Source organism: Undibacterium sp. Ji49W (assembly GCF_049340205.1).
In the GTDB taxonomy this organism is placed as follows: domain Bacteria; phylum Pseudomonadota; class Gammaproteobacteria; order Burkholderiales; family Burkholderiaceae_D; genus Undibacterium.
On record NZ_JBMPOW010000010.1, the window covers coordinates 132,345 to 190,015 of the forward strand.

A 57,671-nucleotide genomic window follows, 5' to 3' on the forward strand; every position below is an offset into this window, starting at 1 on the left:
GACAGCGCTACCATTGAAAATAACAAGCCTAGCATTTGGTAATTTTTTCAGGTAACAGGAAACCATGATGTCAATTGAACATTCTCCCCTCGCTTATGGCGATACTCCCCGCGTCGTTAACATGCGCGTCGTCCCTGTCGCTGGCCGCGACAGCATGTTACTTAATCTGAGCGGTGCACACGGCCCTTACTTCACCCGCAATATCGTGATCCTGACCGACAGCGCCGGCCGCACCGGCGTTGGCGAGGTACCGGGCGGAGAAAAGATACGGCAGACGCTGGAAGACGCACGCGACCTGCTGATCGGCAAACCCATAGGCCAGTACAACGCCATACTGAACCAGGCACGCACCGCCTTTGCTGACCGCGATGCTGGCGGACGTGGCCTGCAGACCTTTGACCTGCGCATTGCGGTGCATGCCATCACTGCATTGGAAGCCGCACTGCTTGATCTTATGGGCCAGTACCTAGGTGTGCCGGTCGCCGCCTTGCTGGGAGAAGGACAACAACGCACTGCCGTCGAGATGCTGGGCTACCTGTTCTATATCGGTGACAGCAAAGTCACTGATTTGCCTTATGCGACTACACCAGCCGACGCCGAAGATGACTGGGCACGCCTGCGCCACGAAGCTGCCCTGACACCGGAAGCCATCGTGCGTCTGGCCGAAGCCACCTACCAGCGTTACGGTTTCAACGATTTCAAATTGAAAGGCGGTGTATTCAGCGGTGAGGCAGAAATGGAAGCCGTGACAGCACTGGCCGAACGCTTTCCTGATGCACGTATCACGCTGGACCCGAATGGCGGCTGGCTACTGAAAGATGCGATACGCCTGTGCCGCGACAAACATGATGTGCTGGCTTATGCAGAAGACCCTTGCGGTGCCGAGAATGGTTATTCAGGGCGTGAGGTGATGGCAGAATTCCGTCGTGCCACCGGTTTGCTGACGGCCACCAATATGATCGCCACCGACTGGCGCGAAATGCGCCACGCAATTGCCCTGCAGTCAGTCGACATCCCGCTGGCCGATCCACATTTCTGGACCATGCAAGGCTCTGTGCGTGTAGCGCAGATGTGCCATGAATGGGATCTGACCTGGGGCTCGCATTCGAATAATCACTTCGATATTTCACTTGCAATGTTCACCCATGTGGCCGCCGCAGCACCGGGCAAAATCACGGCAATTGATACCCACTGGATCTGGCAGGATGGTCAGTTCCTGACCAAAGACCCATTAAAAATCAAAGGCGGCATGGTGCAGGTGCCAAATAAACCCGGCCTGGGCATAGAGCTTGATCTGGACGCCGTCGAGGCGGCACATCAACTCTACCTGGGCATGGGCCTGGGAGCGCGTGACGATGCGGTGGCCATGCAATATATGATACCGGGCTGGAAATTCAATAACAAAATGCCTTGCCTGGTCAGATAAAAACAAAATAATCATTAGGAGACAGCAGTATGAATACCGTAACAACTACGGCCCCTATGGCCGTGCCCGCTTCCAGTGTGCTGGACCAGGCAGTCAGCAAAGTCAAATGGCGCATCCTGCCACTATTCGTAGTGATGTTTATCGCCAATTACATAGACCGCGTCAACATCGGTTTTGTACGCAGCCATCTGGAAAAAGATCTGGGCATTGGTGCCGCCGCTTTTGGTTTTGGAGCTGGCATCTTCTTCCTGGCTTATGCATTGTTTGAAGTACCCTCCAACATCCTGCAACAGCGCTTTGGTGCCAAAGCCTGGCTGACACGCATCATGGCAAGCTGGGGCGTGGTTGCCACTGGCATGGCCTTTGTGCAGGGCGAAACCTCGTTCTACGTGATGCGCTTCCTGCTGGGTGTGGCTGAAGCGGGTTTCTTTCCGGGTGCGGTCTACTATTTTACGCAATGGCTGCCGAACCGTGAACGTGGCAAGGCAATGGCGATTTTTCTCAGTGGTTCGGCACTGGCATCGGTATTGTCCGGCCCGCTGTCAGGCGCGCTGTTGCAGATTGAAGGTGGTGGTTTCCACGGCTGGCAATGGATGTTTATCATCGAAGGACTGGCTTCCATCGCACTCTGCTTTGTCGTCTGGTTTTGCCTGGATTCTCATCCGCATGACGCCAAATGGCTGACTGACGAAGAACGGAATGAGCTCACCGCCGTCATCGCTGCCGAGCAAAAAGAGCGCGATGCCAACAAACCCGGACATGTCAGTGCGTTCAGCCTGTTGCGTGACAGCCGTATCGCTCTGTTTTGCTTTATCTATTTTGCCATCCAGCTGACCATCTACGGCGCTACGTTCTGGCTGCCCAGCATCATCAAGAAAATGGGCCACTTCACTGACTTCCAGGTTGGATTGTTCAACTCGATACCCTGGCTGATTTCGATTGCCGCCATGTATATGTTTGCTGCGCTGGCACTGCGCTTTAAGCATCAGCAGATGTGGGTGGCAATTGCATTGACTATCGCTGCCTGTGGCATGCTGGCATCCACCGTGGGTGGCCCGGTGTTTGCATTTGTCGCGATCTGCTTCGCTGGCATAGGCTTCAAGGCGGCATCATCGCTTTTCTGGCCGATACCACAGGCATATCTGGACAGCCGCATTGCTGCTGCCGTGATCGCACTGATCAATTCGCTGGGTAATCTGGGTGGATTCGTGGCACCTGCCACTTTCGGTTTCCTAGAACAAAGAACCGGCTCCATCCAGGGTGGCCTGTACGGCCTGGCGGCCGCTTCCATGGTGGCAGCGGCACTGGTTTTCCTGACCCGCAAATCGAAAACCGCTGCTTAAGCACAATGCACAATGTGCCACATACCTGCCTGTACTGGTGTGTGGCAGATAAGTTTCAGAACGAAGATCCCGGCAAAGACAGGAACTGTACTTCTTCCGCCGTTGAAGTACGCCCTAATATGCCATTACGATGCGGGAAGCGGCCAAACCGCTGTATGACTTCGCGATGCCGTATCGCATACTGGTAATAGCCTTCAAAAATCTCATGCTGCGTTTCCGGCACATCCTTGCGCAGGGCATCATACAGAGCCACTGCCCTGTCCTGATCTGCCAGTGCTTCTGAATGTTCCAGCGGCAGATAAAAGAAAACCCTCTGTATCGGGCGCAACTGACGATCTGCCTGCACAGTCAGACCTGCTTCGGTATATGCCCTGGCCCGGGCATCACAGGCAAACGATTCCGGCGTGGCTCTATACATATTCCGGGGGAATTGATCACACAGAATGATCAGCGCCAGCCGCCCTTCGACTGTATGTTGCCAGCCATCGAGTTCACCACGCATGGCCTGCGCATTCAGATCGGCAAATTGATCTCTTATTGAGGTATCAAGTTCTTCATTCTTCGACCACCACAGCTTTGCCTGGTATTTCGCCGTCCTGGCATCATCCACGACACCGCCCACATCCTGGCCAAACCAGAAATTCAGTACTGAATTAATACCATCCATCAATATCTCCCTGAATAAATTGCTGTCAAACAGTAGCATGATCAGGCATTTTCAACATTCTTTTATTTCTGTCTTGACTGAAATAAAAGAATTACCTACACTGTGTATATGGAACTTACACCTGTCAAACAAAAATTTATCCTGCACTGGGGCGAAATGGGCACCTTATGGGGTGTCAATCGCACGGTCAGCCAGATTCATGCCTTGCTGTATATCGTAGGTTGCCCCATGCAGGCAGAAGAAATTGCTGACACCCTGGGTGTGGCAAGGTCGAATGTATCGAATTCGCTGAAAGAGCTGCAAAACTGGAAGCTGGTGAAACTGGCCCATGTCATGGGTGACCGCCGGGCGCATTATGAAACTTCACTGGATGTCTGGGAATTGTTTCGCACGGTAGTACGTGAGCGCAAGGAAAGGGAATTCAACCCTACTATCACTACCCTGCAACAATGTCTGGACAGCCCCGATCTGGATCAGGAAGATAAGGCAACACAACTACGTATCGCCGAAACCCTGGCGCTGATGAAGACCGTCACCACCTGGACCGATGAAATGTTGCGACTGGAACCAGCTACCCTGATGAAGCTGTTGAAGATGGGGGCAGCTGTACAAAAATTTGTGCGCGGGGATGAGAAGTAAGCATCTCTGAAACACGGATACAGTCACAGTGAATAAGAACAAAGAATAAGAACAAAGAAAAAATGCCTTGGCATTTTTTTTAAAAACAAATTTCTGTTACAACAGAAATGTCAGAAATAAAAATTAACGCCATATATAGGCATGGAAGGAAACCAACGTGAGCGACTATCCACTGACACTGCTGTATGACGAATCCTGCCCCATCTGTAAACTGGAAATGGATAATTTGCGGGAACGGGATCATCTGAACAGATTGCTTTTTGTCGATGCATCTGCCCCTGGTTTTGATGCTGGAAAATATGGGGTGACACTCAGCGAAATCATGCGTGTCATCCATGGTGTCAGACCCGATGGCAGTATCGTGACCGGGGTGGAAACCATCCATCTTGCCTACAAGGCAGCAGGTCTGGGCTGGCTGACTGTAGCAACCAATTTCCCTTTACTTAAACCCATATGCAATTGGGCTTATGTACATTTTGCAAGCAATCGCCACCATGTATCTGAGATACTGTCGGATGTCATCCTGCGCATTGCTGCCAGGCGGGCTGAAAGGCGGACCCGGGCTTGCAAAGCTGGTAAATGCACACTTAAATAAAACAAGATCATGAAAATTCTTATCTGCGGTGCACAAGGATTTATCGGCCGCCATATCAGCAAATCCCTGCAAAAGGCAGGACATGAAGTCTGCCACGGCGTGCGTCGCCCAAGACCAGACACCGGCAATGGCCCGGTTGAAATTGCCATCGATTATGCACACGATACCGATCCGGCAATCTGGGAAACACGTCTGCGGCAGTTGGGGCAAATCGATGTCGTCATCAATGCCGTGGGCATACTGAACGAAACTGATGGATTACGTTTCGATGCCATACACCGTGATGCGCCTGTAGCCCTGTTCAGCGCGGCAGCCAAATGCGGCGTGAAATCGGTCGTACAAATCTCGGCGCTGGGTGGCAGGCAAGAAGCAGAACGTCCTGAAATCATGACTGGCTATATGAAAAGCAAACGCGCTGCCGATAAGATGCTGATGGAAAGCAGTCTGACTTATCTGGTCTTGCGGCCATCTTTGGTGGTTGGCATGGATGGTGGCAGCAGCCAGTTATTCCGCATGCTGGCCAGTCTGCCGGTACTGGGCTTGCCTGGTCGTGGTGAACAGCAAGTGCAGCCTGTGCATATGGATGATCTGTGCAGCGCCATCAATATCTGGTTGACAAATGAAAACCGTCACAACCTGGTACTGAATGCAGTAGGCCCGCAAGCCATGTCTTACCGGCGCATGCTGGAAATTTATCGTCAGGCCATGGGCATGCCTGCACAATATATGTTCCCCATCCCTATGTCAGTCATGCGTGTAAGCGCGTGTCTTGCAACACTCTTGCCGCAAACGACCTTGACACCAGACAGCCTGGATATGCTGGAACAAGACAATGTCGCAGATGCGCAGCCATTTGCCGCGCATCTGCATCGGCCAGCAATATCACATGCAGACTGGTTTACCGGCATACCGGCAAACATGTTGGCAAGTACAGCCATCGCAGCATGGAGTTTGCCACTGTTTCGCTATATCCTGGCGCTGGTCTGGTTTGTTACTGCGGCACTGTCCTTTGGCATTTATCCGGTATCTGGCAGCCTGGCCTTATTGCAGCCTTTGGGTCTGAGTGGTGCGCCTGCCATGTTCATGCTGATGGCGGCATCCAGCCTCGATCTATGTCTGGGTCTGGCAACACTGTTCTGGCCAAAACGCATTTTATGGCTGATGCAAATTGCCCTGATCGTTGGCTACAGTTGCATCATCGCGATTTATTCGCCTGAATATTATTTACACCCGTTTGGACCGGTTTTGAAAAACCTGCCCATCCTGGCCTTGCTTGCTTTTTTATTTGCTCATCAAAGAGACGCACAATGAACACCTATCTCTTACTCAAAACATTACATATTCTGTCTTCGGTTTTGCTGGTTGGTACTGGTTTTGGTTCGGCCTTTTATATGTTCTTTACCAATCGCAGCAGGCAGTTCAAGGCACAGGTGGTGGTTGCGCGCCTGGTGGTACTGGCTGACTGGTGCTTTACCACGCCTGCCGTGATTATCCAGCCACTGACCGGCTTTGCCATGGTGCATATGGCAGGCTGGCCATTAAGCACACCGTGGATCGTGTGGTCTTTTGTCCTGTATCTGTTTGCCGGTGCCTGCTGGTTGCCCGTGGTATGGTTGCAAATACGCATGAAGTCCATGCTGGAAATTGCCGATGCAAATAACACTGACCTGCCCGATGTATTCTGGCGTTATTCCAGATATTGGGAATGGCTGGGCTACCCTGCCTTCATCGCCATGATAGGCGTGTATTTCCTGATGGTGAACAAGCCCGTTTTTTGAAGCAAAACCAGCGCTCAGTGATAAAATCAGGCCATGAAAAAAACTACCACGCCCCTGTCAATTACTGAAGCACCAGGCACCACTGCTGTACGCAGCCGCCGCAAAAGTGGCGGCCTGACCCTGAGCGATGTCGCCAGGATTGCCGACGTTGCCCCGATCACTGCATCACGCGCCTTGAAGTCACCCGACCTGGTTTCACCTGCCGTCCTGCAAAGGGTGAGGGATGCGGTGGAAAAAACCGGCTATGTACCCAATTTGCTGGCTGGTGGCCTGGCTTCCACCAAGAGCAAACTGGTGGCAGCCGTGGTCCCCACCATCACCGGTGCGGTTTTTCTGGAAATGGTGCAGTCGTTGACAGCCAGCCTGGCCGCGTCTGGATACCAGCTCATGCTGGGACAATCCGGCTATGAAGATTCGCGTGAAGATGCCTTGCTGGAAGCGATTATCGGGCGCAGGCCGGATGGCGTTGTTCTGACCGGCATCATGCGGTCTGCACTGGCTAAACGGCGCCTGCAGGTCAGTGGCATACCTGTGGTCGAAACCTGGGATCTGACATCGACACCCATCGATATGCTGGTGGGGTTTTCTCATGAAAAAATCGGCATTGCAGTCGCCGAATTTCTCCACGCACGCGGACGCCGCAGAGTCGCCACCATCAGTGCCAATGACGACCGGGCGGTGCGACGCAACAAGGCGTTTTCTGATACGGCACAAAACCTGGGCATGTTGGATGCCGATAGCACAGAAGTTCCTACCTGTATCGTCCACGCCCCCACCACGCTGGGCAGTGGACGCAGTGGCTTGCGCAGCCTGTTGCAGGACCATCCCACCATTGATGCGATATTTTGCAGCTCTGACATGCTGGCGCTGGGTGTCCTGACTGAAGCACAGGCAATGGGTATTGCCGTGCCAGAAAAACTGGCTGTGATCGGGCTTGGTGACCTGAGTTTTTCATGTGACCTGAACCCGGCACTGACATCGGTAAGAATTGATGGCAGCGCCATCGGTGCCATCGCTGCGGATTTTATTATCCAGCGTGCCGACGGAAAAGTGATCAGCGACCCGATACGCGATATCGGGTTTTCCATCATTGAACGGGATAGCACCTGACCTGAACCTTGCTGCAACATCAGTATTTCATCAGATTCAGATCCGGTGCTTTGTGCCTAATCAATCAGCGCAGCGCCTCATAGAATTCGGCCTCGATAATGGACAGCGCTGCCTTGGCAACCACCTTGGCACCGGTATCTGTATTATTCTGGTTTGCGACTTCCTGCATGGCGAATGCCCGGTCACTGTCTGAAGCCATACCAGTCAATTCCACTTTGACGACCCGCCCCTGCACAGGTTTCAAAGGCAGGCTGACATAACCCAGGCTCTTGGGCGTCAAGCCTTCATACACCAGCTTGCCATCGACACTGATGCGTATCGGGTAACTGCGTTCACGCCAGCCTGTAAATTTGAAAACGGCTTCGGTCAAAGTGGCCGGACGTGCCAGTTCATACGCTATCCATGCTTCACCCGGCACGCTGCTGCTATGCCATGCCGTGGTTTCATCGTCGTCATATGACCTGGCGGCAGCATCAACATTACTACCTGCTGTTACCTTTGCAATATCCATCGCCAGGCGCGATGGTTTGAATGACGCCGTAGCCGGTGTTGGTCCACGTCCCAGATACGAAGGCAATTGCGCACTGGCCAGTTGCAAGCCCAGACCGGCATCCACTTTCACTGGTGTTGACGTGATGTCCAGGCTGGCTGATTTCAAACCGGCAGCGGTAGCCGTCAGGCGTATTTTTCCTGCCCTGGTGGTACTGCGCAACAGCACGCGATTGACACCGCCCTCCACTGGCAGACTGGGGGACAGGATATAGTTATTCTCACCCTGGGCAATACCGCCACGCCATTCTGCCGGGCCATCCAGTTTGAAATCAACCAGGTTCAATGCCACAGGATTGCGCAGGCCGTTTGCATCAACCACTTCGACTTCCACCAGCGCCAGATCAGCGCCATCTGCACGCCAGCCACCTGGTGCAGACTTGACACTCAGGCGCAAGGCTGCCGGTTCACCGGCTGTTTTCAATACTGTTTCACAAAGCTTCTTGCCGTCGGCTGCATAACCCACAGCACGCAATTCGCCAGCCTGCCAGTTGACATCCTTGAAGCTGAACAGGAAGCGCGCGCTTTGTTCGCCCTTGCCAAGTGATTTGCCATTCAGGAACAGTTCCACTACATCTGCACTGGATACCACCGTTATCGGCTTGGTGGTCGCTGGTGTGTAATTCCAGTGGCCAATAATATGTATGCGTGGCTGTTCTACATCCACCCAGCCATCCCAGATGACCTGATGCGCATAGAAACCGTCTTTGGGTATGCGCATGGCATCCACTTCGCCGCTGCGGCGATAATTTTCTGCGCCGCGATGATGGGTATTGGTGTCAGAAAAAACGATATTCACGCCGCCACTGCTGACCCGTTTGCCAGTGCCAGGACGTTCACGCCAATAGTCGTACCAGCGCTGTACATCTTCTATGGCGTGGGAATCCTGGTTGCGGTTATAGATGCTGGCGTCCTGCCCTTTGTGCAGGGGACCGTCACCATCCTTGTGATAAGGCGCGGTGTAGTTGTCCCAGTATTTGCGCAAGCCTTCATCACGCGAATATTCCATGGCCCAGAATGGCAGTCTGGCGCTCTTGTTAATATAGAGCATTTCACCACCGTATTCGGCCACCTGGCTATTCAGCATTTCCCGGCTACCGGCGGCACGCCCGCCATATGGATCATACTGATCACGGATGGCTTTCATCTCGCGCATATGGGCTTCACTGACACCCTTGTTGCCGGATTCGTAGAACAGAATGCTGGGATTATTGCGGTTATAAATAACGGCATCGCGCATGAGCAACACCCTTTGTTCCCAGCGGCGCCCCTCAACATCGGCTTCAGAATCGCCAGCCGGCATGGCCTGTATCAGCCCTACCCTGTCGGCAGATTCTACGTCCTGCTTCCACGGTGTCACATGCATCCAGCGCACCAGGTTGCCATTGCTTTCTACCATCAGCCGATTGCTGTAATCGCTTAACCAGGGTGGCACCGACATGCCGACCGCAGGCCATTCATTCGAGGTGCGTTGTGCATAGCCATGCATTTGCAATACACGGTCATTCAGTTTGATCATGCCATTCGCAAATTCAGTTTTGCGAAAGCCGGTGCGGGTATGTACGGTATCGACTGCACGGCCATTCACTTTCAGCGTTGTGCTGACATCGTACAGATAACCGTAACCCCAGCTCCAGAAATTCAGTTTGCTGACACGTGCATTGGCTTTCACTATTGCTGTCTGGCCTGCGGCGATGGTTTGTGCCGGGCTGGAAAATGTGGCGACCTTCTTGCCATCGAGATCGGTGATGGCGACTTCATAGACCACGTTGCTGGCGGCAGTTGTTTCATTTCTGACCTGGGATTCGGCAGTAATCGTAGCGGCCTTGCCAGGCACATCAAAGTCTTGCGCATAGACATAGGTGCCGGTTGTGCCCAGATTGGAATACAGCGGCAGTGTCTGGTACAGGCGACCACTCAGATGCAGGCGGATATTCTTGGGAATGCCGCCATAATTCGCATTGAAATTATTGCTGGACCACTGGTAGCGCTGGTTAGTGGCTTTTTCACGGTATTCCCAGGCATTGTCGGTGCGTACGGCGATCGTGTTTTCACCCGCCGTCACGACTGCACTGATATCGACGCCAAAAGCCATGACGCCATTTTCATGCAAGGCAACGGATTTGCCATTCACAAACACTTCTGCCGCCTGGCGAACTCCTTCGAATTCGAGAAACACCTTGCCAGATACAGCACCCGCCGGCAAGCTGAAGCGCTTGCGATACCAGGCAATACCGGTGGACAGGTCCACGATATCTTTTTTAAAGGCTTCGTCTTCATTCCAGGCGCGTGGCAAAGTAACGGCTTTCCAACTGGCGTCATCAAATGCCGGGTTGGCCGCACCGGATGCGTCACCAATAAATAATTTCCAGCCGGGATTGAAGTCATAGGTAATACGGGCAGGTGCAGCAACTGCCTCTGTAGTCTGTGCCGCCTGTGCTGTCTGTAATGGCACCGACAAACCAGCGCCCAGACCAAGCGCCAGCAACAACAAGCTTTGAAACAATAATGGGGAAGAGCGAAGTGCTGGCATGTTTTTACATTCACAGAAATTGTTGAAATCCGGAGTACCTGCCTAAACCCACCGGCATCAGGCAACCCGCGCTGAAAATGAAGCTGGGCATTACAAAGTTGACACAAAAATGGTAGCGCTATCAGTTGCGAACGTCAAGCTCGTGCATTTTTACAGCCTGCCTTGAATACATGAGGTTTCTATCCAGTTCCTGCTATGGCAAACCATCATCGGCAGGACCATTTCCCGATCAATCAATTTGGCGATTATTTATTGCTTCTGACAAAAAACCAGGCAGGATTACCTTTTGGCAGATCTGCAAGCCCGGAAAACTGAGTCAATGGCAACTAACACGGCTGAAAATCAAAAGCCCGGCCTTATTCCATGAGAAAAGCAGCATATCAGGGCAGACAGCCTTAAAATAGGGGTTTTGGACAAAGTCCTCAGGCTGCAGTGCCAGCCATCATCGCAGAAAGAACCATGATTTCCCCCGTAAGCCCCAACGCCACAGCTGCAATGTCTGCCACGCCTGCAACCACAGCTCCAGACAGCTTTTGCGCCTTGCCCGAAGCCGTCATCAAAACCGCAGCGCAACACCTGAGCGATATCCTGTTGCTGGCATTTGAGCATACCGCGCAACAGCGGGCCGTGCTGGTGTTTGACAGTAACTGCGAGCTGGCGATGACGCTGACTGCTGCCTACAGGCTATGCCTGCCACATGCACAGTTCATTGATTTTGATAAAGAAACACCCGATTACATTTTGCAAACCCTGAATGCCCTGTCGGCCAATGACCTGGCGATTCTGGTTCAATCCACCAATTTTCGCCTTGAGGCATACCGGCTGCGGGTAGAGTTATTCAAGCGCAGCCTGAAAGTCATAGAACATCCCCATCTGGCACGCATGTCGGGGCAAGAAGCCTTGTATTACATAGAATCGCTGGCTTATGACGCTAGTTATTATCGTGGTACAGGCAATGCCCTCAAGCAAAAAATCGACAATGCCAGCAAGGGTATCGTCGATAGTGGCGGTGCTGAACTGATTTTCAGCGGCCGCTTTGAGCCTGCCAAACTGAATGTCGGCGATTATCGCGATATGAAGAATATCGGCGGGCAATTTCCTATCGGTGAAGTATTCACAGAATCCGTCGCGCTTGAAGATGTATATGGACAGGTACGGATATTTGCCTTTGGCGATACCAGTTTTACCGTCAACCGCCCGGCACAGCCGATTACCCTGGTCGTAGATAAAGGCCAGGTCGTTGACACCCGCGATTCCACACCTGAATTTGATCTGGTACTGGCGAATATCCGTAAGGATGATGGTGTCATCTGGGTGCGTGAACTGGGTTTTGGCATGAACCGCGCCTTTTCCAAAGACCGCAGCGTACGCGATATCGGTACCTATGAACGCATGTGCGGCGTGCATTTGTCCTTGGGAACAAAGCATGGCAGTTATGCAAAACCACATATCAAGCGCGGCGAAGGCAGGCACCATGTTGACGTGTTTGCCGTTACCGAGGCTGTAAGACTGGATCAAGAAGTGGTGTACAGCAACGGTGCCTGGGTGGTCTGAACTGGCTGCAACAAGCAAGAAAATTAGCAAAAACACATAAAAACCCTGCTCTCATGCCAGAGCCAGGGGCAAAGCGTCTTCAATTTGGGCTTTCGCTGTTAGAATAATGCCCTTGTCCGTTCATAAAAAGTGCATCAACCATGACCCGTAAGCTGTTTGTTACCACTGCCCTGCCGTACGCGAATGCGCCTTTCCACCTTGGTCACATCATGGAGTATATCCAGGCTGACATCTGGGTAAGGCATCAGCGAATGTCAGGTAATGAGGTACATTTTGTCGGCGCGGATGATGCACACGGTGCACCTATCATGATTGCGGCTGAAAAAGCCGGCATCACACCACAGGCTTTCGTGGCACAGATCGCAGCTGGCCGCAAACAATACCTCGACGGCTTTCATATCCAGTTTGACAACTGGCATTCAACCGATGGTGAAGAAAACCATCAGTTGTCACAGGATATTTACCGCAAGCTGAAATCGGCCGGCTTCATCACCAGCAAAACCATAGAACAGTTCTTTGACCCGGTCAAAAACATGTTCCTGCCTGATCGCTACATCAAGGGTGAATGCCCTAAATGTGGTGCCAAGGACCAATATGGTGATTCCTGTGAAGTCTGTAGCGCCGTGTATGCGCCGACTGAATTGAAGAATCCTTACTCGGTGCTGACCGGTGCCACACCGATCATGAAATCGTCCGAGCATTTTTTCTTCAAACTGTCAGATGAAAAATGCGTGGAATTCTTGCGCGGCTGGGCCTTGAAAGACAATCGCCTGCAATCCGAAGTGGCGAACAAATGCAAGGAATGGCTGGAAGGCGAAGGCGGCCTGGGCGACTGGGATATCAGTCGCGACGCACCTTATTTTGGCATCGAGATTCCTGATCAACCGGGCAAGTATTTCTATGTCTGGCTGGATGCGCCTGTCGGTTACCTGGCGTCGCTGAAGAACTACTTCGGCAAGACCGGTCGTGATTACGATGCTTTCATGGCAGACCCGACGACTGAACAAATTCATTTCATCGGCAAGGACATCACTTATTTCCATACCCTGTTCTGGCCAGCGATGCTGAAGTTTTCTGGTTATAAGACACCGGACAATGTGTATGCACACGGCTTTGTGACTGTCTCTGGCGAAAAAATGTCGAAGTCACGTGGCACGGGTATTTCACCGCTGCGCTATCTCGAAATCGGCATGAACCCGGAATGGCTGCGCTATTACTTCGCTGCCAAACTGAATGCCAAGGTCGAAGATCTGGATATGAATCCGGATGACTTTGTGGCGCGTGTCAATTCTGATCTGATCGGCAAGTACATCAACATCGCCAGCCGTGCAGCAGGCTTCATCACCAAGCGTTTCGATGGTGTGATCGCGACTGACTGGGCCACGGCGGATGATGTTTTCCTGAATAATCTGCGCAAGGTCGCGCCGGAAATCCAGGCGCTGTTCGAAGCACGCGAATATGGCAAAGCCCTGCGTGCCGCCATGGAACAGGCAGATCTGGTGAATGCCTATGTCGATTCCAACAAGCCCTGGGAACTGGCGAAAAAGCCAGAGAACGATGCCAAATTGCAGGAAGTCTGTAGCCGCTTGCTGGAAGCCTTCCGCATTCTAACCATTTTCCTGAAACCGGTCTTGCCGCAACTGGCCGCCCAGGTAGAAGCACAATTGAATATCGCGCCATTGCAATGGGCAGATGTTGCGACACCATTGCCACATCATCACAAAATCAATCCGTATGCGCACTTGATGCAAAGGGTGGACATCAAGATTTTTGATGATCTGTTTGATGTACCTGCAGTACCGGCCACAACTGATACTGCTGCTGACGACGCTGCTACAACCGACATCGAAGTATTGGCTGAAGAAATCAAGATTGATGACTTTGCCAAAGTGGATTTGCGCATTGCCAAAATCGTCAATTGCGAACATGTTGAAGGTTCAGACAAGCTCTTGCGTCTGACCCTGGACGTGGGCGAAGGCCGCACACGCAATGTGTTTTCGGGTATCAAGTCAGCTTACCAGCCAGAACAACTGATAGGCAAATTCACCGTCATGGTGGCCAACCTGGCACCACGCAAGATGAAATTTGGTTTATCCGAAGGCATGGTGCTGGCTGCATCAGCCGCCGATGAAAAAGCTAATCCCGGCCTGTACATACTGGAAGCATGGCCCGGTGCTCAGCCAGGCATGCGCGTTCGTTAATACCTGTCTGTGCTTTGTTCTGATATGCATATCGTCGTCCGTGAGGCTACTTTTGAAGATGCGCAACTGATCGCGCATCTGACCCGTACTTGCTGGTCTGAAAAGGTCGCGCGCAGCTCCACCGGTCATCATGAAACCAGCGAAAGAGTCCATCAGGACTTGATGCAGGGTGGCGGTTTTGTGCTGTTGGTTGATGACGAACCGGTAGGTTCGGTGCGCTGGTTGCCAGTAGACACTGAAAGCAATTGCTGGGAAATGTTGCGCATGGGTGTGCTGCCCGCTTTTCGTGGCGAAACCCTGTCGCAACACTTGCTGGAAGCCGTCATCCATGCCGCCCAGATCGCCGGCATAGAAGAATTGCGCCTGGGTGTACGCAGTGACCAGCCGCGCCTGCTGGACCTGTATGCAGCATTTGAATTTGAACTGGCACCCGAGCTTGAATATTCGCATGCCAATCCGAATGAACCAGCCCCTTACGTCATGCGGCGTTTTCTGAGAAACTAACGAAATCGGCATAGATTCTCGTATCTAATATATTTTAGGTATACTCTTTTCTTGTATTCATAGTGCAGGTAATCGCTTGCTCTCCTGTGCTTGCTTTTTTATCCAGCAATGTGTACGTGCCCGCCATTGCTTAGTATTGACTTGCTTACATTGGCCCATTCACTGTACCCGTCTATCCTGATTTGGAAATCCATCCATGAACAGCCCTATTAGCCCTTCTGCCGTCACCTCCCCGATTCCCGCACGCCTGGTGCAATTACGCGCTGCCATGAAGGCGCAGGGGCTGGATGCGTATATCGTTCCCTCATCAGACCCCCATCTGTCGGAATACCTGCCTGACCGCTGGCAGGGACGTACCTATTTTTCCGGTTTTACCGGCTCGGTAGGTACGCTGGTCGTCACCGCTGATTATGCTGGTTTGTGGGTCGATAGCCGCTACTGGAGTTCAGCAGAAACAGAACTGGCACCAACCGGCATCAAGATGATGAAAATCGCCTCTGCGGCTGCTACGCTGTATATAGACTGGCTGGCAGAAAATCTGCAAGCCGGGCAAATCGCAGGCGTGGATGGCATGGTTCTGGGGTTGGCGACTGCCAGGGCACTGGAACAGGCTTTAAAAGCCAAAAACATCAAACTGGATACCGCTACAGATCTTTTGCAGCAGGTCTGGGATCAACGCCCAAGCTTGCCGCAAGCGCCGATTTATGAACATGCAGCACCGTATGCCGTGGTGTCACGTGCCGACAAACTGGCCATGCTGCGTGAACAGATGCGCAGCAAGAACGCTGACTGGCATTTTGTGTCCACTGTCGATGATCTGGCCTGGATTTTCAATCTACGCGGCTCTGACGTCAGCTATAACCCGGTATTTGTTGGCCATGCGCTGATCAGCCAGAATGAAGCGACACTGTTTGTGTCCAGCGGCAAGGTACCGGCTGAGCTGGCAACAACACTGGCGCATGATGGTATCAAGCTGTCTGACTATAGCAATGCAGCAACAGCCTTGGCCGCTCTGCCTGCTGGCAGCAGCATCATGATAGACCCGCGCCGTATTACCTATGGCTTCCGCCAGACCATACCGGCCACTGTGCATGCGATAGAAGCCATCAATCCCTCGGTCTTTGCCAAATCGCGCAAGACTTTGCAGGAAGCCCAGTACGTGCGTGAAGCAATGGAACAGGACGGTGCTGCCCTCTGTGAATTCTTTAGCTGGCTGGAGGGTGCACTCGGTAAGCAACGCATCACCGAACTGACCATTGATGAAGAAATCTGCGCCGCCCGTGCACGCCAGCCGCATTTTGTCTCACCCAGCTTCAGTACCATTGCCGGTTTCAATGCCAACGGTGCCATGCCGCATTACCGCGCCACCAAAGAGTCGCACTCGGTGATTGAAGGCGATGGCTTGCTGCTCATCGATTCTGGTGGTCAATACCTGAACGGTACAACCGACATTACCCGTGTCATGCCCATAGGCCAGGTATCCGATGCACAAAAGCGTGATTTCACCCTGGTGCTGAAGGGCATGATCAATCTTTCGCAAATGCGCTATCCACGCGGCACCCTGTCACCCATGCTTGATACTGTCGCCCGCGCCCCTATCTGGGCCGACGGCATCAACTATGGTCATGGCACGGGTCATGGCGTTGGCTATTTCCTGAATGTGCATGAAGGCCCGCAAAACATTTCCGGAGCCATTGCAGAAGCCCATATGGCGATGGAACCCGGCATGATCACATCCAATGAGCCTGGCATTTACCGCCCCGGCAAATGGGGCGTCAGGATAGAAAACCTGCTCTTGAACGTGCCAGCCATGCACACCGAGTTTGGTGAATACCTGGAATTTGAAACCCTGACACTCTGCCCCATAGACACGCGCTGCATCATCATCGGCCTGCTGCGTGAAGATGAAGTTAAGTGGCTCAATGATTACCATGCTACCGTCCTGCAACGCCTGTCAGCCCGCGTCAGCGGTGCTGCGCTGGAATGGCTGAAGGAAAGAACCAGAGCCCTGGTGCGCTAAACAATCAGGATTGCCCATTCACATAACAAGGCACGTCATGGAAGACAATAAATTATTGCAGGGCCGGAATTTCCATAATATGGATTTGGCCGGTTCAAATTTTGGTCAGGTTCAATTGCGTACCAGTTCATTCCATAGTGTTGATATGGAAGCCTGCCGCTTCAGGGATGTTTCCTTCATCAATGTGACGATGGAAGCCTGCGAGTTTACTGGCATGCGGATAGATGGCGTGCTGGTTTCTGATCTTCTGCGTGTCTATGCAGAGAGCAGTAAGAAATAAGCCTGCATCCGGCAGATCAGCCCAACAGTAGCTGCATGACAGGCAGCATATGCCTCACCGCCTGTCTTGTAAGCAAATCGCTTTTTATTTCTTGCCTGTTTCCGCCAGTACTTTCAGTCGATTGACTGCATTGGTATTTTGCGGATTAAGCTCCAGCGATTTTTGGTAATTGCTGATCGCCAGTTCATTCATGCCAACTGCTTCATAGGCTTCCGCCAGGCTGTCATAGGTATTGGCACTCTTGGGATACAAGTACACGCCCAGTTTGAATAATTCCACCGTAACCTGATCCTTTTTATCTTTCAGCCTGAAGTAAGCCCATTCATTCAAGACTTCTTCCCGCAGGTAAAAATCAGCATCTTTCGCTTTAATATCCTGGTAGACAGCAATCGCCTTTTCATAACCAGCTTTTTCCAGTGCCTGCAAAAATACGGGCGGTATTTTTAGTTGCGCCAGACGGTATTCGCTATTGATGATCTTGCTGCCGATATCGGCAACATCCGTTGTCGCATTGGACAAGACTACAACACCCTTGCCAGCTTTCCTGTCAAAACCGATATAGCTGCGATAACCGCCGGTACCACCTGAATGCCCCGTGATTTCACTGCCATATCTTTTGCTGTACCCACCCCATGCCAGCCTGACTGGTTTGCCAGGCTCTTGCGGTTCCAGTGGTTCCTGCATCTTGTTAATGACTGCCTTCAGTGTGCTGTCTTTTCCCATATTGGCAGCCAGAAATTTCAACATGTCGTTCGTGGAAGAGCGAATACCCCCTGCACTTTCCAACACACCAAGATCCCAATTGGATGTGGCATCCAGTTTTGTCTCACCACCAAAATTCCCTCCCACGACATACGGTATAGCCAGGTGTTTTTTCATGTCGTCGGTCAGGCGTATGCCGGTACTGCGCATATCCAAAGGAATAAGGATGCGGTTTCTTATCAGGGTTTCGTAATCAGTACCAGCACGCAAACTGAGTGCATGTCCAAGCAGACCTACACCTACATTTGAATATTCTGGACTGGCGCCGATATCACGTGTCAACTGATAACCGGATAAAAACTGGTAGAGCAAATCCTGGGTGTAATCGACGTAAGGATTTTGAGGGTTCTTTGGTGCAAAATTGGTTGGCATTCTGGGCAAGCCGGACACATGCGTGGACAAATCACGCAGACTGATCTGCTTGCCACCCCGGCCAGGCACGGTCACCGTTGCTGGCAAGTACTTCGCCACGGGATCATTCAGGCTGACTTCGCCTTTTTCTGCCATATCCATCAAAATCAAACCGGTGAATACCTTGCTGATAGAGCCTATTTCAAACACGGTATCTGCATCTGCCCGGGTACGATTCTGCACATTGGCATAGCCATGGCTGATCACGCGACTACCTTTATCGTCAATGATGCCAATAACAATACTGGCCCCCATTTGTTCCCTGTCTATGCGCTGTTTGAGAATAGCCAGTATGTCTGCATCGTTAAGTGCAACTGGGGCAGCAGCCTGGACATTGATGGCGCAAAGCGTCAATGTGACCAGGCTTAACTGACAAATGTGGCGCAGAAATGGTGTTTTCAATTTTTTCCTCCATGATATGCAAAGGTTTTATGTCACTCCCTCTCCCGCCCGCAAGATGGAAGGAATCAGAGTGAGTCTTGGTTTAATTGCACAGCATGAAATATGCCACGAAGTAGATGTGGCAAATTAAGTGATTGATTTTATTCAGATTATCTATCTACATCTGTGCCCGCTTTGCAAATAACGGGCAACTGCGGACAACAGCGGACACATACCGGACAAGCAAAGGCAATTTATGCGCTGACTATCGTACCGGGAAATTGCACGCAGAACTTGCTGCCGACATCCGGTGTGGATTCGATCAGCAGGTTTGCCTTGTGCCGTAACAGTACATGCTTGACGATCGCCAGGCCCAGGCCGGTACCCTGGGTTTCGCGTGAACGGCTTTTATCGACACGGTAAAAGCGCTCCGTCAGACGAGAGATATGTTCAGCGCTGATACCTATACCATCATCCTGAACCGCGAATTTGGGCCCCTGCTCGGTATCGATCCAGCTGATTTTGATATTGCCGTTCTCTGGCGTATAACGGATTGCGTTCGTCACCAGATTGGTCAGTGCACTGCGGATTTCGTCATTGCTACCGCGAATATCCGGCCCAGTACATTCCAGAGTAATCGTGTGCTTGCCAGCGGACAGCGCATGCGCCTCCTGCAATATCTGCTCCAGCAAACCCAGCATATTGATACGTTCAGGACGTGGCGGGTAGTCAACTGATTCCAGCCTGGTCAGGGTCAGCATGTCTTCAACCAGACGTTGCATACGTTCGCCCTGCTCCGTCATCAGTTTCAGATGCATATTACGGGTCTGATTGTCCAGATCCCCCTGCATCGAAGCAATTTCCAGAAAGCCATTAATGACAGTCAAAGGCGTGCGTAATTCATGCGAGGCATTTGCAATAAAATCGCGCCGCATCATGTCTATGCGCTCAGACTCGGTGACGTCATGGGTTACCAGAATCTGGCGGCGATTTTCAAACGGGATGATATGGGCGATCAGCTTGCGGTCACGGAAAGACAATGTCAGGGGTGTCTCATAGCGGCCAAGGATGATGTAATCCATAAATTCCGGGCTACGTACCAGATTGGTGACGCGCATGCCCTTGTCTTGTGCCAGGCTCAGGCCCAGATGGCTTTCCGCAGCAGGATTACACCATTCAAGAAATAGCACATCATCCATGATCACTACACCATCCGGCAACAGGGTCATGGCCTGGCGAAAACGCGCCAGCCATTCTGCCAGCTCGGCCTGGTTTTTTTCATCACCGCGACGCAGTTTGTACAAGCGAGAAAAAATATCAGTCCAGGCGCCCCAGCCATCCGGCAAACGCGAACTGCTGGGATGATCCAGCCAGTCCGCCAGGCGCTGCAGATAAAACAGCTGGATACAAAACAGGCCAATCAGCCCGGCCATGCCTATCAACAAGCCGGTAACAGCTCCCCACAGGTAGGCAGCACAGGCCGTTCCTATCAATACGACTAAAATACGCACAAACGCAGAGATCCAGAAAATGAGGCGTGGTGACATGAATGATCCTGAATATTGCTTGGAATGATGGCTGGCTATTTACACAGATAATCGACTTGTGCCGGCACCTGTACGGCATGCCCAAGCCTGTTGAGCTTGATACATTATCAAGCTTACTCTATCTGAGAGAGAATGGTGTGTTTTCTCAACATCCCTGCCATGAACGACAGCAGGCAAAGCCACAGAGGCTAGAGAGGGTGCAACCAGAGGCAGGGAGACAGCAAAACGGCATGCTGCTACCCCGTCATTATTCACTGATGTAATTTGCATAAATGGTGCTCAGACTGACAGCATATGCCTGAGTAGCGGCATTTATTTTTCAGACAGCATATAGCCTACGCTACGTACTGTCTTGATAAGGGATTCGGCATTTTTCAAGACTTTACGCAGACGCAAGACATGCACGTCAACAGTTCTTTCTTCAATGACGACATGATCACCCCATACCTTGTCGAGCAACTGGCTACGCGAAAAGACACGTTCGGGATGGGCCATGAAGAATTTCAGCAATTTGTATTCGGCATGACCGATATCGACCTTGCTGTCTTCAATCTTGACTGTGCAACTGACAGGATCAAGCACGACCGGCCCGGCAGTCAGGGCTGTTTGTGCATGTTCAGGGCTCTTGCGACGCAACAGCGCCTTGATCCTGGCGGTGAGTTCACGTGGTGAAAAAGGCTTGGTCACGTAATCGTCGGCACCATGATCGAGGCCGGCAATCTTGTCTTCTTCCATGCTCTTCGCTGTCAGCATGATGACCGGTATTTCATTGAATTGACGATCGGAACGTATCTTGGACAAAAGTCGCAAGCCACTTTGATCTGGCAACATCCAGTCCAGCAAAATCAGTTGCGGAGTGCGGCGCTGCAAATAATCCCAGGCCTCTGCTGTAGAGTTGACCGCAAAAGTGTTCCAGCCGGCAGCGCGCAGTGAAAAACTCACCAGTTCCACGATTGCCGGCTCATCTTCCACAATGAGTATTGTTGTGTCTGTAGCCATTATAAATAATTAATTCTGTTGTTCCTGCTTGCTGGTCACATAGTCGGAATGACGGATGTCCTTGCCTTCAACGATATAAATCGTATGTTCGGCAATATTCTTGGCGTGATCACCAATACGTTCTATCGCCTTTGCGACCCAAAGTGCGTCCAGGGAAGATGATATCGTAGCTGGATCTTCCATCATGAAAGTAATCAGATTACGCATGATGGAGCGGAAGTCATTGTCAATCAGCGCATCCTGTGCGATCAACTGCACAGCCTTGGCTCCATCCTGACGGGCAAAGGCATCCAGCGACTGATGCAACATGTCTGCCACACTGCTGGCCAGCACGCGCACGGTTTCATAGCCGCTGAACATCGGTACGCCACGTTTGTTGTTGGCAGCATCTCTGGAAATGCGTGCAATCTTGGTCGACTCGTCGCCGATTCGTTCAAGATCGGTAATGACTTTACCAGTTGCCATGACAGTGCGCAGATCATTCGCTGCCGGCTGACGTTTGACGATCAGGTGGCTGCACATGTCGTCCAGGCTGACTTCCAGCCGGTTGACTTCCAGGTCAGACTGTATCACTGCTTCTGCCTGTTCAGCATTACCTGTGCGGAAGCAGGACATCGCGTCATGGAAATGGCTTTCTACCAAACCGCCCATCAACAAGACCTTGGAACGTATCGTCTCCAGATCCATATCATATTGTTTTGAGGAATGTTCGCCTGTCACAGGTTTCTCCTGAATTCGCAATTGCAATAATTAAAACACCGCCATGCAGTCTTGTGTCTGCCCCGTACACATACGGGCCGACAAACAAGGCAAGCTGTCGTTTTCTTAGCCGAAACGGCCAGTTATATAGTCTTGAGTTTCTTTCTTCACCGGATTCATGAAGATATGATCTGTTTCACCGAATTCGACCAGTTCACCCAGATACATGTAGGCGGTATAGTCAGAACAACGCGCCGCCTGTTGCATATTATGGGTAACAATGGCAATCGTGTATTCTTCTTTCAGCTCATTGATCAGTTCTTCGATTTTCACCGTAGAAATCGGATCCAGTGCCGAGGTCGGTTCATCCAGCAGCAACACTTCTGGTCTGACGGATACACCACGGGCGATGCACAGACGCTGTTGCTGACCACCGGACAGGCTCAGACCACTCTTGTTGAGTTTGTCTTTGACTTCAGTCCAGATAGCCGCTTTTTTCAGCGCCCATTCAACACGTTCATCCATCTCACCTTTGGACAGGTTTTCATACAGGCGGACACCAAAGGCGATGTTGTCATAGACCGACATCGGGAAAGGTGTAGGTTTCTGGAACACCATGCCGACGCGTGCACGCAGCAGGTTGATGTCCTGATCCGCATCCAGAATATTTTTGCCGTTGTACATAATCTTGCCCTCGGCACGCTGGCCAGGATACAGATCATACATACGGTTCAAGGTACGCAACAGCGTTGACTTACCGCAACCGGACGGGCCGATGAAGGCAGTCACTTTTTTATCGTAAATATTCAGATTGATATCGCGCAGGCTACGGGTAGCACCGTAATAAAAATTCAAGCCGCCGATTTCGATTGCTTTTTTGTATTGATTGTCTTGTGGAGTAGTCATATCGAGGCCAATATTAATGCTGTGTTTTTTGGTTAAACAAAGTACGCGATAAAATATTCAAACCCAGGACGCTGAAGGTAATCAGCAATGCTCCACCCCAGGCCAGGTCACGCCAGTTGTCATAAGGACTCATCGCAAACTGATAAATCACTACCGGCAGGTTGGCCATCGGTTTGTTCATATTGCCACTGAAGAACTGATTGTTCAGCGCTGTGAACAGCAAAGGCGCAGTCTCACCAGAGATACGGGCAACCGCCAGCAAAATCCCAGTCACAACACCAGCCTTGACAGCACGCAAGCGTATCAGAAGAGCGACCTTCCAGCGTGGTGCGCCCAGTGCAAATGCTGCTTCACGCAAGCTGGCCGGAACCAGCCCCAGCATATTGTCGGTAGTACGTACCACGACCGGGATAGCAATCAGCGAAATTGCCACGCTACCTGCCCAGCCAGAGAAATGCTTGACGTTGGCGACGTAAATCGCATACACAAACAGACCAACCACAATCGAAGGCGCCGATAACATGATGTCGGTAACGAAACGTGTAACGCCACCGAACCAGCTTTTATCGCCGTATTCAGCCAGGTAAATACCCGCCAGTATGCCTATCGGTGTGGAGATCAGTGTAGCGGTACCCACCATCATGAAGCTACCGACAATCGCATTCATCAAACCGCCACCATCACTGCCTGGTGCCGGTGTCGATTCGGTGAACATGGCTATATTGATGGCAGAAACGCCTTTCAGTATCAGCGTGAACAAAATCCACATCAGGAAAATCACACCTAGGGCCATTGCCAGTGAAGACAGGGTGATACCTAATTTATGCATCAGCAAACGACGGCGATAGACCGGATTGCTGGCTTGTTGCATCGTTGAATTTTCCATTATTTCGTTCCTTCCTTACGAGTCAGGCCAAGCAAGAGCAGCTTTGCAGCGGACAAGACTATGAATGTAATGACAAACAGTATCAAGCCCAGCAGGAACAGGGAGGAAGTATGCAATACCGATTCCGCCTCGGCAAACTCATTCGCCAATGTGGAAGCGATACTGTTACCAGCCGCAAACAGCGACCAGGACAAGTGATGTGAGTTACCGATAACGAAAGTAATCGCCATTGTTTCACCCAGCGCACGACCCAGGCCCAGCATGACGCCGCCGACCACACCGATTTTTGTATAAGGCAGCACGATCTTGCGCACAACTTCCCATTTGGTGCAGCCCAGACCATATGCAGATTCTTTCAGCACCGGTGGCACCACTTCAAATACATCACGCATAACGGATGAAATGAAGGGGATGATCATGATTGCCAGGATCACACCGGCAGCCAGAATACCCATGCCTATCATCGGGCCAGAAAACAGGATGCCAATCACCGGCAGCTTGCCCAGAGTGGCCGCCAGGGCTGGCTGTACATACTGGGAAAACAGGGGGGCAAATACAAACAGGCCCCACATACCGTAAATGATACTGGGAACGCCAGCCAGCAGTTCGATGGCGGTGCCCAAAGGACGCTTCAGCCATGGCGGGCAAATTTCTGTCAGGAACAATGCAATACCGAAACTGACAGGAAAAGCGATCAACAATGCGATGACCGAAGTGACCAGGGTGCCGACGATAGCGATCATGCCGCCAAACTTGTCGTTGACCGGATCCCATTCTATCGTCGTGATAAAACCAGGACCAAATTCCTGCATGGCCGGAATGGCGCGCAAGAACAGGGAAATAATAATACCGACCAGTACCACCAGCACAAACGCGGCGAAACTAAAGGTCAGTTTATGAAAAAAGAAATCTTGCCAGCGCTGACGGCGCATCACTGCAACCATTTTTGCCGAATCAACCTGATTCGCCTGCTGCTGTGCCATATTGGCCGTGGGTGGGATTGCAGTTGGTGCAGTCATGTTGACGGAGGACATTTGGGTAGTCATGGGTGTCTTTTCCACCGGAAGGTAATCCGGGCAGTCCCGGATTACCTTATTCTGTTTAGTTCAAGTTCTGAACAGGTTGAAACTTTTTATTACCACAGCGCCTTGCCGGAAGCATCTTTGACTTTAGCTTTCCAGCTGTCTTCGATCAACTTGACAACTGGTGCTGGCAGGGACACATATTCCAGTTCAGCAGCCATGGCGCCACCGTTTTTGAATGCCCAGTCAAAGAATTTCAATACTTCTTTGCCTTTTTCAGCGTCAGCCTGTGCTTTGTGCATCAGGATGAAAGAAGCGCCAGTGATAGGCCAGGTGATTTTGCCAGGCTGGTTAGTCAATACCAGGTACATGCCTGGAGCCTTGCTCCAGTCAGCACCGGCAGCAGCAGCCTTGAAGTTTTCATCATCAGGTTCTGCAAACTGGCCATCCGCATTTTTCAACAAGGTGTAAGCCATCTTGTTTTTCTTGACGTAGGCATATTCAACATAGCCGATGGAATTTCTGATTTGTTTGACGCTGGAAGCAACGCCTTCATTGCCCTTGCCACCTACACCGACTGGCCATTTAACGGCAGTAGAAGAACCTACGGCTGTTTTGAATTCGGCATTGACTTTGCTCAGGTAATCAGTCCACAGGAAGGTTGTGCCGGAACCGTCAGAACGGTGTACGACAGTGATGTCTTCTGCTGGCAGTTTCAGGCCTGGGTTGAGGGCCACGATTTCTGGTGCATTCCATTTAGTGATTTTACCCATGTAGATGGCGGCCAGTATATCGCCTGTCATCTTCATTTTGCCTGGAGCGATACCGTCCAGATTCACAACAGGAACCACGCCACCGATAATAGCCGGGAACTGTGTCAGACCTTCAGCATCGAGTTCTTCTGCTTTCAATGGCATGTCAGATGCGCCAAAATCCACAGTTTTCGCTTTGATCTGCTTGATACCGCCGCCAGAACCGATAGACTGGTAATTCAAACCGTTGCCGCTGGCTTTTTTATAAGCTTCAGCCCATTTGGCATAAATTGGGTAAGGGAAAGTCGCGCCAGCGCCGGTAATATCGGCAGCCTGAGCAGCGCCGAATGTGACAGCAACGCCGATTGCAGCGATGAGAGTTTTGACAACACGTTTGATTTGCATGTTCACCTCAGAGTTAAATAACAGGTATTCAGTACTACGAGGCGCACTATACAAGCCAAATATGACAAGATTATGACGCAATGAAATACCTATGAAATAATTGGATTTATTACCATTTTCATGTCATAAACTTGTCATGTAAGCCAACTAGAATGTCTGCGTGTATATATATGATGGCTTTTATGACATGCGAAATACTATGCCCAACCAGGTAGCCCCCGCTTCAACGACCACGTCGGAAGAAATGAAACAGGAAGTCATTGCAGAAAACAAGCCTGCCGAGAAGCCGGCCAAGGCAACAAAACTTGTCAAGGTGACCAAACCTGTCAAGGAGGCACCTACTGAACTGTCACGTTCAGTCATCTTCCTTGACCGTGAAATGTCACAAATCGCCTTTAACTGGCGCGTGCTGGCGCAGGCTGAAGATCGCAGCATTCCATTGCTTGAGCGGCTGAAATACCTGTGTATCGTCGGCAGCAATCTGGATGAGTTCTTTGAAGTCAGGGTAGCCAGCCTGCTGGCCCAGAACACCGTCGATGGTGAACTGGTACAACACCCAACCTTCCAGGCCATGTTAGAACGGATCAGCAAGGAATGCCACCAGTTAGCACATAGACAATATGAGCTGCTGAATCAGGAAATCCTGCCCCAGTTATCCAAAAAAGGCATACACCTGCTGCGTCATTCAGAACGTAACGAAGCGCAGCGTGCCTGGGTCAAAGCGTATTTTGAACGTGAAGTACGCCCATTGCTGACGCCGATAGGCCTGGATCCGGCCCATCCCTTCCCGCAAGTCGTCAACAAGAGTCTGAATTTCATCGTCTCGCTGGCTGGCAAGGATGCTTTCGGTCGCGGTACAGCCATTGCCATCGTCAAGGCACCGCGCGTATTGCCTCGCATCATACGTCTGCCAGATGAGCTGTCCAACAATGGCATGGCCTTCTGCCTGCTGTCGTCGGTGATTCACTCACACATTGAAGATTTGTTTAACGGACGTGAAGTCTTGTATTACTCACAATTCCGCGTGACCCGTGACAGTGATTTGTGGGTGGATGAAGAAGAAGTCAAAAACCTGCGTCAGGCCTTGCAAGGCGAATTGCAAACCCGCCAGTTCGGTGCAGCCGTACGTCTGGAAGTCGCCAAAAACTGCCCGGAAAACCTGTCGCGCTTCCTGCTGGAACAATTCTCCCTCGATAGCGACCGCCTGTATCCGGTCGATGGTCCGGTGAATATGGTCCGGCTGGGCGAGCTGGTTGATCATGTGAAGCAGGCGAACCTGCGCTTCCCGCCCTTCTCTGCCAAAGCGATCGTGAAATATGCGCATGCTGACATATTCACACTTTTGCGCAAGCAGGACATCTTGTTGCATCACCCATTCCAGCCTTTCCAGACCGTGATTGATTTCATCCGTTCTGCATCACTGGACCCCAGTGTGGTTGCCATCAAGCAGACGATTTATCGCACCGGCATGAATTCCGATCTGATGGAATCCCTTATCACCGCAGCCCGGCTGGGTAAGGAAGTCACCGTCATTGTCGAGCTGATGGCGCGCTTTGATGAAGAAGCCAACATCAACTGGGCAGACAAGTTGCAACGCGCTGGTGCCCAGGTTGTGTATGGTGTGGTCGGCCTGAAGACCCATGCCAAACTGGCGCTGGTGATACGCCGTGAAGAAGGTGGCCTGTTACGTCACTATGCCCATCTGGGTACAGGTAACTATCACCCTTCCACTACCCGTTTTTATACCGACTTTGGTTTATTGACTGCCCATCCTGAAATGGCAGCAGAAGTGAATGAAGTGTTCATTCACCTGACCGGTCTGACTAAACCGAAGAAGCTTGACTATCTGTGGCTGGCTCCATTTGCACTGCAACCACAGATTATCAAGGCCATCCGTAATGAAGCACGGATTGCCCGCGAAGGCCGCCCTGCCCGGATCATTGCAAAAATGAATGCCTTGCTGGATGAATCCGTGATCCGCGCCCTGTATGCGGCATCTGCTGATGGCGTAAAGATAGACTTGATCATACGTGGTGCCTGCGCCTTGCGCCCAGGCGTGCCTGGTCTGTCAGAAAATATACGCGTGCGCTCGATTATTGGCCGCTTTCTTGAACATAGCCGTATTTATTATTTCCGCAATGACCTCGCGCATGATGTGCATCTGGCCAGTGCTGACTGGATGAACCGCAATTTGTTCCGTCGAATTGAAGTGGCCTTTCCAGTGCTGGAAAAATCACTGAAAAAACGTGTGATATCGGAAGGCCTTGAGCCTTACTTGAAAGATAACGTTAATGCCTGGGTACTGGATTCTGATGGTCATTATGAGCGTAAGAAAGTGCGTGCCAAACAATTGCGTTTCTGCGCCCAGCAACATTTGATGCACAGCCTGGGTTCAGTAGCGGATACGGATAACTAACGATGGATTTAATTCTCTGGCGGCATGCGGAAGCAGAACCTGCAACAGAAGAGCTCACTGATGAATTCAGGAAGCTGACTGGCAAGGGTTTAAAACAGGCGGGCAAGATTGCCTACTGGCTTGACAGCACACTGCCAGAGACCTGCAAAATCCTGGTCAGTCCCACCATCCGCACCCGGGACACTGCCGAAGCACTGATCGCCTGCGGCAGAAAATCCAAAGTCTTGCCCGAACTGGGACCGGCCGCCAGTGTCGCAGACATATTGACAGCAGCAAACTGGCCTAATAGCCGCGAGCCTGTGCTAATAGTCGGCCACCAGCCCTACCTGGGTCAGGTGGCGGCAGAACTGCTTGGCCACCCCTTGCAGGAATACAGCGTACGCAAAGGTAACGTCTGGTGGATCACACAAAGACAGCGTGAAAACAGCGTCACGCAAACCTACCTGAAAGCAATCATGTCGCCTGACCTGGTCGTCAAATAACTGAAACCTGACAGCTGCTGAATGCCAGCCCACGCAGGTTCCCGGGTAGCCAGCAACAATACAGGCTAGCTGTTAGTATACGCGTCTGCCATCTACCTTCTCCTGCTGATGAAACCCGTACACATTCTCGCCGCCATGATTGCTGTCGTTACCTGGGGCGTGAATTTTGTGGTCATCAAGATCGGTCTGCAAGGTTTGCCGCCAGTGTTGTTCACAGCATCCCGGTTTGTATTTGCCGCCTTCCCGCTGATTTTTTTCATCCCCCGTCCACAGACTGCCTGGAAATGGATTATTGCTTACGGCATGTTCCAGTTTGCCTTCCAGTTCACCTTGCTGTTTTGCGGCATGAAACTGGGTTTCCCGGCTGGTCTGGCATCGCTGGTGATGCAGTTACAGGCTTTTTTCACCATGGGTCTGGCGGTATTGATGCTGGGTGAAAAAAAGCCGCAACTGATGCAGGTGCTGGGTGCACTCGTTGCCCTGTCGGGCATGGCTCTGGTTGGCATGCATATTGAAGCGCAGGCTACCATGCTGGGTTTCCTGCTGGTGGTGGCTGGCAGCATTTGCTGGAGCATCGCCAATATCGTCACCAAGAAAATTGGTGTAGTCAATCCACTGGCGATGGTGGTGTGGGGGTCGGCCATTGCCAGCCCGCCGCTGATGATTGCGTCACTGCTGCTGGAAGGTAGCGATGCCTGGCTCAACGCCTATGCGCAATTGAACTGGACATCGGTCGCAGCGATTATTTATCAGTCTTATCCAAATACCTTGCTGGGATTTGGTATCTGGTCCTGGCTGATGCGTAAATATCCGGCTGCCACGGTGGCACCCTTCACCCTGCTGGTACCAGTGGTTGGCATGCTGAGTGCATCCGTGATATTGGACGAGCCCCTGCTGTGGTGGAAGATATGTGCTGGCTTGCTGGTAATTGGCGGTCTGGTGTTCAACCAGTTTGGCCAGCGTCTGTGGGTATGGCTTAAACCAGCACCGTCGAATTAACTGCCGACGGCTTCCAGTTCCGCTTCATGCTCTGCGTCGACAAAGGTTTCAGGTGCAGTTGCCGGATGGATGATGTCATGCCAGGTCACCAGCTTTAATACACCCTGCGCATCTTCGACCAGGGCTGACAGGCTTTCTACCCAGTCACCATCATTGCAATACAGGATACCGTTGATATCGCGGATTTCTGGCTTGTGGATATGGCCACAGATTATGCCATCCAGCCCTTTGCGACGCGCTTCATCTGCCAGTGCATCTTCAAATTGTGTGATATAGCTGACCGCGTTCTTGACCTTTTGCTTCAGGTATTGCGACAGCGACCAGTAAGGCATACCGGCACGTGCGCGCCAGTTATTGAAAATCTGATTGAACTTCAGGATGACCGTGTACAGGCTGTCGCCCACATAGGCCAGCCATTTGGCGCAAGCGATAACACCATCAAAACGATCACCATGCAACACCAGCATGCGCTTGCCGGCAGCGGTGGTATGCACAAGCTCATCACGGATCTTGATACCACCAAAATCGAGGTCGATGAACTGGCGTATGGATTCGTCATGGTTGCCAGGCACGAAGATGACATTCGTGCCTTTTTTGGCTTTCTTCAATACGGTCTGCACCACATTATTGTGGGTTTGATCCCAGTACCAGCGACGTTTCAACTGCCAGCCATCAATGATGTCGCCCACCAGATACAGGGTTTCAGAGTCGGTCGCGCGCAAGAACTCGAGCAGTTTGGCTGCCTGACAGCCGCTCGTTCCCAAATGTAAATCAGAAATCCAGATGGTGCGGAAACGCTGGGTTTCTTTTTTACCGGACTTGTACAATTTACTATTCAGGAACTGATCGGCTGGTTTCATGCTTGTTACTCCCCTGTTCCGTAGTGACGTGCATAACGGTTGTCCAGATTCGCCAATGGCAGCATGACGAACAAGTCGGCGCTGTGGAAATCAGGGTCCCAGGCCGGGTCACCGCACACCCAGGCACCGGCCCGCAAATAGCCCTTCAGCAAAGGCGGGATGCGCGCTTCAGTTGCGCTGCTGTCGATTTCGTCCAGCGGGAAAGGCGTGTGTGGCGTGACGCGGTATTCAAGCGGAGCAAAATCTGCCGCAGACAAGCCGCGATAAATGGCAGCAGCATTCTGGCCGCCATCTGTCAGGCTGATGCTGGCACAACCGATGAGATGTGAGCAACGTTCACGGCGCATATAGGCAGCCAGGCCGGCCCACAACAGCATGATGACAGCGCCACTGCGGTAATCGGGATGGATGCAGGCACGACCAGCTTCTGCCACGCTGTGGCGGATATTGTGCAGGCGCGACAGATCAAATTCTGTTTCCGAATAATAGCGGCCCATCTGGCGCGCAGCATTCGGCCCCATGATGCGATAGGTGCCAACTACTTTCAGGCTCTTGGAATCACGTACTATCAAGTGATCGCAGTAATCATCAAATTCATCTTTATCCAGCCCATCCGGGTTGGACAGGGCTGACAAGCCCATGCTTTCGATAAATACCTTGTAACGCAGGCGTTGCACTTCCGTAACTTCTTCTGGCGTTGTAGCAAGGCTCAGATTGAGTTTGGAAAAACTTGGATTAGCATCGGCGGGTATCGTGAGTAATCGCATTCATCGTCCTTGTCATGTTGTTCGTTGATTCGACGAACGAAGGATAATCAAGGATTACTTCAGCAAGATGACAGCCAGATGTCGGTTTGATGACAGGCAAAAAAACAACAATCCCCGTTAAAACCAGAGTTTCCCGGGGATTTCTGGGGTCATCTTAATGACAAGAAAGTAATACGACTGTGCTTATTTTTCTTTCTTTGGACGTCCGGCCTTCAGGGGTGCAAGTCCGGCGATCAGCTTTTTCAGTGCCGGTACATCTGTCTTGCTCAGCAGTGCCACGCCTATACGCAATAACTGACTTTTCTTGACTTCCACGCCAGCCTTCAGGCAGGCTTTTTTGACAGCACCCAGGGCCGCGTATTCACTTTCAGGCATTGTGAAGCTATCACGTACCAGTTTTGCTTTCTTCACTTTTTCTACCGGAACGGCAACCAGCTTGGCAACCGGAGCAAGCACCTTGACTTCTGCCGCTTTCACGACCTTTGGTGCCGGGCCCGGTTTGGCTACCGCTACAGACTTGGCCTTAGGCGCAGGCTTAGCCTTAGGCGCAGGTTTGGCCACGGACTTCGCTACCGGAACAGGCTTGGCAACAACTGCTTTTTTTACTGTAGCGACTGGACTTTTCTTCACAGCCACTTTTTTTGGGGCACTTGCCACCACGACGGAATTCACGGGATTCGGTTTTTTGCTTGCTGCAGTTACCATTTCAACCTCCAAATTTAAAAACATGTAAACAATATAAACAATTTATTGTCGATATGCAAGGATGAAGCATAGCCAGCAGAAATGACATCCGCATTACCAAAAGCCGCCCGTCAGCAAAAACATGGCCTCCATGAGATAATCCGCGCCGATTTTGTTATGAAACATCCCGCTTTTGTTATTTGGCCTTGTTACAGCCAGCTTACTTTCATCATGATGCGCCCTTATTTACTCTTCCCCCTGCTGCTCCTGCTTTCTCACGTCACAATTGCTACTGAAATTCAAGGTGCTGGCTCGTCTGCTGCTGCTCCTTTGTATCAGAAATGGGCAGATGCCTATGTGAAAGCCGGCGGCCCGACTATCACTTATCAGGCCACGGGTTCATCCGCCGGCATCAAGAAAATCAAGGAAAATAGCCTCGAATTTGGTGCCAGCGATGCCGCGCTGAGCCAGGCAGACCTGAAAAAGTCTGCATTAATACAGTTTCCGTCTGCCATTTCCGGTGTGGTACCAGTCATCAACTTGCCGGGTATTAAAACGGGTGAATTACGTCTGAACGCAGACATGCTGGTGGCGATATTTTCCGGCGATGTCAGCAACTGGAATGACCCTGGCATTCAAGCCTTGAACCCGGGGCTGCGTTTGCCCAACAAGGCGATAGAAGTCATCGTGCGTCAGGATGGTTCAGGTACGACCTATAATTTTTCCGATTATCTGAACAAGGTCAGCAAATCCTGGCAAACCCGTTTTGGCAAGAATTTTACGATCGCCTGGAACACGAAACTGACTCAGGTCAAAGGCAGCAGCAGTATTGTGACAGCCTTGAAAAAGACAGCCTATTCCATCAGCTATATTGACTATAACTATGTGGTACAAGACAAGCTGGATAGCGTGCAGTTGCAAAACCGCGACGGCAAATTTGTTTCGCCTTCAGCCGAGGCATTCTCTGCGGCACTGTCTAACAGTAACTGGAAAACCGATGCCAATTTTGAAGAAATGCTGACTGACAAACCAGGTCAGAAAACCTGGCCTATCACCATGGGTACCTTCATCATCATGCAGCAACATGCCAAAAATGCGCAGCAAACAACGGCGGCATTGAAATTCTTTACCTGGGCCTTCATGCGCGGCGACCGTTTTGTCAACAATGTCGATTTCGTGCGCTTGCCAGATGGTCTGCAAGCCAGGGTATTCAAGGAAATGACAACTGTCACAGATAAAAATGGCCAAACGCTGAACTGGAATCTGCATACAGAAATAAACGGCAAAAACTAGAATTCCTGTTTTTTTTCTACGCTATCAAGCCATGAAGATATTCAGGACAGGATACATACGCCTGCTGGCGTATGTATATGCGCAATCAGACGTGGTGACTGATGGGCTGCTATGGCATGAACAACAATCCCGGCCTGCATCTGCAATGACTGCATCAGGCGCGCAAGCCTTGCTGCATCAGGATGATGCAATTCCAGCTTCAACAAGGCCAATCCTTGCTGCGGCATACCCTGTGCAGGATGGCGTGCGGTATGCCACTCTATCAAGGCTGGCGCTACACCTTCAAGAGGCAGGGAACCGTCCTCAGGAATGGTAATGAGCCAATGATTGTCGCCACGACTCATGGGTTCGATCTTGCCCAGATCTTCCTGGCTATGTGCGAGCGTGGCATGAATATCAGCGGTGCGCGCGACCCAGTTTGACAGACGCGGCGGCGTATCAGCTGCCAGTGCATCCAATGCAAACCAGCGTGGCCGGGATGGGGGCGGTACTGAGGGATCAGCCGCGATCACCTCCAGAAACAGTTCGTCCCCCAGCCGCAATAGAAGGTTATGCGTCCCCATGCGGGGATGTTCACCACCTTGCAACGGGGCTATACCCAGAACCTGGCGTACATAGTCGCACCCGATTGTAAGTCAGGTGCGGTAATAGTGATGTGATCCAGATAACAGCGAGACACGATAAACCGCTCCCAGGTGAAGGTAATTGACAGAGACCTATCTGGCTGCCGCTTCGGTTTCTTTTTTCTGAGACGCGACAGGCACTTCGGGAAGTGCTTTTCTCCAGCTCACAGGTGTGTATTGTTCCCAGTTGGTATTGGGGACATAAAACAAGGCAGCCTGCTTATGTGACAGGAAATAGAATGAGGGTTGCTGTATCAGTTTCACCTGACCGCCACCGACAAAATATTCGATGGAAAAACGTGGATATGCCATGACCAGACCACCAGCGACAAAAGACACATCTTCCGGTTTGATGATTTCTGCCACTTTTGTTTCATTGGTCCCGGTCGTCACGTCCTGCAAGCGCTGTCTGTTCTTTTCGAACAATTCACGTTCAGCGAATGTGTCACGTGCATTATTCAGCTTACGGATGATGCCCAGTGGATTGGTACCAATATCCACCAGCGATCCATATTCCATTACACGAGTAGCTCGTTCTACAGACCAGCCTCGCCAACCGGACTATCCGGCAGATATCAATCCAGCGTCGCGGTACGATAACGATTGACTTCGGGTGCTGTCACCACCGATGCCTGATTACCCCAGGCGTTACGTACATAACTCAATACCAGCGCCACTTCATTGTCCGACAAGACCTGGCCAAATGGCGGCATGCCATATGGACGCGGATTGCCTTTGGTGACAGGTGGAAAGCCGCCAGCCAGAATCAGGCGCACAGGATTAGCCACCAGTTGCGTCTGTATCGCCGGGTTGCCTTTCAGTGCCGGGTAAATGGATGGCACACCTGCTCCAGCGGCGCCATGGCAATCCATGCAATGTGTCTTGTACAGTGCGGCGCCAGATTTCATGACGCCATCCATGGTTTCCTTGCTGATGTTTTGCGCAGACAATGCACGGTCAAGCAGATCTTTTTCTTCGACCTTTACCGCAGGTGTGGCACGCAGATAAGTCACCATCGCGTTCATATCCTGCTCAGACAAATGCTGCAGACTGGCCGACACGACTTCTGCCATGGGGCCGGATACAGCAGTATCTGCATTGATGCCGTGTTTCAGCAAGGCCAGCAGTTGCGGTGCCTGCCATTGAGCCAGATTGATTTCCTTGCCGTTTGCCAGAGAAGGCGCATACCAACTGGTCAGCGCCAGTTCACCACCAGACAAGTCAGCCGTACCGGCATTCGCACCCAGCATATTGCGGCTGCTATGGCAGGCGCTGCAATGGCCAAGTCCGTTCACCAGGTAGGCACCACGATTCCATTCCGCGCTTTGCTGTGTATCTTGCCGATACACCGAGGGACGGAAATACGCAGCCCGCCAAAACGCCAGCAAAGCCCGTTGATCATAAGGAAAGCGTAATTCATGCGGCTGGTTGGGGCGCTCTATCTTGGGGATGGATTGGAAATAGGCATACATGGCATCAGAATCTGTGCGCGTTACCTGGCTGTAATTGGTATACGGAAAAGCCGGATACAGCATGCGCCCGCCACGCCCTTTGCCATTGTGCAAGGCTTGCCAGAAATCTTCGGCACTCCAGCCACCGATACCGGTTTTTACATCGGGGGTAATATTAGGTGCGACAAAATCACCAAACTCAGTCTGCAACACCCTGCCACCGGCAAATGCAGCGCCACCACGTGCCGTGTGACAGGACATGCAGTTACCGGCACGCACCAGGTATTCGCCCCGGGCGACCAGATCAGCAGTCTCTGCACTATTTACGCCATTGGCACCATTAGAACCATTAGCAGATTTGGGCTGCTCAGCCAGTACCTGATGATCATCTACCAGATAATAACCATACGCCGCCACACCGGCAGCGCCCAACAAACCGACCGCCACCAGCGCCAGTAAAATCAAATAAAATCTTTTCATGTGGTTCTGTCGTATCTGGATTTAGCGAGGAATACTGCCGCAAGACAGCGGGAACTGACGCCCACCGGCATCAGCAGATGCCAATGCTGTTGTGTCTATTGGCACATGCTGTGCTGCCAGCCAAGCAGCAATTGCTGAAATATCCTGGGGTTTCAGCTTGGCGGCCACCTGCTGCATGCAGTCTGGCGCATGGGCCTTGCGGCTGCCGGTTTGCCATGCCCCCAACTGAGCGACCAGGTAATCCCTGGGCAAACCCAGCAAACCCGGGACATAGGGTGTCAGACCAGTCATTTTGTCGCCATGGCAGGCAACACAGGCAGGCAGATCACGTGATTTATCTCCATTCAACACCAATTGCCGGCCTTGCTCCAGCACAGATGCGGGGGCGTCCGGTGCCTGTGGCGCCGAATAAGGGGGATGCTGATTTGCAAAGTAATCGGCAATTTCTTTCAGGTAGGCGTCTGACATATGCGCCACCATGTAACGCATGGCAGGATATCCGCGTTTGGCATCACGAAAATTGAGCAACTGGTTATACAGATAGCCAGCTGGCTTACCCGCTATCCTGGGATAAAAACCATCCGTACCCGCCCGCCCTTCAGCACCATGACAGGCGGTACAGGCCTTCAGGCGCTGGGCCAGGGTATCCGGAACAGTTTGTGCCGTTGCAAGAACAGGCACCATCAATATGCCTGAAAAAAAGAACTTTCGGCAAAAGGAAGAAAAACAGCGGGAGGCAACGAGCATTATCAACGCAGACAAAAAAAGGAGTCCAAAGAGTGTAGCTTAACAGTTTGCTCCAAAAACTTCCCGGTCGTTGCCCAAACCATGATGTAGATCAAACTAAATTCAGCTTCATATTCAGCCTCATATTCAGCCTCATATTCAGCCTCATATTCAGCTTCATATCGCGGATCAGGGAAATATTGTCATTTTAAAAAAAGATCAAGGCAAATGTTAAAGACCGTGACATCAGGCCGACGAATCGCAAAACATATTGATTTGGATTTACACAAAACCACCCTGGCTGTGTCACAGGTCCTTGCTGGGACGATTTTTCGTAAGCCCTATTGATCCATAAGATATAAATTAAGCCGCCATCGGAAAACTTTCTGCTTAGAAAAGCAAAGTCTTGCTTGTCAAGAAGGCTCAAGCCGAGGATAATCCTGCCCTTTCGTCTCGATTTGAGACTCAGATTCAGCAAGATGAAATTGGCCCGCTTTTAATCATTTAATCAGCGGGCTTTTTCATCCGCGCCACGCCTGCCGTTGATCTGTTACTGACGATCGCCAGCAGCTTTTTCGCCCTTGCTATTGCCAAACACTTTTGACAAGCATTTGTTGTCGTATTCGAATTTGTTACATGAAAAACAGCTTAACTGACTCAAACACTTCTCCAGCAACAAAAACAGGATCCACGCTCACTTTAGGTAAAAAAGCACCACTGCAACTGAATCGCAATGCGCCGACCATTTCGCGCACAACGACAGTACAAATGGTGGTCCCTGTCGCCGATATCACGGAAGAAACGCCAACCCTGGTTTCTGCACCGGTAACGGTCATCACCAAGCGCCGTTCGCGCCTGCAATTGGCAGATGCGGATACGGGTGCCGCCGACACGGCTGAAGCAGTCACGCCTGCCGAGTTTGACGCACCTGTCTCGGTCGCTGGCGATAGCAGCGACCAGACGGATGATGGCATGCCGCACCAGCCTCCGGCAATGCAGATGCAGGTACGTGAAGAAGCAGTCACCGCAGACAGCAAGCCGGATACTGGCGATACGGATTCTGCCAAGCCACGTGTAGTCGTGATACGTAAGACTGCGCCTAAAATGGCAAAGAAATTGCTACTGGCAGACCAGCAGGCGCCAGCGCCCGTGATCATTAAACGCGAAGCACGCATAGGTTCGGGCAAACTGGCACCGCCGGCACCGGTAGTGACACTGAAACCGATGTCGCCAACACCAGTATCGCAAGCAGTGCCGACGCCCGCTGCTGCGTCTGTCATGAAACCTGTAACCAGTTCCCTGGCTGCTACCGTCGCGCCCCCTGTCAGCAATGTGGCTGACATTGATACCTCCGGTTATATCTTGCCAGCAATGCGTGAGCCCGCAAAACGTGGTCGCAAACCATCCGAATTCACTTTTGAAAACGATGAAATCCTGGCATTGAATGCAGCTGAATCCGCAGAAATAAAACGTGCTGCACGTGCCAAGGCCAAAAAATCAAGTGTGGGTAGCTCTGCCAGTATCGCCAATAATGAAGAACAACTTGACCAGTATCGCAAGCAACTGACCAAGCTGATCAACCTGGGGAAAGACCGCAGTTATCTGACCCATGCAGAGATCAATGATCACTTGCCAGACGACGTGGCAGATGCAGAAATGATACAAGGCGTCATCAGCACCCTGAATGACATGGGTATCGCTGTCTATGACAGCGCACCCGATGCCGCCATGATGCTGCTCACCGATAATGTCGCCACCAATGTCAGCGAAGATGAAGCTGAAGCTGCTGCTGCCGCTGCACTGGCGACCGTGGATTCTGACTTTGGCCGTACTACGGACCCGGTACGCATGTATATGCGCGAAATGGGTGGCGTTGAACTGTTGACGCGTACAGGCGAAATCGAGATAGCCAAACGCATAGAAGATGGCCTGAAAGACATGGTGCAGGCGATCTCTGCCTGCCCTGGCACAATACAGGAAATCCTGGATATCGCTGACAAGATTTCAAAAGATGAAATCCGTGTCGACGACATCATAGACGGCATGCTGGACCCGGATGCCGCAGATGCTCCAGCGATAGAGCTCAGCGATGCCGATGATCTGGATGACCTCGATGACGACGATGATGCCGTAGCCGACAATGCCAGCGGCATCAGCGATGAACAGTTGCAGCAATTAAAGGCTGCCGTACTGCAAAAATTTGCAGTGGTAGGCATGCGCTTTGAGCAAATGCAGGCAGCCCGTGCAGCAGACGGTTATCAGTCACCTGCCTATCAACAGGCACAGCAAGCGATTACCCGCGAATTGCAAGGCATGCGCTTCAGCGTGAAAACAGCCGAGAAATTGTGCGACACGCTGCGCAAACAAATGAAAACGTTGCGCCAGACAGAAAAGCAGATGCTGGAATTGATGGTCAATAAATGCGGCATGCCGCGTGCTTACTTTGTTGAGCATTTCCGTCAAAATGCCTGCAATCCTGAATGGCTGAACCGTGAAATCAATGGCACATCAAGTTATGCCGCCATCCTGGGCCGTAACATCCATGCCGCGCGCGAGTTACAGCAACGACTGATTGATCTGGAACAAAATGTCCGTCTGCCTTTGCATGATCTGCGCGAAATCAACAAGCAAATGGTGGCGGGTGAAAAACGTTCCAGCGAAGCCAAGGCCGCCATGACCGAGGCTAACTTGCGCCTGGTGATTTCTATCGCCAAGAAATATGTCAACCGCGGCCTGCAATTTCTGGATCTGATCCAGGAAGGTAATATCGGCCTGTTGAAAGCGGTTGATAAATTTGAATACCGTCGTGGTTATAAATTCTCTACCTATGCCACCTGGTGGATCAGGCAGGCGATTGCACGTGCCATTGCGGATCAGGCGCGTACCATCCGTGTGCCGGTACACATGATAGAGACCATCAACAAAATGAACCGCGTCAAACGCCAGTTGCTGCAAGCCAGCGGACTGGAGCCAGAACCGGCAGCGATTGCTGAAAAGATGGGTCTGCCAGAAAACAAGGTACGTGAAATCCTGAAGATTGCCAAAGAGCCGGTGTCGCTCGATGTTCCTATCGGAGATGATGGTGATTCACAACTGGGCGATTTCATTGAAGACAGCATGACTCTGTCACCTATGGCAGCGGCCATGCAGGCATCGGTACAGGAAAAACTGAAAGAAGCTCTGGATTCATTGAGCCCACGCGAAGCGAAAGTCTTGCGCATGCGCTTTGGTCTGGAAACCAGTACTGAATTTACACTGGAAGAAGTGGGCAAGCAATTTGAAGTCACGCGCGAGCGCATACGTCAGATTGAATCCAAAGCCATGAAAAAATTGCGTCACCCTGCCCGTGCCGATCATTTGAAGAGCCTGATGGAAAGCAGCTAAATCTCACCGTCACCAGCTTTTCAGCACATTAAAAAAGCACTACCCTTTGAAAGGCAGTGCTTTTTTTTATTGGTGAAGCTTAAAACCGTCTGACAAGTTACATCATTAAAAATGACAGTGCAAATTGCACCTGCTCCAGTCTTTGCGCCGTGCTGCCCTCAACCAGCAGGAATGGAATGTCTCTATCATCCAGCACATTCAGCACCTCTTCATGAATCAACTGGCGCACGGCTGCCGATTCGCGTTGCAGGCCATCCGGCATCCACGGAAAATCTGGCGCTGTCACGATGGTGAAGTCGTATTGATGTGCCTGATCAAGCGCATCCAGTTCAGCACCGGCCTCACCAAAGTAATGGCGGCTATAAATGGCTGTCATACAGGGGCCGGTATCGCAAAACAGCCAGTCTTTCGCTTGAGATGCCAGTTCGGCTTCACGTTGCAACTGCGTGCGGGCGATCAGTATCTGTTCTTCCTGCTTTGGTACACGCTGCTGTTGCTCGACAAACTCACGCAGGTATTCGGGCACCCAGACGGTCTGGTAATGCGCGGCCAGCGCCTCTGCCAGGATGGATTTTCCTGATGACTCGGCTCCAAGAATCACGACCCGGTTTACTGTGGACATGCTTTACTCCAGGCGCGCAGGCCCATGATCGCCATCACAACGAAGATGCCATACAAAACGGCAGTTAGCATCAGGCCTTTATACATATATAAACCGACATACAGAACATCAACAATGATCCAGACATGCCAGTTCTCGATTTTTTTCCGGCTCAGCAAGACCTGTCCCAGTAAACTGCCTGCGGTCAGCAGACCATCCGCATAGGGTACATCGGTATCGGTGCAGTACTTCAGAAAGACCGCCAGCGCCACAAATGCCAGCAGGCAGGCGACAAGCGCCTGCCTGCTGCCTTGCGCACCAAGCCTGGATACTGGCAAGGCCGCCGACTGATCATCGCCGCGCAGCCATAGCAACCAGCCCCAGACAGAGACACCGATAAAGACAAACTGCAAACCCATGTCGCCATACAATCTGGCGTCAAAAAACACCACTGCATATAAAGCGGATGACAGAATGGAAAACAACCAGGCCCAGTGCAACTGCCTGATGTTCAGGCCAACGGTAATAACGGACAGGACAAAGGACGACAGCTCCAAGCAATTGGTTTGGAGACCGAACAGGATAATCGGATCATTCAACATGTATCAATACGGGGATATTAAGTGAGGCTATTCAGTATGACTAATAAGTGCGACGATTAAGTGCAGACTTGCCCGCATTATCGGCGAAAGCGCCCAGAATTCACAGGGGAATGTCACTCAATCCAGCCTGTCACATACCAGATCAGGCAAAATTCAGACGGTAATTGCCCCTGACAGCAATATTTAGATTGTGAGATAGCGCGCTTATCCGCTATATTTCTAAGCGACTGTTGCAAAATTAACTTGTGCCTGACGACTTGTCTGCCATATTCCTTTAGCAACAGCCTCTAAACACATTATTGAAGCAAATTTCATGAAAAAACAACGCGGCTTTACCCTTTTGGAAATGATGCTGGTGATCGTGGTGATCGCCACGCTGGCAGCGCTGGCCATTCCATCGTATTTATACAAGATTGTCAGGGAACAGATAGAGGCTGCGATTCCATTGGCAGATGTCGCTAAAAAACCCGTGGCAGCCGCCTGGCTGGCGGAACAGAAATTCCCGGCGGATAATGCCGCCGCAGGCTTGCCCATGGATGACAAGATCGTCAGCAATCTGGTCAGCTCTGTCGCGGTCAAGAATGGCGCTATTCATATCACCTTCGGTAATAATGCACATTCTGCCATCAGAGGAAAAATCCTCAGTCTCCGCCCCGCTGTGGTGGAAGATGCGCCTGTGGTACCGGTAGCTTGGGTCTGTGCGGCAGCACCGGTGCCGGACAAGATGACAGTCAAGGGCATAGACAGAACGACGATTCCAGCCGTTAACCTGCCACTGAATTGCCGTGCCAAGATCAGCAAATAATCAGCGCAGTGCTGTTACTGCCTGAACTATTCCGTTTCAGTCAGATATAAAAAAACATGGGCACTTATAGTGCCCATGTTTTTTCTCAAGCAAATCGTAGTTCTATATCAGATTCAGAACTTGTGCTCAAACATCACTCGTGCAGCCACCGTGGTAGGTGTCGTGTTCGTCTGGCGAGTGGTGCCATCGCTGTCGGTATAAATGCTGGCATTGATATTGTCCTGATGTAGCGCATTCCCTATCGATACACGCAGATTGGTTTTTGCATCAAACTTCCACAAGGCATATAAGTCCAGTACACGCTTGGGCACAGAATAACTGCTTTGCTCTTTTGGGTAGGGCAACGATTCTTTTGAAATACGTACGAAGCCGCCATCCTGAAAGCTGGCATTGCCACCTATCGTCAAAGGCAGCTTGTCGAGCTTGTAATCGATACCCAGGTTGGCACTGATAGGTGTCTGCGAATCAAGGCGATTATTCGGACCTGGTACAGTACTCAGATTAGACCAGTTAAACGACAGATTGGCCCTGAAATCAATTGCCGGTGCATCAGCCATAATGGCCTTCAACGGCAACTTGGCTTCCAGTTCTATCCCCTTGGTTGTGGCCTGCCCGCTATTTATCGGTTTTACAACATATTTTCCATTGTCATCTTTAGACAAATCTGTACGCGTAATATCGTCGATCCTGCGCATGAACACGCTGGCACTGAGCATGCCGCCACCAGGCAAATAATGTTCGTACGCCATGTCCAGGCCCCAGGCCAGTTCGGGCTTCAGGTTAGGATTACCCATGTAATCAGGGCTGGTGGCGCTGTTATTATTGGAAATAGAACGGCGCGGTATCAGGCGGCTGGTATCCGGTGCCTTGTAGGTACGGGTAATGCCCAGTCTGACCTGGTCATTCTTACTATCCGGCAGTTTATACAGTGTCTGCAATATCGGGCTCCAGACGCTGGATTTATTATGTACTTCGCTAAAAGTATTCCCCTGACTGCGGGTGTCCAACCCTTCCCAGCGCAAACCGCCATAAACCGACCACTGCTTGGTCACATTCCATTCATCCTGGGCGAACAGAGCCAGGCGAGTTACGTCGGCAGTAAAGTCCTCATTCAGATCGATTGGACGCAATTTCTTGACTGGATCAGTAACGATATCCGTTTGCTCACGGGTCTCGCCGCGCTTGCTATAAGCGCCGTCCCAGCCAAATACAAAGGAATGATTTTCGACAAAGGGTGCACTGTACTTGCCACTCATGGTGATGCCCTTGTCTGTACCGCCCGAAGTCGATTTACGGTCCAGTATCTGTACGTTGCCGATGTTATAGCCCAACAGGCCAACATCAGAAGTGCGCTTGTTGTAGTTGACCCCCAGCTTGACATCCAGTTTGGCACTGTCGGCCAATTTGTGTATCCAGTTCAGATTGGTACGGAACATGGTCGCGTCAGATTGAATTTCCTGGTTATCGCTTGCATACGTCGATGGGGTACCAGTCGATGAATCGCGATTATGGCCAACAAAACGAGTCGCATTGATAAAACTCTGCGTCGTCACCGTATCGCCGTTTTCCAAATTCCAGTTCACCCTTGGTGAAAATCCCACATTGGTAAAAGTTCCCCAACCAAGGCTGTCAGTATGACGCAGCAAGTTGGGCTTACCATTGGCATCAGTACCGACTTCATCTGAATAGCTGGGTCGTTCATATTGACCACGGTTCAGGTTACCGGACAAGGCATAAGACATACGTCCGGATTTATCTGAAACCTGATAACTCAGATTTTCACCAAATTTACCACCATCTTCAAACAATCCCGCCTTCAACTCCTTCTGCGCAGTCTGTACACTTTTCTTCAGCACGATATTGATGGAGCCAGCGATAGACTGGGTGCTCAGTTCGGCGGTCGCAGCACGAATGACTTCTATCCTTTCTATCATGTCTGGCGACAGGGAATCCAGAGAAAAGCCTGGTGGGCTGGGTTCACCATTCAACATGATCTGGGTATAGCCTGCACCCAGTCCGCGCATGCGGATATCACCGCCACGGCCCTGCACGCCCCCCATGGTGACGCCTGGCAAACGCTTCATGACTTCGCTGACGGTCGTATCACCATAGCGCACGATATCTTCCTGCGTCACCACGATTTTGGTGGCAGTGTCCTGACGACGTTCGTCATAGTTGCGTGCGCCCTGCACTTCAACTTTTTGTATTTTTGGATCGGCTTTTTCTGTTTTTCCTACCGCTTCTGTCGCTTCTACAGCTTTTGGTGGAGTGGCTTGCTGCGCCATGGCTGGCTGGCTGAATGCAGCCATGATTGCCAGGGACAGGATAGTTGGACGTACAGAAAGATTCTTGCTTTGCATATAGATATTATTGTGGCAATAGTGGTAAATGGTGAGCCTTGGACCATACCACATCAAGTAAAGTTCCGCGTCGCAACACGCCCATGCGTCAACTTCTTGAGTGATTATTCATCCCATCAAAAATTGCTTCTACAGCAATCTTGTTCGATCACTTGGCCAAAGCCAGCTAACGTGATTTGGAAACAATGGAAACATAGACTTACATTCTGGCAGTCAACGCCAGGCACGGTCGCGCATTGTATGTGTATGCGATCAAAAAGGAGAACATCATGCGCATTCATCGTCTGGCCATATTGGCATTGCTGGCCGCCACATTGAATCTGTCAGGCTGCGTTGTATTGCCACCACATGGTTATGTGGCAGGCCCATCCGTGGTCGTCAGAGGGCCACCGATCGTCATCGACAATGGCCCTTACTGGGGCGGTGGTGGCAGGCACTGGCGCCGCTGGTAGGATGGATGAGGTGCCTGATCATGGCGATCGCAGTTAAAGACGGCAGCTAAAGATCGCGCTTAAACATCTTGCTGCGACATCTTGCTGCGGTTTGATCATTCAAACATCGGTGTAATGATGACAGGGGCATTCTGGGTCAGCACTTGCCCCTTGTCGGCAGCATCTGCAAAACGGATGTGGGCGATTTTATTTATCCTGGGCAATTCATTTGAAAATGGATTGCCATCCTGTACCGGTAACGACGTCAGTTGCTGCGCGCCATTCCTGAACCGTATCAGTGCCTGCGCAGTATTGCGCCCATAGGCAAATTTGATACCCGTGCACTTTTTGCCAGTCACAGCGGCATCGCCCTCGTTTGTCAGATAAGTCCATGCCTGCTCGCAAGCCGCGCGCAACTCTGTCATTTCATACACACCATCGGCGCGGGGAATGATGGAAATTCTGGACTGGAATATTAACTGTTCAGGCGCATGATTGACGAGCAGTTCTGCATTCTCATCATAAGCCAACTTCAACAAAGGAAAATTGGCGCGGCCTGCCGCATCAAGTGGCAAACCAAGTCGCATACTCTTGCTGACCAGCGTCAGCTCCAGATCTTCTGGCGCATAATTGCCCTGCCGGGTCAATATCTGAAAATGATTTTGTATGAGATTTTTTTGCTTGCCGTATTTTTCAAAACGTATCATCAACTTGTAGACATTGCGATAGCTGACCCATCCGGCATCCGCTTTTTTCGCCTGTTCCTGTGCCACTGGCTTATGGCTGGCCTCTGCGGCTGGCTGCTGCGCAGACGCTATCCCGGATGCCAGTAACAGCATTGCAAAGAGTGAGGAATAAGGAATGATCATACGTTTTAAAACTGATTAATATCGATAAGCCAGACCGGAATACACGGTCACATAATTACGCTTACCCAGCCACAGGCTGTCTTTACCACTATCAAACTGGTGTGTTGCCGTAACATGGGATGTCAGCATCCATGCCGGGCTGAATTCCCAGTTCCAGTTCAGCCCCAGATAGGCGTTCCTGACATTGGCATCCATCTGGTTTTGCATCCTGGTTGCGGATGCGCCAAAACCATTATTACCTGAAGCCATTATGTCAGGATCGAAGCGGGTACCTGACTGATCATAAGAGCGTTTGCTCCAGGCCAGGCCGGCTGACAGGGCAATCCCGTGATGCAGCGCCAACTGGTGGTAACTGCGGGCTTCCAGATTGATGTAATTGCTTTGTTTACCTGCGACTTTGCCCACCAGGAATTTGGAGCTCATGCGCAATCCGGCCAGTGGGTAATAATTTAAAAAACCACCTGCCTGAAAACTGCCATCCACATCCCCATATCCCGCCAGCTTGCGTGCAGCAGATGCGCTGCAACCGCGCTGATAGGCCAGCAATGGGCCAAACTCAACACGGTCAAATGGGCTCAGGTGCAGGCCCAGATTAGTGTTGCGCAAGAACAGGCCATTACTCCATTGCATTTGTACATTAGGCATGATGCGTGTGGTTTGTTCACCGCCTAGTTCACAACTAGGTTCGGAAATCACACCCAGCCCCACGTACTTGTCAGAGCTACCGTCAGGCAGCATGGTCGCCGCTGGCGTCTGTGCCAAAGCAAATTGCGCGACACCTGAAAAAAATAAGAAAGAAAGAAATTTCATGCTGAATGATTTTTTTAGTTAGGATAGCCAGCCTATTGTAAACACAGTAGAAATCTCAGTCTGTCTTTTTATCGCGGCCAAGACAAAGGATGCCATGGAAAACACAGTCACCGGGAAAACATGCACCTTGTCCCTATGGCATGGTGGTATTACCCGAGATCACATCGACATACAAACGCACATAATTCCTCGCCATCAGGTCGGCAGTAAACACCGATTCATATCTTTGCTGCGCCAGCCGCCCCATCTGCATGGCCTGGCGCGGGTTGTGCCACAACTGTGTCATGGCGGCACGCAAAGCCAGGGGATCATCGGGTGGTACGACCAATCCAGTTTCATCGGCGATATTGATATAACTTGTCCCGGTACCTATTTCACTGGAAATCATGGGCTTGGCAAACATCGCCCCTTCGAGCAATGAAATGCCGAATGCTTCAGAACGTAAATGAGAAGGAAACACCAGACCGTAACACAGGCTCAGTAAGGCAATTTTATCTTCTTCCGGCAATGCGCCCAAAAAATGGACGTTCGTCAATTTCAGTTCTTGTGCATGCTGCTTCAATGCCTGTTCTTCGGGGCCATTGCCAACGATGACAACGGGCATGTCCGAATCCGCCACCGCTTCCAGCAGTATATGCAAACCCTTGTAATAACGCAGCATACCCACGAACAGAAAAAAACGTTCGCCAAACCGTTGACGCCATTGCGCAACCACCGCAGGCGATGCTTCAGGATAAATGTTCTTGTCCAGGCCATAGGTAATGACCTCGGTCTTGTCGCGATAACGATGCAGAATCGGACTGGTTGACAAATAATTGGGTGAGGTAGCCACTATCCGGTCAACATCATTCAGGAACCAGTTTTTCAAAGGCTCATACACCTTGTGCAAGAATTTCTGTCTGACGATGTCGGAATGATAGGTCACGATACTGGGTTTCCTGATTCTGCCGATAAGGTGCATCAAATCCATAAAAGGCCAGGGGAAGTGATAGTGAATGATGTCTGCACTATTCGCCAGTTCGATGAAACGCGAGAGTGCCTGCCATGAGAATCCGGTCGATGCAATTTCAAAATTCTGCCTGACCCTGTGTACCTGATGCCCTTCCAGTTCAAGCTCAAGCTGGCCCTTGCTGCGCGTCAGTGTCAGTACTTCATTACTGACACCCAGGCGTGTGGTGCCGACAGCCAGTTGCCGTATGACCTGCTCTATCCCGCCAAAGGTATCGGGATGATAAGTGCGATAGAAATGTAAGACCTTCATTGCAAACCTCGTCTGTTACGGCATGTTCCCTATCCCCGCCAGCATGGCGGGCATTCCATCAGTACGAGCTGCGTGCCGTATTTCTGCGCAAATCGGCCTCTACCATCATCTGGCACAACTCTTCCAGCGTAGTCCTGGTTTCCCAGCCCAAAACCGTTCTTGCCTTTTGCGGATCGCCTATCAGTAACTCGACTTCGGCCGGGCGATAAAATGCAGGATTGATTTTCACCAGGGTCTTGCCGGTTTTGCGACAAACACCGACTTCATCTTCACCTTTTCCGCGCCAGTGCAATTGACGATCCGCCGCCCAGAAAGCCAGCTCCACAAAATCACGGACGGTATCGGTGCGATTGGTTGCGAGCACGAAGGTATCTGGCGTATCGGCCTGCAACATGCGCCACATGCCTTCTACATATTCTTTCGCATAACCCCAGTCACGTTTGGCGTCCATATTTCCAAGCTCCAGACAATCCAGCAAACCCAGACGGATTTTCGCAACGGCATCGGTAATCTTGCGGGTGACAAATTCACGTCCACGCAACGGTGATTCATGGTTGAACAAGATGCCGCTGCTGGCGAAAATATCGTAGGATTCGCGATAATTGATGGTCATCCAGTGTGCATAGAGTTTGGCTATACCGTAGGGACTACGCGGATAAAACGCCGTGGTTTCAACCTGGGGAATGGCTTGCACCTTGCCAAACATTTCAGAAGTCGATGCCTGATAAAAACGGATTTTCTTGTTAACGATGCGTATGGCTTCCAGCAAATTCAAGACCCCCATGCCGGTGATGGCCATGGTGGTGACAGGCTGTTCAAATGACACACCGACAAAGCTTTGTGCCGCCAGATTATAGACTTCTGTCACATTGGTATTTTGCAGAAGACGTATGCTGCTACTCAGATCAGTGAGGTCATATTCCACCAGGTGCAAATTGGGGTGGGTGCTGATACCCAGTTCTTCCATACGCCAGAAATTGACCGAACTGGTGCGGCGATAACTGCCAAACACGGTATACCCTTTACGCAATAAGAGTTCTGCCAGATAGGCACCGTCTTGTCCTGTAATACCTGTAATTAATGCTCTGCTACTCATTCGTCCTTCTCACTTGTTTCTGAAGCTGCCAATAACAAAAAACTATCTCATCCAAGAATGATAGTGACAGCGAGAAAGCAAGTCTTCCCCGAGTTGTCGCGCAAATGTCATGAATTTGTAAGAGGACTCAGGCAAGGAAACAGCGACGCAGACAGTACTCAATGCATATTGCTCATTGTTTTAAGGGGGGACTGTCAGGCACGGACGTGAATACTGTGGCGGGTATCAGGTAGCGATTACTGAGGCTTGCGGGATAGCAGGCAGGTGGACCACGAATCTGGCGCCGCCCAAGGGACTATCCTCTACGGTAATATGGCCGCCATGTGCCTGTATGGCTTTTTGGGTGATTGCCAGCCCAAGTCCAAAGCCGCCGGTTGCCCGGTCACGGCTACGATCAAGCCGGTAGAAGGCATTAAAAATCTGCTCACGCTCTTCCACTGGTATGCCTGGACCATCATCATCAAGCATGATAATGATATCGCCACCGGCTTTCTTGAGCGTCAGGCTGATATGCTGACTGGCGTATTTACCGGCATTTCTGAGTAAATTGCTGACCGCCCTGGCCAATAAATGCTGATCAGCGATCATGCTTATCACTTCATCTGAAAACAGGGTGTCGACCTGAAAGCCTGACAATTCATGTTGCAAGCTATCCAGACAGGTCTGCAAGCAATCTGCGACGACAAACTCTGCCAGTTTCAATGCGGGTTGCTGGTCGAGTTTGCTCAGGCTCAATAGCTCGGTCACCAGCGAATTCAATTCAAGCAGGTCGGCTTCCATGGCGGCGGCACGGGTTTCCAGTTTGGGATCTTTGGCTGCATTGCGCAACAGTTCCAGACCAAATTCCAGGCGGGCGATAGGGGTACGCAATTCGTGAGAGACCGAATGCAACAGGCTTTTTTGCGCATCCAGCAAGCCTTCTATGCGTGCCGCCATCTGGTTCATGCGCTGCGCCAGAGGGTAGATGCTGTCGCTTTCACGCGTCTGCGCACGTATCTTCAAATGCCCTTCGCCGAATTCGTCAGCAACTTTTTCCAGCGCCTGCAAGCCACGCCAATGGGAACTGGACCAGATAGCAATCGGTATCAACAGACAGAGTGCGACTATGATGTAACGCACGACTTCGGTCCTGATCACGGGTATCACATCAATAGGCAATTCTTGCGCATGCAAGACTTCTTCATCACTGCCTATATAACGCAACCCCTGCAAGTCAACCCGGCGATAAAAGGATTTTGCCCCAATATCGATCACCACTTCGCCGCGCATGAATTGTGTTTTTTTTTCTGCTGCGACCTGTTGAAGTGCACTTTGCAGGGGAATCAATTCCAGCTTGCTGTGGGTAATTTCGCGGATTTTATTCAGACGCACCAGCCATTCATCAGGACCTGCCTGATCGACATACTGCGTAAGTAAAAAGACTTGTCCTGCGGCCTGCTGCTGCGCGACTTCTTCCAGCGGATCACCAAAGAAGCTACGGATCACGACGTAGACAGCAATGGTGGCGACACTGATGGACAGCATCACCAGAATGACAAAACGCAGGAACAGGCGATTCATGGACGATTCATGGACAAGTCAAGGGCGAGTCATAGTCTAATCCCAGGCGGACGGGCTGAACAGATAGCCCTCCCCCCAGACCGTCTTGATCTTGTCTGCATGCGCATCATCAAATTTGCGACGCAGGCGGGAGATTTTATTGTCAATGCTGCGATCCAGTCCGTCAAACTCTATACCGCGCATCTGTATCAAGATATCGTTACGCGACAAGACCTTGCCGGCAGCCTCAGCCAGGACCAGCAGCAATTTGTATTCGGCACTGTTGAGCAGGACATCCTCCTCGCGCCATGACACGCTACGATCACGCCGGCACAGCCGGAATGCACCAAATACCAGGTCTTCGCTATCATCCACAGGCGCGTCCTTGATACGTCGCAACAAGGCACGCAGGCGGGCCAGCAAGATACGTGGCTGTACCGGCTTGTTGACGTAGTCATCTGCACCCTGCTCCAGGCCGGAGACTTCATCAAAGGCGTCTTCACGGGCCGTCAGTATCAGGATGGGGACGGTACTGACGGCACGCAGCTGGCGGCAGACGACCATGCCATCCAGCCCTGGCAACATCAGATCCAGTACCACCAGGTCAGGCAAGGTTTGCTGAAAATGGGACAGCGCAGTATCACCCCGGCTGACAACGTCAACGGTGAATTCATATTCGCCCAGATATTCGGCGACCAGATTGGCAAGCTTGGCATCATCTTCTACCAGCATTACACGAAACATAGCATCTCTCCTTTGCCCGCATTGTAGTAGAGCTCGCCCCAAAATTGCGAGAAATACCAGGCCAGGTACGGTCAACTTACAATTTTCAGACAATTTCAGCTTAAATAGCCACTTACAAATTTACGACAAATATCCGACATTTTGGGGACTGATTTACGGCGAACAGCTCGTTATGCTCTCAGTCATCTCATCGACTGAAGTGTGTACCGGCGTATGTACCGGAATATGTCCCTGAGCATGTATTCAATTTAAAAGGATAATGTATGAAATTTCGCCCTGGCCTGACCTCTTTTCTGTTTGCTGTAGCCTTGCTCAGTGGCTGCGGGGGTAGCAGCAATTATGTACCTGCCCCATTGCCGGTACAGATCAGCATTGATTTCAATAGTCAACCGACAGGCTGGATATCCGGCACATCCGATTTTTCGGTGGAAACAAAGCCTACCGATATGGTCACGGAATATCGTTCGCTGCCAGCCCCTCTGTCAGGCAAAGGCCTGTATGCATTTGGTACCAACCGCAGTGATGACCTGTTTATCTATATCAAGAAAAGATACAGCGGTTTTGCCCCTAACACTGAGTATGCGCTGCGTTTTCAAACCACCATTGTCAGCAATGTTGCCACCGGCTGTTTTGGTGTAGGCGGCTCACCTGGCGATAGTGTCTGGGTATTTGCCGGTGCCTCGTCCATTGAACCACTGACGATACTAAAAGGGAATGAATATGTAATGAATATCGACCGTGGCGGCCAAAGTGGCTCGGGCAAATCTGCCCTGGTCCTGGGTACCATAGGCAATGCCAGCACCGACTGCGGACGTGCTCCGTATATGGAGAAAAAGCTAGCCAATCAGAGCCCACTGAATGTCAGGACTGATGCGGCTGGCAACCTGTGGTTATTGTTCGGTTTCGATTCCGGCTTTGAATCCACCAGCCATATCTACTACACGGGCATCAACATACAGGCGACACCCTTGCTCAACTAAGCAAGGTATGCAGACACATAGGGCAGCTTGTGCAAGCTGCCCTATGTGCCCAAATCACGCAATCTTTTTGCTTACTCTTCCTGCTTGATTACAATGCCTGGCTTCATCACTCAACCATCCTGATTGATTCTGCTGATCAGACTTGCCAGTGTTGATGCAGCCTTTTCGTTTTCCACCTGACAGGTACCGGCATTTTCATGGCCACCACCGCCGAATTCCAGCATCAAGGGGCCGATATTGGTTTTGGATGTGCGATTTAAAATCGACTTGCCAGTTGCAAACACGGTGTTCTGATTTTTAAGGCCCCACAGTATATGAATTGAAATATTGGTATCCGGGAACAGGGCATAAATCAAGAAACGGTTACCGGCGTATATCGTGGCTTCAGTACGCAAATCCAGCACCACCAGATTGTTGTGTACCGTGGCACAGCGCTGTATCTGTTCCTTGCACTTCTCTTCATGTTCAAAATACAGATCCACCCTTTCTTTCACATCAGGGTTCTGCATGATTTCGTCTATACCCTGGGTCTTGCACAGCGTAATCAGTTCCATCATCAGATGGTAGTTCGATATCCTGAAATCACGAAAACGCCCAAGGCCGGTACGTGCATCCATCAAAAAGTTCAACAAATCCCAGCGCTGGGGATGCAACACCTCATCCTTGTTGAAGCGTGCTGAATCACCTTTATCGACCGCAGCCATCATGTCATCCCAGGATGCAGGAAAAGACTTCAGGCCGCCATAGTAGTTATAGACTACGCGGGCTGCAGAAGGTGCATCCGGCTCTATCACATGATTGTTTTTTTCCAGATTGGCATTGCGCAAGGTTTCTGACAAATGGTGGTCAAATGCCAGATGCACACCTTCGACGTACGGCAAGTTGGTGCTGATATCCTTTTCGGTGACCACAATCTTGCCGTCCTGCATGTCTTTGGGATGAACAAACAAGATGTCATCAATCAAATCCAGATGCTTGAGCAAGACGGCGCACACCAGTCCATCAAAGTCGCTGCGCGTAATCAATCGGAATTTTGGGGCTGTGGCGGACATGAATACTCCCTTATTGATAGGTGGTAATTCGCTGTGGGCAAGATGGATTTTAAAGAATCGACATCTGAATCTTAAATGTAATCACTTTCTATGCCCTTGTCTATTCACAAATAATTTATGCTCATGCAACGGCCACCAAAAACAAAAACGCCGCTTGCAGGCGGCGTTTTTGCGAAGGCTCAGATCAAGTCAGATATTACTTCCAGGTATTTTCATCTGCAGTGAAGCTGCCATCATTATTCTTGTCCCAACGCCTGGCCCCGGTTGAATCCATTTCCAAAATCCCGTTACCGGTTTGGGTGCCCGTAGGGGTGGCACGCAAGGTATAGAATTTACTTGTGGTACCTACCAAAGTGATGTTGTAGTAAGTCGTCCCCGTTTGCGGAGATACCGTGAAAGGCAAAGTGGGTACTGCCGGTGTCGCACCTGGCATATAAGTCAGCGCTTCGGTGTGTGTCCTTTCCATAAACTGTGCCAGGGTCATCAAATCAGCCTGCGCGGTTGAGCGGCGGCTGTTTTGCATGCTGGATTTGTAGTTGGTCACAGCGACACCAGTAATGATGCCAATGATAACAACGGCGATCATTACTTCAACCAGAGTAAAACCTGCATTTCTTTTCATCAGTGGCTCCATTATTTTCCGCTAGGCTGTTGCATTACCCAAATTTCAGTAATGACATTGTTAGCTTGCCCCACTTTTTTCTCGGACGCAACTTTAATACGCGTTCCTTTTTTAATGCTGGTCATCGTCGATGTCTTGTTGCCTTCATGCACAACCACCGATGGTGACACCGTATAGGTAGTCTGGTCCACCGTTACAGTACGTTTGGATGTATCAACGTTCTGCACATAGGATGGCGCCGTGCCGGTACTTTGCTTTTGCGCAGCCAGGTCTTGCGGTGTAATACTGGCATAAGCCTGACCTGTCAGTGCCGATGCCAGAAAACCACATATCAGATAGTGTTGTTTCATATTCATTACTCCTGTCATTACTGGACTTGACGCCACATGATACGTTTTTGCGTAATGGACGATTTTTCAGTCAGGTTATTAATATTACCGTCCGATTGACTGGTCAATTTTTTCTCAGTAGCGAAAGAGCTACCTGTACCTGACCCCGTACTACCATAATTAACGCCCTGTTTATTAATTACACGCGGCGTCGATGGAATAGCAGAAGTCATAACGCCAGCAGTAGCAACATCTGAAGAAGAGAACGTTGTTGCCGATACCGTTGGGAAAATCGGATCTGTAATCATATTACCCGTGACCGCATCCAGTTCCATGATCCAACCACTACCACCCGATGCACATGGATCAGTACTTGGAATCAAAGTAGAGAACACGATATTGCTGTCATTCAACAAAGGATCTGTCACCTGACGCTCACCCGAAGTAGGCAGATCAACATACCAGCCCTTTTTATTGAGTGGTGCGACAAACATGGTCGTAGCCACACCACTCTGTGTACTGGTACGGAAGGTGCTGCCCGCCCCTGACGTCGTACTGGCATTAATCGTTTGCGCTAACAATACACTGCGTCCACTTACTGTCGCTGCATTATCCCAGATCGCATAAAAACTTTGGGGCGAAGTGTCAGACAAATCGGTTGCAGCCAAATATTGCCCCGTACCAAAATACACCATGTAACCAGAAACAGGATTGCGACCTACCGTGACTTTACCAGTGATAGGCTGAATTTTACCGGTAGAATCTTTGGCTGAGAACAATGGCAATGGTGCTGCATTGGTACCAAAGGATGGCCCCCATGAACTGGCACTGGTACTGGTCACATCAAATTTCCACACATTGCCCAGCAAATCACCACCATAAATATAGTCAACAATATTGTCACCATTAACGTCTACAGGTGTAACGCTGGCAATACCGTTTGGTGTGCTTGCACTACCTGCCACGGTATACAGCTTCTTGATCAATGCGCCAGTTTGAATATCTACAATATAGATGGCAGCAGCACCAGTAGAGCTTGCTTTACCGTCAGCCGTTGTATTGTTGTAGCCATTACCGAATACCGCAGCCCATTTACCGTTCGCCATCTTGACGATCATAGGTTGGGTATAGGTATAGCCCAAGTCATATTCAGTACCATCATCTGCGTCATTGAATTCCCACAGGACGGTGGTGGCGGCATTGGCTTCAGTAAAAGTGGAAGGATTTGTTACATCCAGGGCAAAAATACCCTGGCCACCGCCACGCAAACTGCCGACCAGCACAGAATGCCATGCGCCAGCATAAAAAACGTCACCGACTGTAGGTGATCCATCCACAAAGAAGCGATGAGAATAAGTAGGATCAGTCAATTTTGACAAGTTGGAATATACCTGGGTAGGAATGTACGCAATTTTCTCGGACCCATCTACCGCACTGAAGCCGTGCAACATACCATCATTGGCACCGACATACACCATAGGTGTACGGCTGGCCTTACTTTGTGCAAAGGTCACGTATTTCGCAGATTCCAGGCTGTCTGGATAGGTATAAGGTGGTTTGGCCACATAGACAGAGTTGGAATCGACAATATCACCCAGCACGCTTCTGGTACGTTTTCTGAACATGGGTGCAGCACCCTCGTTCGACTGGTCACCGCGTATGTATTGCACACGCAATTGTCCTTGAGCATCAGCTGTGCCAGCTGAATTCTTGTTCAATGCCAGAATCTGATTGACGTTGATTTCAGTCGTAGAACTTGGGCTGAGCGGGTTACTTGGCCAGCGGAAAGCAACACCACGTCCGGTTGCATTCGTAGTCAGCAGATTATTGGTCAGGATGACACGGCCAGTATTCCAGTTCTGTCCATTCAACACCTGCCCGGCATCCCATGACAATGTTCCCAAAGCACCGGTTGAGGTGATTGGGTAAGACAGCAATTGACCAGACCAGTCAATACTGCTGAATTTACCCTGGAACAATGCAGAACCGCTATTGATCTGGGTAGAGTTCAGGGACACTGCGGAAGCAGAACCAACCTGTGCCGTGATATTGCCGGCAATCGCCTGGATCGCATTATTAAATGCTGTCGCATCTGAAGCCAGATAAGCGCTGGTTGTACCACCTGCCGTTGCCATGGAATTCAGCGCGGCAACAGCAGTTGGGTTTTGTACCGTGTCACCCAGGCCAACGACATAAGTTTTGATATCTTGCGTACCGAATGATGGCACGGCTGTCGTACGCAAAGCGGTGATAGCGGACACGGTATCACTCAAAGGTTTGCCCGCGGTCCTGTCAGCAGCAGAATATTGATTACCGGATGTATCAGCAGTTGCCAGACCATCGGTTACCAGCATCGCAAAATTTTTCTGACAATTATATTTAACTGGTGTTGAAGCGCCGGAAAAATATGTTTTCACGGATCCCATTGCACCTGGCAGAGGTGTAAAAGTCGATGCGTTTTTAATCTCAGTCGTGCTGGTGGATGCTGTTTCCGTTGCCAGATAAGAAATCAGATTATTGTAATGTGCTGTGGTGTCTGCCATTACCGCTTCGTTCAACTTACCTTTACCAGAATTCGTACCACCATAACCCCAGGCGCGCGGCAAATACAATTGCCGCATGATTGGTGGATTACGTGGTATATAGCCTGCATCTGTCTCACTCAGACTGATTGGACTGCACGTACCAAGCGGGCAACCGGAGAAGGTACTCGCAGCCCAGGAGTTCGTGGCCGTATGGTTACCATAGAATGTGTAAGTTGTACCTGCACCACCAGTCAATGCCCACATCGCCTTGCAATATGTCAGGCTACCAATTGTTGTGGTTGCACACTGAGATGAGCTCGGCGAACTGGTATACAACACGTCATTAATACTGGCATCATCACCCGATGTATCGTAGGTTACATAAGCACCACCTGTGAACGGGGTTGGATTAACCACGCAAGGCTGGCCACCCGATGTTTGCAAAGGGCTACCCGAACAACTATCGGTAAATACCATGCCTGTGGTACTACCCAAATAATAGGCATAGGTTACATAAAAACTCGTACTGGTAATGTCAAAAGACATCAAACCCCAGTTAAACGCGGTACGGTAATTGGTAATGGTATTGCGCATCACAGTACGCGCCACGTTTGAACGCGTCGTTGCATCGTCACCGGCAATCAACTTGCCTGACATGGTACCGTCCATGGACTCCGAATTATCCAGAACCACCAGCACGTTTGGCAAAACAGAGTTGGTCACGAACAAGGGTGTTTGTGACAACACCAGTGCCGCTGCACTTGCAGTACCAGAACTCAGCAATGTCAATACGCCGGCAAAGATTGCTGTGGTAGGCAATTTCACGAATTGGGCCTTACGAGGAATTCTCATGATCACTCCATCACTTCAGATAAACGGTTTGCAAGATCACCTGGGCAGAATCAGAACCA

At 51.0% G+C, this 57,671-nt stretch carries 51 protein-coding genes (1 of these 51 only partly in view); 20 read left to right on the forward strand and 31 right to left on the reverse strand.

What is annotated here, in order from left to right; translation table 11 throughout:
* The first annotated feature begins 67 nt into the window (after positions 1 to 67).
* A complete protein-coding gene (gudD, locus tag ACO0LK_RS14260) occupies positions 68 to 1,426 on the forward strand; it encodes a glucarate dehydratase (protein WP_422976069.1) in 1,359 nt (452 codons plus the stop codon).
* Positions 1,427 to 1,455: 29 nt separating this feature from the next.
* Positions 1,456 to 2,769, forward strand: coding sequence for an MFS transporter (locus ACO0LK_RS14265; RefSeq protein WP_422976071.1), 1,314 nt, complete (start codon positions 1,456 to 1,458; stop codon positions 2,767 to 2,769).
* Positions 2,770 to 2,824: 55 nt separating this feature from the next.
* Here ACO0LK_RS14265 and ACO0LK_RS14270 read toward each other — a convergent pair whose 3' ends face one another.
* Positions 2,825 to 3,436 carry a DUF924 family protein gene (locus ACO0LK_RS14270; protein ID WP_422976073.1) on the reverse strand — a complete coding sequence of 204 codons (612 nt, stop codon included), beginning with the start codon at positions 3,434 to 3,436 and terminating at the stop codon, positions 2,825 to 2,827.
* A 108-nt stretch (positions 3,437 to 3,544) separates the two neighbouring features.
* Between ACO0LK_RS14270 and ACO0LK_RS14275 the strand changes: the two genes are divergently transcribed.
* From ACO0LK_RS14275 to ACO0LK_RS14295, 5 genes are all read left to right on the forward strand, one after another.
* The gene (locus ACO0LK_RS14275; RefSeq protein ID WP_186948980.1) at positions 3,545 to 4,075 is read left to right on the forward strand and encodes a GbsR/MarR family transcriptional regulator; all 531 of its coding nucleotides are present in this window, start codon (positions 3,545 to 3,547) and stop codon (positions 4,073 to 4,075) included.
* A gap of 157 nt (positions 4,076 to 4,232) precedes the next feature.
* Positions 4,233 to 4,670, forward strand: coding sequence for a thiol-disulfide oxidoreductase DCC family protein (locus ACO0LK_RS14280; RefSeq protein ID WP_422976075.1), 438 nt, complete (start codon positions 4,233 to 4,235; stop codon positions 4,668 to 4,670).
* 9 nt (positions 4,671 to 4,679) lie between these two features.
* Positions 4,680 to 5,981, forward strand: coding sequence for an SDR family oxidoreductase (locus ACO0LK_RS14285; RefSeq protein WP_422976077.1), 1,302 nt, complete (start codon positions 4,680 to 4,682; stop codon positions 5,979 to 5,981).
* Positions 5,978 to 6,448, forward strand: a complete 471-nt coding sequence (locus ACO0LK_RS14290) for a DUF2269 family protein (protein WP_422976079.1) — start codon at positions 5,978 to 5,980, stop codon at positions 6,446 to 6,448. Before ACO0LK_RS14285 ends, ACO0LK_RS14290 begins: the two co-directional genes overlap by 4 nt.
* Positions 6,449 to 6,481: 33 nt before the next feature.
* The gene (locus tag ACO0LK_RS14295; protein ID WP_422976081.1) at positions 6,482 to 7,558 is read left to right on the forward strand and encodes a LacI family DNA-binding transcriptional regulator; all 1,077 of its coding nucleotides are present in this window, start codon (positions 6,482 to 6,484) and stop codon (positions 7,556 to 7,558) included.
* A 64-nt stretch (positions 7,559 to 7,622) separates the two neighbouring features.
* Here ACO0LK_RS14295 and ACO0LK_RS14300 read toward each other — a convergent pair whose 3' ends face one another.
* A complete protein-coding gene (locus tag ACO0LK_RS14300; RefSeq protein WP_422976083.1) occupies positions 7,623 to 10,640 on the reverse strand; it encodes a DUF4982 domain-containing protein in 3,018 nt (1,005 codons plus the stop codon).
* A gap of 459 nt (positions 10,641 to 11,099) precedes the next feature.
* Here ACO0LK_RS14300 and ACO0LK_RS14305 point away from each other — a divergent pair, with 459 nt between their 5' ends.
* The 5 genes from ACO0LK_RS14305 to ACO0LK_RS14325 all read left to right on the forward strand — a co-directional run bounded on the left by ACO0LK_RS14305 (position 11,100) and on the right by ACO0LK_RS14325 (position 17,199).
* Positions 11,100 to 12,194, forward strand: coding sequence for a hypothetical protein (locus ACO0LK_RS14305; protein WP_422976085.1), 1,095 nt, complete (start codon positions 11,100 to 11,102; stop codon positions 12,192 to 12,194).
* Positions 12,195 to 12,334: 140 nt separating this feature from the next.
* Positions 12,335 to 14,395 carry a methionine--tRNA ligase gene (gene metG / locus ACO0LK_RS14310; RefSeq protein ID WP_422976087.1) on the forward strand — a complete coding sequence of 687 codons (2,061 nt, stop codon included), beginning with the start codon at positions 12,335 to 12,337 and terminating at the stop codon, positions 14,393 to 14,395.
* Between the two features lie 24 nt (positions 14,396 to 14,419).
* Positions 14,420 to 14,899, forward strand: a complete 480-nt coding sequence (locus ACO0LK_RS14315) for a GNAT family N-acetyltransferase (RefSeq protein ID WP_422976089.1) — start codon at positions 14,420 to 14,422, stop codon at positions 14,897 to 14,899.
* Positions 14,900 to 15,095: 196 nt separating this feature from the next.
* Entirely contained in the window at positions 15,096 to 16,919 is a 1,824-nt protein-coding gene (locus ACO0LK_RS14320) for an aminopeptidase P family protein (protein ID WP_422976091.1), read from the forward strand.
* A 37-nt stretch (positions 16,920 to 16,956) separates the two neighbouring features.
* Positions 16,957 to 17,199, forward strand: coding sequence for a hypothetical protein (locus ACO0LK_RS14325; protein ID WP_422976093.1), 243 nt, complete (start codon positions 16,957 to 16,959; stop codon positions 17,197 to 17,199).
* Positions 17,200 to 17,283: 84 nt separating this feature from the next.
* On the opposite strand, the gene ACO0LK_RS14330 is transcribed toward ACO0LK_RS14325, so the two are convergent.
* From ACO0LK_RS14330 to pstS (ACO0LK_RS14365), 8 genes are all read right to left on the reverse strand, one after another.
* Positions 17,284 to 18,774, reverse strand: coding sequence for a serine hydrolase (locus ACO0LK_RS14330; RefSeq protein WP_422976095.1), 1,491 nt, complete (start codon positions 18,772 to 18,774; stop codon positions 17,284 to 17,286).
* A 233-nt stretch (positions 18,775 to 19,007) separates the two neighbouring features.
* The gene (phoR, locus tag ACO0LK_RS14335; RefSeq protein ID WP_422976097.1) at positions 19,008 to 20,300 is read right to left on the reverse strand and encodes a phosphate regulon sensor histidine kinase PhoR; all 1,293 of its coding nucleotides are present in this window, start codon (positions 20,298 to 20,300) and stop codon (positions 19,008 to 19,010) included.
* Between the two features lie 312 nt (positions 20,301 to 20,612).
* The gene (gene phoB, locus ACO0LK_RS14340; protein ID WP_241457019.1) at positions 20,613 to 21,299 is read right to left on the reverse strand and encodes a phosphate regulon transcriptional regulator PhoB; all 687 of its coding nucleotides are present in this window, start codon (positions 21,297 to 21,299) and stop codon (positions 20,613 to 20,615) included.
* Between the two features lie 9 nt (positions 21,300 to 21,308).
* Positions 21,309 to 22,019, reverse strand: coding sequence for a phosphate signaling complex protein PhoU (phoU, locus tag ACO0LK_RS14345; protein ID WP_422976099.1), 711 nt, complete (start codon positions 22,017 to 22,019; stop codon positions 21,309 to 21,311).
* 105 nt (positions 22,020 to 22,124) lie between these two features.
* Entirely contained in the window at positions 22,125 to 22,904 is a 780-nt protein-coding gene (gene pstB, locus ACO0LK_RS14350) for a phosphate ABC transporter ATP-binding protein PstB (protein ID WP_422976101.1), read from the reverse strand.
* Between the two features lie 13 nt (positions 22,905 to 22,917).
* Positions 22,918 to 23,790, reverse strand: coding sequence for a phosphate ABC transporter permease PstA (gene pstA / locus ACO0LK_RS14355; RefSeq protein WP_422976103.1), 873 nt, complete (start codon positions 23,788 to 23,790; stop codon positions 22,918 to 22,920).
* Positions 23,790 to 24,773, reverse strand: coding sequence for a phosphate ABC transporter permease subunit PstC (pstC, locus tag ACO0LK_RS14360; protein WP_422976259.1), 984 nt, complete (start codon positions 24,771 to 24,773; stop codon positions 23,790 to 23,792). The genes pstA and pstC overlap by 1 nt, the downstream gene beginning before the upstream one ends.
* Positions 24,774 to 24,925: 152 nt before the next feature.
* Entirely contained in the window at positions 24,926 to 25,969 is a 1,044-nt protein-coding gene (gene pstS / locus ACO0LK_RS14365) for a phosphate ABC transporter substrate-binding protein PstS (RefSeq protein WP_422976105.1), read from the reverse strand.
* Positions 25,970 to 26,156: 187 nt separating this feature from the next.
* On the opposite strand from pstS (ACO0LK_RS14365), the gene ppk1 reads away from it, so the two are divergent.
* The 3 genes from ppk1 (at position 26,157) to ACO0LK_RS14380 (ending at position 29,866) form a co-directional block, all read left to right on the forward strand.
* Complete coding sequence (ppk1, locus tag ACO0LK_RS14370) at positions 26,157 to 28,385, forward strand: polyphosphate kinase 1 (protein ID WP_422976107.1); 2,229 nt, start codon at positions 26,157 to 26,159, stop codon at positions 28,383 to 28,385.
* A gap of 2 nt (positions 28,386 to 28,387) precedes the next feature.
* Positions 28,388 to 28,867 (forward strand): phosphohistidine phosphatase SixA, encoded by a 480-nt coding sequence (sixA, locus tag ACO0LK_RS14375; RefSeq protein ID WP_422976109.1) that lies wholly within the window; start codon positions 28,388 to 28,390, stop codon positions 28,865 to 28,867.
* Positions 28,868 to 28,975: 108 nt separating this feature from the next.
* Positions 28,976 to 29,866: an EamA family transporter gene (locus ACO0LK_RS14380; RefSeq protein ID WP_422976111.1), complete on the forward strand. Its 891-nt coding sequence runs from the start codon at positions 28,976 to 28,978 to the stop codon at positions 29,864 to 29,866.
* On the opposite strand, the gene ACO0LK_RS14385 is transcribed toward ACO0LK_RS14380, so the two are convergent.
* The 3 genes from ACO0LK_RS14385 to ACO0LK_RS14395 all read right to left on the reverse strand — a co-directional run bounded on the left by ACO0LK_RS14385 (position 29,863) and on the right by ACO0LK_RS14395 (position 32,198).
* Positions 29,863 to 30,726 carry a UDP-2,3-diacylglucosamine diphosphatase gene (locus ACO0LK_RS14385; protein WP_422976113.1) on the reverse strand — a complete coding sequence of 288 codons (864 nt, stop codon included), beginning with the start codon at positions 30,724 to 30,726 and terminating at the stop codon, positions 29,863 to 29,865. The two genes, ACO0LK_RS14380 and ACO0LK_RS14385, sit on opposite strands and share 4 nt — an antisense overlap.
* 5 nt (positions 30,727 to 30,731) lie before the next feature.
* Positions 30,732 to 31,493 carry a GNAT family N-acetyltransferase gene (locus tag ACO0LK_RS14390; protein WP_422976115.1) on the reverse strand — a complete coding sequence of 254 codons (762 nt, stop codon included), beginning with the start codon at positions 31,491 to 31,493 and terminating at the stop codon, positions 30,732 to 30,734.
* Positions 31,494 to 31,676: 183 nt separating this feature from the next.
* Positions 31,677 to 32,198, reverse strand: coding sequence for a hypothetical protein (locus ACO0LK_RS14395; RefSeq protein WP_422976117.1), 522 nt, complete (start codon positions 32,196 to 32,198; stop codon positions 31,677 to 31,679).
* Between the two features lie 210 nt (positions 32,199 to 32,408).
* Between ACO0LK_RS14395 and pstS (ACO0LK_RS14400) the strand changes: the two genes are divergently transcribed.
* Entirely contained in the window at positions 32,409 to 33,470 is a 1,062-nt protein-coding gene (pstS, locus tag ACO0LK_RS14400) for a phosphate ABC transporter substrate-binding protein PstS (RefSeq protein ID WP_422976119.1), read from the forward strand.
* 41 nt (positions 33,471 to 33,511) lie between these two features.
* On the opposite strand, the gene ACO0LK_RS14405 is transcribed toward pstS (ACO0LK_RS14400), so the two are convergent.
* From ACO0LK_RS14405 to ACO0LK_RS14420, 4 genes are all read right to left on the reverse strand, one after another.
* Positions 33,512 to 34,033: a VOC family protein gene (locus ACO0LK_RS14405; protein WP_422976121.1), complete on the reverse strand. Its 522-nt coding sequence runs from the start codon at positions 34,031 to 34,033 to the stop codon at positions 33,512 to 33,514.
* A 153-nt stretch (positions 34,034 to 34,186) separates the two neighbouring features.
* Positions 34,187 to 34,612: a hypothetical protein gene (locus ACO0LK_RS14410; protein WP_422976123.1), complete on the reverse strand. Its 426-nt coding sequence runs from the start codon at positions 34,610 to 34,612 to the stop codon at positions 34,187 to 34,189.
* 56 nt (positions 34,613 to 34,668) lie between these two features.
* Positions 34,669 to 36,024 carry a c-type cytochrome gene (locus ACO0LK_RS14415; RefSeq protein WP_422976124.1) on the reverse strand — a complete coding sequence of 452 codons (1,356 nt, stop codon included), beginning with the start codon at positions 36,022 to 36,024 and terminating at the stop codon, positions 34,669 to 34,671.
* 21 nt (positions 36,025 to 36,045) lie between these two features.
* Positions 36,046 to 36,708: a c-type cytochrome gene (locus ACO0LK_RS14420; protein ID WP_422976126.1), complete on the reverse strand. Its 663-nt coding sequence runs from the start codon at positions 36,706 to 36,708 to the stop codon at positions 36,046 to 36,048.
* Between the two features lie 678 nt (positions 36,709 to 37,386).
* Here ACO0LK_RS14420 and rpoD point away from each other — a divergent pair.
* Positions 37,387 to 40,134 carry an RNA polymerase sigma factor RpoD gene (gene rpoD, locus ACO0LK_RS14425; protein WP_422976128.1) on the forward strand — a complete coding sequence of 916 codons (2,748 nt, stop codon included), beginning with the start codon at positions 37,387 to 37,389 and terminating at the stop codon, positions 40,132 to 40,134.
* 97 nt (positions 40,135 to 40,231) lie between these two features.
* Here rpoD and ACO0LK_RS14430 read toward each other — a convergent pair whose 3' ends face one another.
* A complete protein-coding gene (locus tag ACO0LK_RS14430) occupies positions 40,232 to 40,756 on the reverse strand; it encodes an AAA family ATPase (protein WP_422976130.1) in 525 nt (174 codons plus the stop codon).
* Positions 40,744 to 41,337 carry a nicotinamide riboside transporter PnuC gene (pnuC, locus tag ACO0LK_RS14435; RefSeq protein ID WP_422976132.1) on the reverse strand — a complete coding sequence of 198 codons (594 nt, stop codon included), beginning with the start codon at positions 41,335 to 41,337 and terminating at the stop codon, positions 40,744 to 40,746. The genes ACO0LK_RS14430 and pnuC overlap by 13 nt, the downstream gene beginning before the upstream one ends.
* Positions 41,338 to 41,650: 313 nt before the next feature.
* Between pnuC and ACO0LK_RS14440 the strand changes: the two genes are divergently transcribed.
* Positions 41,651 to 42,142 (forward strand): pilin, encoded by a 492-nt coding sequence (locus ACO0LK_RS14440; protein ID WP_422976134.1) that lies wholly within the window; start codon positions 41,651 to 41,653, stop codon positions 42,140 to 42,142.
* Positions 42,143 to 42,255: 113 nt separating this feature from the next.
* On the opposite strand, the gene ACO0LK_RS14445 is transcribed toward ACO0LK_RS14440, so the two are convergent.
* Positions 42,256 to 44,502 carry a TonB-dependent receptor plug domain-containing protein gene (locus ACO0LK_RS14445; RefSeq protein WP_422976135.1) on the reverse strand — a complete coding sequence of 749 codons (2,247 nt, stop codon included), beginning with the start codon at positions 44,500 to 44,502 and terminating at the stop codon, positions 42,256 to 42,258.
* Between the two features lie 269 nt (positions 44,503 to 44,771).
* On the opposite strand from ACO0LK_RS14445, the gene ACO0LK_RS14450 reads away from it, so the two are divergent.
* Complete coding sequence (locus ACO0LK_RS14450; RefSeq protein ID WP_422976137.1) at positions 44,772 to 44,954, forward strand: hypothetical protein; 183 nt, start codon at positions 44,772 to 44,774, stop codon at positions 44,952 to 44,954.
* A gap of 95 nt (positions 44,955 to 45,049) precedes the next feature.
* Here ACO0LK_RS14450 and ACO0LK_RS14455 read toward each other — a convergent pair whose 3' ends face one another.
* The 6 genes from ACO0LK_RS14455 to ACO0LK_RS14480 all read right to left on the reverse strand — a co-directional run bounded on the left by ACO0LK_RS14455 (position 45,050) and on the right by ACO0LK_RS14480 (position 51,252).
* Positions 45,050 to 45,802 carry a hypothetical protein gene (locus tag ACO0LK_RS14455; protein WP_422976139.1) on the reverse strand — a complete coding sequence of 251 codons (753 nt, stop codon included), beginning with the start codon at positions 45,800 to 45,802 and terminating at the stop codon, positions 45,050 to 45,052.
* 15 nt (positions 45,803 to 45,817) lie between these two features.
* Entirely contained in the window at positions 45,818 to 46,612 is a 795-nt protein-coding gene (locus ACO0LK_RS14460; protein WP_422976141.1) for a MipA/OmpV family protein, read from the reverse strand.
* 133 nt (positions 46,613 to 46,745) lie between these two features.
* Positions 46,746 to 47,873, reverse strand: a complete 1,128-nt coding sequence (locus ACO0LK_RS14465; RefSeq protein WP_422976143.1) for a glycosyltransferase family 4 protein — start codon at positions 47,871 to 47,873, stop codon at positions 46,746 to 46,748.
* 58 nt (positions 47,874 to 47,931) lie between these two features.
* Positions 47,932 to 48,969 (reverse strand): GDP-mannose 4,6-dehydratase, encoded by a 1,038-nt coding sequence (gmd, locus tag ACO0LK_RS14470; RefSeq protein WP_422976145.1) that lies wholly within the window; start codon positions 48,967 to 48,969, stop codon positions 47,932 to 47,934.
* A 225-nt stretch (positions 48,970 to 49,194) separates the two neighbouring features.
* Entirely contained in the window at positions 49,195 to 50,529 is a 1,335-nt protein-coding gene (locus tag ACO0LK_RS14475) for an ATP-binding protein (RefSeq protein WP_422976147.1), read from the reverse strand.
* 36 nt (positions 50,530 to 50,565) lie between these two features.
* Positions 50,566 to 51,252 carry a response regulator gene (locus ACO0LK_RS14480; RefSeq protein WP_422976149.1) on the reverse strand — a complete coding sequence of 229 codons (687 nt, stop codon included), beginning with the start codon at positions 51,250 to 51,252 and terminating at the stop codon, positions 50,566 to 50,568.
* A 263-nt stretch (positions 51,253 to 51,515) separates the two neighbouring features.
* Here ACO0LK_RS14480 and ACO0LK_RS14485 point away from each other — a divergent pair, with 263 nt between their 5' ends.
* On the forward strand, positions 51,516 to 52,232 hold the full coding sequence (locus ACO0LK_RS14485) for a hypothetical protein (RefSeq protein WP_422976150.1): 717 nt from the start codon (positions 51,516 to 51,518) through the stop codon (positions 52,230 to 52,232).
* Between the two features lie 110 nt (positions 52,233 to 52,342).
* On the opposite strand, the gene ACO0LK_RS14490 is transcribed toward ACO0LK_RS14485, so the two are convergent.
* The 5 genes from ACO0LK_RS14490 to ACO0LK_RS14510 form a co-directional block, all read right to left on the reverse strand.
* Positions 52,343 to 53,284 carry an exopolyphosphatase gene (locus ACO0LK_RS14490; protein WP_422976152.1) on the reverse strand — a complete coding sequence of 314 codons (942 nt, stop codon included), beginning with the start codon at positions 53,282 to 53,284 and terminating at the stop codon, positions 52,343 to 52,345.
* A 196-nt stretch (positions 53,285 to 53,480) separates the two neighbouring features.
* Positions 53,481 to 53,906 carry a type IV pilin protein gene (locus ACO0LK_RS14495; RefSeq protein WP_422976154.1) on the reverse strand — a complete coding sequence of 142 codons (426 nt, stop codon included), beginning with the start codon at positions 53,904 to 53,906 and terminating at the stop codon, positions 53,481 to 53,483.
* An 11-nt stretch (positions 53,907 to 53,917) separates the two neighbouring features.
* On the reverse strand, positions 53,918 to 54,256 hold the full coding sequence (locus tag ACO0LK_RS14500; protein ID WP_422976156.1) for a hypothetical protein: 339 nt from the start codon (positions 54,254 to 54,256) through the stop codon (positions 53,918 to 53,920).
* Positions 54,257 to 54,273: 17 nt separating this feature from the next.
* Positions 54,274 to 57,612 (reverse strand): PilC/PilY family type IV pilus protein, encoded by a 3,339-nt coding sequence (locus tag ACO0LK_RS14505; protein WP_422976158.1) that lies wholly within the window; start codon positions 57,610 to 57,612, stop codon positions 54,274 to 54,276.
* A gap of 10 nt (positions 57,613 to 57,622) precedes the next feature.
* On the reverse strand, positions 57,623 to 57,671 hold the end of the coding sequence (locus ACO0LK_RS14510) for a pilus assembly PilX family protein (protein ID WP_422976160.1). 497 nt of this gene lie beyond the right edge of the window; the window shows 49 of its 546 coding nt (coding positions 498-546); its start codon lies beyond the right edge, outside the window; it ends in the stop codon at positions 57,623 to 57,625.

Coding starts and splice junctions, on each gene's coding strand:
- gudD (WP_422976069.1), top strand. CDS start 68: ATGTCAATTGAACATTCTCCCCTCGCTTATGGCGATACTCCCCGCGTC.
- ACO0LK_RS14265 (WP_422976071.1), top strand. CDS start 1,456: ATGAATACCGTAACAACTACGGCCCCTATGGCCGTGCCCGCTTCCAGT.
- ACO0LK_RS14270 (WP_422976073.1), bottom strand. CDS start 3,436: ATGGATGGTATTAATTCAGTACTGAATTTCTGGTTTGGCCAGGATGTG.
- ACO0LK_RS14275 (WP_186948980.1), top strand. CDS start 3,545: ATGGAACTTACACCTGTCAAACAAAAATTTATCCTGCACTGGGGCGAA.
- ACO0LK_RS14285 (WP_422976077.1), top strand. CDS start 4,680: ATGAAAATTCTTATCTGCGGTGCACAAGGATTTATCGGCCGCCATATC.
- ACO0LK_RS14290 (WP_422976079.1), top strand. CDS start 5,978: ATGAACACCTATCTCTTACTCAAAACATTACATATTCTGTCTTCGGTT.
- ACO0LK_RS14295 (WP_422976081.1), top strand. CDS start 6,482: ATGAAAAAAACTACCACGCCCCTGTCAATTACTGAAGCACCAGGCACC.
- ACO0LK_RS14300 (WP_422976083.1), bottom strand. CDS start 10,640: ATGCCAGCACTTCGCTCTTCCCCATTATTGTTTCAAAGCTTGTTGTTG.
- ACO0LK_RS14305 (WP_422976085.1), top strand. CDS start 11,100: ATGATTTCCCCCGTAAGCCCCAACGCCACAGCTGCAATGTCTGCCACG.
- metG (WP_422976087.1), top strand. CDS start 12,335: ATGACCCGTAAGCTGTTTGTTACCACTGCCCTGCCGTACGCGAATGCG.
- ACO0LK_RS14315 (WP_422976089.1), top strand. CDS start 14,420: ATGCATATCGTCGTCCGTGAGGCTACTTTTGAAGATGCGCAACTGATC.
- ACO0LK_RS14320 (WP_422976091.1), top strand. CDS start 15,096: ATGAACAGCCCTATTAGCCCTTCTGCCGTCACCTCCCCGATTCCCGCA.
- ACO0LK_RS14325 (WP_422976093.1), top strand. CDS start 16,957: ATGGAAGACAATAAATTATTGCAGGGCCGGAATTTCCATAATATGGAT.
- phoR (WP_422976097.1), bottom strand. CDS start 20,300: ATGTCACCACGCCTCATTTTCTGGATCTCTGCGTTTGTGCGTATTTTA.
- phoB (WP_241457019.1), bottom strand. CDS start 21,299: ATGGCTACAGACACAACAATACTCATTGTGGAAGATGAGCCGGCAATC.
- pstB (WP_422976101.1), bottom strand. CDS start 22,904: ATGACTACTCCACAAGACAATCAATACAAAAAAGCAATCGAAATCGGC.
- pstA (WP_422976103.1), bottom strand. CDS start 23,790: ATGGAAAATTCAACGATGCAACAAGCCAGCAATCCGGTCTATCGCCGT.
- pstC (WP_422976259.1), bottom strand. CDS start 24,773: ATGGCACAGCAGCAGGCGAATCAGGTTGATTCGGCAAAAATGGTTGCA.
- pstS (WP_422976105.1), bottom strand. CDS start 25,969: ATGCAAATCAAACGTGTTGTCAAAACTCTCATCGCTGCAATCGGCGTT.
- ppk1 (WP_422976107.1), top strand. CDS start 26,157: ATGCGAAATACTATGCCCAACCAGGTAGCCCCCGCTTCAACGACCACG.
- sixA (WP_422976109.1), top strand. CDS start 28,388: ATGGATTTAATTCTCTGGCGGCATGCGGAAGCAGAACCTGCAACAGAA.
- ACO0LK_RS14380 (WP_422976111.1), top strand. CDS start 28,976: ATGAAACCCGTACACATTCTCGCCGCCATGATTGCTGTCGTTACCTGG.
- ACO0LK_RS14385 (WP_422976113.1), bottom strand. CDS start 30,726: ATGAAACCAGCCGATCAGTTCCTGAATAGTAAATTGTACAAGTCCGGT.
- ACO0LK_RS14390 (WP_422976115.1), bottom strand. CDS start 31,493: ATGCGATTACTCACGATACCCGCCGATGCTAATCCAAGTTTTTCCAAA.
- ACO0LK_RS14395 (WP_422976117.1), bottom strand. CDS start 32,198: ATGGTAACTGCAGCAAGCAAAAAACCGAATCCCGTGAATTCCGTCGTG.
- pstS (WP_422976119.1), top strand. CDS start 32,409: ATGATGCGCCCTTATTTACTCTTCCCCCTGCTGCTCCTGCTTTCTCAC.
- ACO0LK_RS14405 (WP_422976121.1), bottom strand. CDS start 34,033: ATGGGGACGCATAACCTTCTATTGCGGCTGGGGGACGAACTGTTTCTG.
- ACO0LK_RS14410 (WP_422976123.1), bottom strand. CDS start 34,612: ATGGAATATGGATCGCTGGTGGATATTGGTACCAATCCACTGGGCATC.
- ACO0LK_RS14415 (WP_422976124.1), bottom strand. CDS start 36,024: ATGAAAAGATTTTATTTGATTTTACTGGCGCTGGTGGCGGTCGGTTTG.
- ACO0LK_RS14420 (WP_422976126.1), bottom strand. CDS start 36,708: ATGGTGCCTGTTCTTGCAACGGCACAAACTGTTCCGGATACCCTGGCC.
- rpoD (WP_422976128.1), top strand. CDS start 37,387: ATGAAAAACAGCTTAACTGACTCAAACACTTCTCCAGCAACAAAAACA.
- ACO0LK_RS14430 (WP_422976130.1), bottom strand. CDS start 40,756: ATGTCCACAGTAAACCGGGTCGTGATTCTTGGAGCCGAGTCATCAGGA.
- pnuC (WP_422976132.1), bottom strand. CDS start 41,337: ATGTTGAATGATCCGATTATCCTGTTCGGTCTCCAAACCAATTGCTTG.
- ACO0LK_RS14440 (WP_422976134.1), top strand. CDS start 41,651: ATGAAAAAACAACGCGGCTTTACCCTTTTGGAAATGATGCTGGTGATC.
- ACO0LK_RS14445 (WP_422976135.1), bottom strand. CDS start 44,502: ATGCAAAGCAAGAATCTTTCTGTACGTCCAACTATCCTGTCCCTGGCA.
- ACO0LK_RS14450 (WP_422976137.1), top strand. CDS start 44,772: ATGCGCATTCATCGTCTGGCCATATTGGCATTGCTGGCCGCCACATTG.
- ACO0LK_RS14455 (WP_422976139.1), bottom strand. CDS start 45,802: ATGATCATTCCTTATTCCTCACTCTTTGCAATGCTGTTACTGGCATCC.
- ACO0LK_RS14460 (WP_422976141.1), bottom strand. CDS start 46,612: ATGAAATTTCTTTCTTTCTTATTTTTTTCAGGTGTCGCGCAATTTGCT.
- ACO0LK_RS14465 (WP_422976143.1), bottom strand. CDS start 47,873: ATGAAGGTCTTACATTTCTATCGCACTTATCATCCCGATACCTTTGGC.
- gmd (WP_422976145.1), bottom strand. CDS start 48,969: ATGAGTAGCAGAGCATTAATTACAGGTATTACAGGACAAGACGGTGCC.
- ACO0LK_RS14475 (WP_422976147.1), bottom strand. CDS start 50,529: ATGAATCGCCTGTTCCTGCGTTTTGTCATTCTGGTGATGCTGTCCATC.
- ACO0LK_RS14480 (WP_422976149.1), bottom strand. CDS start 51,252: ATGTTTCGTGTAATGCTGGTAGAAGATGATGCCAAGCTTGCCAATCTG.
- ACO0LK_RS14485 (WP_422976150.1), top strand. CDS start 51,516: ATGAAATTTCGCCCTGGCCTGACCTCTTTTCTGTTTGCTGTAGCCTTG.
- ACO0LK_RS14490 (WP_422976152.1), bottom strand. CDS start 53,284: ATGTCCGCCACAGCCCCAAAATTCCGATTGATTACGCGCAGCGACTTT.
- ACO0LK_RS14495 (WP_422976154.1), bottom strand. CDS start 53,906: ATGAAAAGAAATGCAGGTTTTACTCTGGTTGAAGTAATGATCGCCGTT.
- ACO0LK_RS14500 (WP_422976156.1), bottom strand. CDS start 54,256: ATGAAACAACACTATCTGATATGTGGTTTTCTGGCATCGGCACTGACA.
- ACO0LK_RS14505 (WP_422976158.1), bottom strand. CDS start 57,612: ATGAGAATTCCTCGTAAGGCCCAATTCGTGAAATTGCCTACCACAGCA.